Origin of the sequence: Nocardioides sp. Root1257 (assembly GCF_001425175.1) — a bacterium.
Classification (GTDB): domain Bacteria; phylum Actinomycetota; class Actinomycetes; order Propionibacteriales; family Nocardioidaceae; genus Nocardioides.
In genome coordinates this window covers 1-57,671 of the sequence record NZ_LMDV01000013.1, presented here as the reverse complement: position 1 = coordinate 57,671, position 57,671 = coordinate 1, and the positions used below count along the sequence as shown (strand labels likewise).

50 protein-coding genes (1 of these 50 running past the window's edge) are annotated in these 57,671 nt (G+C 71.9%); 33 read left to right on the top strand and 17 right to left on the bottom strand.

Annotated elements, in window-relative coordinates; all coding sequences use genetic code 11:
* Together ASC77_RS23285 and ASC77_RS23280 are read left to right on the top strand one after the other, a co-directional pair.
* Positions 1–307: the 3' portion of an RDD family protein gene (locus ASC77_RS23285; RefSeq protein ID WP_235547913.1), read on the top strand. The gene continues 107 nt to the left of window position 1, outside the view; 307 of the gene's 414 nt are visible here — the last part of the coding sequence; its start codon lies beyond the left edge, outside the window; its stop codon occupies positions 305–307.
* A gap of 47 nt (positions 308–354) precedes the next feature.
* Positions 355–1,212 (top strand): LppX_LprAFG lipoprotein, encoded by an 858-nt coding sequence (locus ASC77_RS23280; RefSeq protein WP_056158781.1) that lies wholly within the window; start codon positions 355–357, stop codon positions 1,210–1,212.
* A 107-nt stretch (positions 1,213–1,319) separates the two neighbouring features.
* On the opposite strand, the gene ASC77_RS23275 is transcribed toward ASC77_RS23280, so the two are convergent.
* Positions 1,320–2,042, bottom strand: a complete 723-nt coding sequence (locus tag ASC77_RS23275) for a DUF4191 domain-containing protein (RefSeq protein ID WP_056158777.1) — start codon at positions 2,040–2,042, stop codon at positions 1,320–1,322.
* Between the two features lie 42 nt (positions 2,043–2,084).
* Positions 2,085–3,029, bottom strand: coding sequence for a lipoyl synthase (gene lipA / locus ASC77_RS23270; protein WP_056158775.1), 945 nt, complete (start codon positions 3,027–3,029; stop codon positions 2,085–2,087).
* A gap of 81 nt (positions 3,030–3,110) precedes the next feature.
* Here lipA and ASC77_RS23265 point away from each other — a divergent pair, with 81 nt between their 5' ends.
* Positions 3,111–3,464 (top strand): ArsR/SmtB family transcription factor, encoded by a 354-nt coding sequence (locus ASC77_RS23265; protein WP_056158773.1) that lies wholly within the window; start codon positions 3,111–3,113, stop codon positions 3,462–3,464.
* A complete protein-coding gene (locus ASC77_RS23260; RefSeq protein ID WP_056158770.1) occupies positions 3,461–3,952 on the top strand; it encodes an SRPBCC family protein in 492 nt (163 codons plus the stop codon). The genes ASC77_RS23265 and ASC77_RS23260 overlap by 4 nt, the downstream gene beginning before the upstream one ends.
* Here the strand turns inward: ASC77_RS23260 and ASC77_RS23255 are convergent, their stop codons facing one another.
* From ASC77_RS23255 to lipB, 3 genes are all read right to left on the bottom strand, one after another.
* Complete coding sequence (locus ASC77_RS23255; RefSeq protein WP_056158767.1) at positions 3,953–4,792, bottom strand: ABC transporter permease; 840 nt, start codon at positions 4,790–4,792, stop codon at positions 3,953–3,955.
* Positions 4,789–5,700, bottom strand: coding sequence for an ABC transporter ATP-binding protein (locus tag ASC77_RS23250; RefSeq protein WP_056158766.1), 912 nt, complete (start codon positions 5,698–5,700; stop codon positions 4,789–4,791). The genes ASC77_RS23255 and ASC77_RS23250 overlap by 4 nt, the downstream gene beginning before the upstream one ends.
* A gap of 85 nt (positions 5,701–5,785) precedes the next feature.
* Positions 5,786–6,532: a lipoyl(octanoyl) transferase LipB gene (gene lipB, locus ASC77_RS23245; RefSeq protein ID WP_200945126.1), complete on the bottom strand. Its 747-nt coding sequence runs from the start codon at positions 6,530–6,532 to the stop codon at positions 5,786–5,788.
* 40 nt (positions 6,533–6,572) lie between these two features.
* On the opposite strand from lipB, the gene ASC77_RS23240 reads away from it, so the two are divergent.
* Complete coding sequence (locus ASC77_RS23240) at positions 6,573–7,049, top strand: hypothetical protein (protein ID WP_056158760.1); 477 nt, start codon at positions 6,573–6,575, stop codon at positions 7,047–7,049.
* On the opposite strand, the gene ASC77_RS23235 is transcribed toward ASC77_RS23240, so the two are convergent.
* A complete protein-coding gene (locus ASC77_RS23235) occupies positions 6,995–7,894 on the bottom strand; it encodes a TIGR01777 family oxidoreductase (protein ID WP_056158757.1) in 900 nt (299 codons plus the stop codon). The genes ASC77_RS23240 and ASC77_RS23235 overlap by 55 nt on opposite strands.
* Before the next feature lie 87 nt (positions 7,895–7,981).
* Here ASC77_RS23235 and ASC77_RS23230 point away from each other — a divergent pair, with 87 nt between their 5' ends.
* A complete protein-coding gene (locus tag ASC77_RS23230) occupies positions 7,982–10,804 on the top strand; it encodes a PAS domain-containing hybrid sensor histidine kinase/response regulator (RefSeq protein WP_056158754.1) in 2,823 nt (940 codons plus the stop codon).
* 63 nt (positions 10,805–10,867) lie between these two features.
* Positions 10,868–11,827: a type IV toxin-antitoxin system AbiEi family antitoxin domain-containing protein gene (locus tag ASC77_RS23225; protein ID WP_056158752.1), complete on the top strand. Its 960-nt coding sequence runs from the start codon at positions 10,868–10,870 to the stop codon at positions 11,825–11,827.
* A 32-nt stretch (positions 11,828–11,859) separates the two neighbouring features.
* Here ASC77_RS23225 and sucB read toward each other — a convergent pair whose 3' ends face one another.
* The gene (sucB, locus tag ASC77_RS23220; protein ID WP_056158749.1) at positions 11,860–13,638 is read right to left on the bottom strand and encodes a 2-oxoglutarate dehydrogenase, E2 component, dihydrolipoamide succinyltransferase; all 1,779 of its coding nucleotides are present in this window, start codon (positions 13,636–13,638) and stop codon (positions 11,860–11,862) included.
* Positions 13,639–13,686: 48 nt separating this feature from the next.
* Complete coding sequence (gene lpdA, locus ASC77_RS23215) at positions 13,687–15,066, bottom strand: dihydrolipoyl dehydrogenase (RefSeq protein ID WP_056158746.1); 1,380 nt, start codon at positions 15,064–15,066, stop codon at positions 13,687–13,689.
* Between the two features lie 82 nt (positions 15,067–15,148).
* Between lpdA and ASC77_RS23210 the strand changes: the two genes are divergently transcribed.
* Positions 15,149–15,505, top strand: coding sequence for a hypothetical protein (locus ASC77_RS23210; RefSeq protein ID WP_235547911.1), 357 nt, complete (start codon positions 15,149–15,151; stop codon positions 15,503–15,505).
* Between the two features lie 157 nt (positions 15,506–15,662).
* On the opposite strand, the gene ASC77_RS23205 is transcribed toward ASC77_RS23210, so the two are convergent.
* The gene (locus ASC77_RS23205; RefSeq protein WP_056158743.1) at positions 15,663–17,180 is read right to left on the bottom strand and encodes a leucyl aminopeptidase; all 1,518 of its coding nucleotides are present in this window, start codon (positions 17,178–17,180) and stop codon (positions 15,663–15,665) included.
* A 42-nt stretch (positions 17,181–17,222) separates the two neighbouring features.
* On the opposite strand from ASC77_RS23205, the gene gcvT reads away from it, so the two are divergent.
* From gcvT to ASC77_RS23145, 11 genes are all read left to right on the top strand, one after another.
* Entirely contained in the window at positions 17,223–18,326 is a 1,104-nt protein-coding gene (gcvT, locus tag ASC77_RS23200; RefSeq protein ID WP_056158740.1) for a glycine cleavage system aminomethyltransferase GcvT, read from the top strand.
* A gap of 4 nt (positions 18,327–18,330) precedes the next feature.
* Positions 18,331–18,588, top strand: coding sequence for a hypothetical protein (locus tag ASC77_RS23195; RefSeq protein ID WP_082575269.1), 258 nt, complete (start codon positions 18,331–18,333; stop codon positions 18,586–18,588).
* 23 nt (positions 18,589–18,611) lie between these two features.
* A complete protein-coding gene (locus ASC77_RS23190; protein ID WP_056158736.1) occupies positions 18,612–20,174 on the top strand; it encodes a hypothetical protein in 1,563 nt (520 codons plus the stop codon).
* A gap of 9 nt (positions 20,175–20,183) precedes the next feature.
* On the top strand, positions 20,184–20,999 hold the full coding sequence (locus ASC77_RS23185; protein ID WP_056158733.1) for a PhzF family phenazine biosynthesis protein: 816 nt from the start codon (positions 20,184–20,186) through the stop codon (positions 20,997–20,999).
* A gap of 17 nt (positions 21,000–21,016) precedes the next feature.
* Entirely contained in the window at positions 21,017–21,811 is a 795-nt protein-coding gene (locus ASC77_RS23180; protein WP_056158731.1) for a thymidylate synthase, read from the top strand.
* Entirely contained in the window at positions 21,808–22,299 is a 492-nt protein-coding gene (locus tag ASC77_RS23175; protein WP_056158728.1) for a dihydrofolate reductase, read from the top strand. Before ASC77_RS23180 ends, ASC77_RS23175 begins: the two co-directional genes overlap by 4 nt.
* Before the next feature lie 98 nt (positions 22,300–22,397).
* Positions 22,398–23,318 (top strand): LLM class F420-dependent oxidoreductase, encoded by a 921-nt coding sequence (locus ASC77_RS23170; RefSeq protein WP_056158725.1) that lies wholly within the window; start codon positions 22,398–22,400, stop codon positions 23,316–23,318.
* A 27-nt stretch (positions 23,319–23,345) separates the two neighbouring features.
* A complete protein-coding gene (dapA, locus tag ASC77_RS23165; protein WP_056158722.1) occupies positions 23,346–24,242 on the top strand; it encodes a 4-hydroxy-tetrahydrodipicolinate synthase in 897 nt (298 codons plus the stop codon).
* The gene (locus ASC77_RS23160; protein WP_056158718.1) at positions 24,239–25,924 is read left to right on the top strand and encodes a ribonuclease J; all 1,686 of its coding nucleotides are present in this window, start codon (positions 24,239–24,241) and stop codon (positions 25,922–25,924) included. The genes dapA and ASC77_RS23160 overlap by 4 nt, the downstream gene beginning before the upstream one ends.
* 95 nt (positions 25,925–26,019) lie before the next feature.
* Positions 26,020–28,671: an FtsK/SpoIIIE family DNA translocase gene (locus ASC77_RS23150; RefSeq protein WP_200945116.1), complete on the top strand. Its 2,652-nt coding sequence runs from the start codon at positions 26,020–26,022 to the stop codon at positions 28,669–28,671.
* Complete coding sequence (locus tag ASC77_RS23145) at positions 28,668–30,362, top strand: helix-turn-helix domain-containing protein (protein WP_056158713.1); 1,695 nt, start codon at positions 28,668–28,670, stop codon at positions 30,360–30,362. Before ASC77_RS23150 ends, ASC77_RS23145 begins: the two co-directional genes overlap by 4 nt.
* Positions 30,363–30,382: 20 nt before the next feature.
* On the opposite strand, the gene ASC77_RS23140 is transcribed toward ASC77_RS23145, so the two are convergent.
* Positions 30,383–31,057, bottom strand: a complete 675-nt coding sequence (locus tag ASC77_RS23140; protein ID WP_056158712.1) for a response regulator — start codon at positions 31,055–31,057, stop codon at positions 30,383–30,385.
* Positions 31,054–32,700, bottom strand: a complete 1,647-nt coding sequence (locus ASC77_RS23135) for an ATP-binding protein (protein ID WP_056158708.1) — start codon at positions 32,698–32,700, stop codon at positions 31,054–31,056. Before ASC77_RS23135 ends, ASC77_RS23140 begins: the two co-directional genes overlap by 4 nt.
* 65 nt (positions 32,701–32,765) lie before the next feature.
* On the opposite strand from ASC77_RS23135, the gene ASC77_RS23130 reads away from it, so the two are divergent.
* From ASC77_RS23130 to ASC77_RS23100, 7 genes are all read left to right on the top strand, one after another.
* Positions 32,766–33,788, top strand: a complete 1,023-nt coding sequence (locus ASC77_RS23130; protein WP_235547909.1) for a Bug family tripartite tricarboxylate transporter substrate binding protein — start codon at positions 32,766–32,768, stop codon at positions 33,786–33,788.
* Positions 33,772–34,299 (top strand): tripartite tricarboxylate transporter TctB family protein, encoded by a 528-nt coding sequence (locus ASC77_RS23125; protein WP_056158705.1) that lies wholly within the window; start codon positions 33,772–33,774, stop codon positions 34,297–34,299. Before ASC77_RS23130 ends, ASC77_RS23125 begins: the two co-directional genes overlap by 17 nt.
* Positions 34,300–34,308: 9 nt before the next feature.
* On the top strand, positions 34,309–35,838 hold the full coding sequence (locus ASC77_RS23120; protein ID WP_056158702.1) for a tripartite tricarboxylate transporter permease: 1,530 nt from the start codon (positions 34,309–34,311) through the stop codon (positions 35,836–35,838).
* Positions 35,835–36,245, top strand: coding sequence for a universal stress protein (locus tag ASC77_RS23115; RefSeq protein WP_056158699.1), 411 nt, complete (start codon positions 35,835–35,837; stop codon positions 36,243–36,245). The genes ASC77_RS23120 and ASC77_RS23115 overlap by 4 nt, the downstream gene beginning before the upstream one ends.
* Before the next feature lie 91 nt (positions 36,246–36,336).
* Positions 36,337–37,722 (top strand): 30S ribosomal protein S12 methylthiotransferase RimO, encoded by a 1,386-nt coding sequence (rimO, locus tag ASC77_RS23110; RefSeq protein WP_235547929.1) that lies wholly within the window; start codon positions 36,337–36,339, stop codon positions 37,720–37,722.
* Positions 37,722–38,333, top strand: coding sequence for a CDP-diacylglycerol--glycerol-3-phosphate 3-phosphatidyltransferase (gene pgsA, locus ASC77_RS23105; RefSeq protein WP_056159164.1), 612 nt, complete (start codon positions 37,722–37,724; stop codon positions 38,331–38,333). Before rimO ends, pgsA begins: the two co-directional genes overlap by 1 nt.
* A gap of 252 nt (positions 38,334–38,585) precedes the next feature.
* Entirely contained in the window at positions 38,586–43,922 is a 5,337-nt protein-coding gene (locus tag ASC77_RS23100) for an ExeM/NucH family extracellular endonuclease (RefSeq protein ID WP_056158697.1), read from the top strand.
* A gap of 43 nt (positions 43,923–43,965) precedes the next feature.
* Here ASC77_RS23100 and ASC77_RS23095 read toward each other — a convergent pair whose 3' ends face one another.
* Positions 43,966–45,759: a glycoside hydrolase family 15 protein gene (locus ASC77_RS23095; RefSeq protein WP_056158694.1), complete on the bottom strand. Its 1,794-nt coding sequence runs from the start codon at positions 45,757–45,759 to the stop codon at positions 43,966–43,968.
* A 246-nt stretch (positions 45,760–46,005) separates the two neighbouring features.
* On the opposite strand from ASC77_RS23095, the gene ASC77_RS23090 reads away from it, so the two are divergent.
* Both ASC77_RS23090 and ASC77_RS23085 read left to right on the top strand, forming a co-directional pair.
* Positions 46,006–46,494 (top strand): CinA family protein, encoded by a 489-nt coding sequence (locus ASC77_RS23090; RefSeq protein WP_056158691.1) that lies wholly within the window; start codon positions 46,006–46,008, stop codon positions 46,492–46,494.
* A gap of 59 nt (positions 46,495–46,553) precedes the next feature.
* Positions 46,554–46,859: a helix-turn-helix domain-containing protein gene (locus tag ASC77_RS23085; RefSeq protein WP_056158687.1), complete on the top strand. Its 306-nt coding sequence runs from the start codon at positions 46,554–46,556 to the stop codon at positions 46,857–46,859.
* A gap of 22 nt (positions 46,860–46,881) precedes the next feature.
* Here ASC77_RS23085 and ASC77_RS23080 read toward each other — a convergent pair whose 3' ends face one another.
* From ASC77_RS23080 to ASC77_RS23065, 4 genes are read right to left on the bottom strand one after another with little or no spacing between them, the layout of a single operon-like run.
* Complete coding sequence (locus ASC77_RS23080; protein ID WP_056158686.1) at positions 46,882–47,682, bottom strand: DNA-formamidopyrimidine glycosylase family protein; 801 nt, start codon at positions 47,680–47,682, stop codon at positions 46,882–46,884.
* Positions 47,675–52,180: an ATP-dependent helicase gene (locus ASC77_RS23075; RefSeq protein WP_056158683.1), complete on the bottom strand. Its 4,506-nt coding sequence runs from the start codon at positions 52,178–52,180 to the stop codon at positions 47,675–47,677. Before ASC77_RS23075 ends, ASC77_RS23080 begins: the two co-directional genes overlap by 8 nt.
* A 34-nt stretch (positions 52,181–52,214) precedes the next feature.
* Complete coding sequence (locus tag ASC77_RS23070; protein WP_156391257.1) at positions 52,215–52,619, bottom strand: hypothetical protein; 405 nt, start codon at positions 52,617–52,619, stop codon at positions 52,215–52,217.
* Positions 52,616–53,170 carry a GNAT family N-acetyltransferase gene (locus ASC77_RS23065; protein WP_056158678.1) on the bottom strand — a complete coding sequence of 185 codons (555 nt, stop codon included), beginning with the start codon at positions 53,168–53,170 and terminating at the stop codon, positions 52,616–52,618. Before ASC77_RS23065 ends, ASC77_RS23070 begins: the two co-directional genes overlap by 4 nt.
* A gap of 109 nt (positions 53,171–53,279) precedes the next feature.
* On the opposite strand from ASC77_RS23065, the gene ASC77_RS23060 reads away from it, so the two are divergent.
* The 5 genes from ASC77_RS23060 to ASC77_RS23040 all read left to right on the top strand — a co-directional run bounded on the left by ASC77_RS23060 (position 53,280) and on the right by ASC77_RS23040 (position 57,374).
* Positions 53,280–54,551, top strand: a complete 1,272-nt coding sequence (locus ASC77_RS23060; RefSeq protein ID WP_056158674.1) for a hypothetical protein — start codon at positions 53,280–53,282, stop codon at positions 54,549–54,551.
* Between the two features lie 45 nt (positions 54,552–54,596).
* Complete coding sequence (locus ASC77_RS23055; RefSeq protein ID WP_056158672.1) at positions 54,597–55,196, top strand: YdeI/OmpD-associated family protein; 600 nt, start codon at positions 54,597–54,599, stop codon at positions 55,194–55,196.
* A gap of 143 nt (positions 55,197–55,339) precedes the next feature.
* The gene (locus ASC77_RS23050) at positions 55,340–55,837 is read left to right on the top strand and encodes a hypothetical protein (RefSeq protein WP_056158669.1); all 498 of its coding nucleotides are present in this window, start codon (positions 55,340–55,342) and stop codon (positions 55,835–55,837) included.
* Positions 55,837–56,145 carry a hypothetical protein gene (locus ASC77_RS23045; RefSeq protein ID WP_056158665.1) on the top strand — a complete coding sequence of 103 codons (309 nt, stop codon included), beginning with the start codon at positions 55,837–55,839 and terminating at the stop codon, positions 56,143–56,145. Before ASC77_RS23050 ends, ASC77_RS23045 begins: the two co-directional genes overlap by 1 nt.
* A gap of 92 nt (positions 56,146–56,237) precedes the next feature.
* Positions 56,238–57,374: a serine hydrolase domain-containing protein gene (locus ASC77_RS23040; protein ID WP_156391256.1), complete on the top strand. Its 1,137-nt coding sequence runs from the start codon at positions 56,238–56,240 to the stop codon at positions 57,372–57,374.
* Positions 57,375–57,567: 193 nt separating this feature from the next.
* Here the strand turns inward: ASC77_RS23040 and ASC77_RS26375 are convergent.
* Positions 57,568–57,671, bottom strand: a 104-nt coding sequence (locus tag ASC77_RS26375) for an integrase core domain-containing protein (protein ID WP_156391255.1), incomplete at its 5' end; no start/stop codon positions are given.

Below are 57,671 nucleotides of genomic sequence, written 5' to 3'. Positions count from 1 at the left end.
GGGCTGGAGCGACTACTCCCGGACCGGGAGCCCGGGCAGCCTGTACGTGCTGATCGTCTTCGTCCTGGAGTCCGCCGTGCTGACCTGCACGGTGGGCGGCTCCTTCGGCAAGCTGGCCACCCGGCTGCGGGTCGTCCGCGTCGACAACGGCGGTCGCCTCGACCCGCTGCGCTCCCTGGCTCGCTCGATCCTGGTCGCGCTGGTGATCCCGCCGCTGGTCTTCCGGCCCGACCGGCGTGGCCTCCACGACATCGCTGCCGGTACGGCGACGGTCACCCTGCAGACGGCTACCGGCCACACGCCATAGCCCGACCGGAGGTTTCCGGCCTTGGGTCGGCGGGAGATGCTGGAGTCATGACGCGCCCGCCCGCCGCCCGCCGTACGTCCCGTCGACCCCTGCGTCGCAGCCTGGCCGCCGCCGCGCTGGCTCCGTTGCTGGTCGCTGGCCTGGTCGCCTGCGGTGACAAGGACGACTCCGGCTCCGAGGCGAAGGACCCGGCCGCCGCGGCTGTCCTGACCGGTCTTCAGAAGGGCGACGAGGTCGACCCCGGCGACTTCGTCGACACCATCGAGGACGGCGTCAAGGCGTCGACGACGGCCCACATGACGATGAAGGTCGGGCTCGGGTCGATGGGGGAGATGAGCGGCGAGGGGGACATCGACTACACCGCTGACACCCCGGAGATGGCGATGACGATGGACCTGCCGATGGCGGGTGACGGCACGAAGACCGACGTGCGCTTCGTCGACGGCATCTTCTACATGAAGCTCGGGTCGATGTCCGGCGGCAAGTTCTGGAAGCTCGACCCCTCCGACTCCGACAGCCCCCTCGGCGACATGGGCAGCATGCTCGACCAGTTCGACCCGGCGAGCACGCTGAAGAAGATGGAGCCCGCGATCGACAAGGTCACGTACGACGGCGACGGCCACTACGAGCTGACGGTGTCGCCGGAGGACCTGGTGACGGCCATGGACATGCCCTCCGGGGCCGAGTCGCAGCTGCCCGACTCGCTCACCTACGACATTTGGCTCGACGACGAGAACCGCCTGTCGAAGATGCACATGGACCTGCCCGTCGCCGGGACGGAGTCCACCGTCGACATCTCCGCCTCGGACTGGGGCAAGGACGTGACGATCGAGGCCCCGCCGGCCTCCGAGATCACCGAGATGCCCGACCTCGGCTCGATGACGGGCGGCACGACGGCGGGCTAGAGGCTGCGTCTCGCCTCACCGGGTCTCGACACGCGCCTTCTGACTTCGCAGGCTCAGTCAGAGCGCTTGCTCGACCACCATCATCGGATCCGCTGGCGCGGCTCCGATCAGCGACCGCGCATCTGCCCGCGCATGCCCTTCATGCTGGTGGGGACGGGGCCCTTGGGCATCGGGATCGCCGAGCGGTTGGCGTCGAGCGCCTTGAGCCGGTACAGGACGTCCGTCATCTCGGCGGGCTTCACCTGACGGCCGAGCTTCTGCACGTAGCGGGCCAGCTTGGGCAGCGGCACCTCGCCCTCGCCGTTGCCGCAGATCACCTCGTGGATCGGGATGCCCTCGGCGACCCGCTCGTGCTTGCGACGCTCGCTGGTCATCAGCTGGCGCAGCCGGTTCGGGTTGCCCTCGCCGACCAGGATGATGCCGGGAGGCCCCACGACGCGGTGCACGACGTCCTGCTGCTTGGTGAAGCCGATCACCGGGTCGGTCTTCCAGCTGCGGCCGCGCAGCATCCGGAGCGCGGCCGCGGCAGCGCCCGGCTGGCCCTCCATCTGGCTGTACGCCGCCCGCTGGGCGCGTCGCCCGAAGACGATCATCGCGAGCAGGGTGCCGAGCAGCAGGGCGCCGACCACCGAGATGACCCAGTGCAGCCAGCCGGAGCCGGGCAGCAGGAAGTAGAAGACCGAGAAGCCGACGACCGCGCCGAGCGCGAACGAGCCGAGGATCCACAGGCCGAGCCGGGGGTCCGACTTGCTGGCCATCCGGTAGGTCTCGACGAACTGCCTGCCGCGGCTCATCTTGTCCGGGTCGACGGGCTTCGGGTCCTTCGCCATCTTCTGGTGTGCCTCGTTCTTGTTGTGCTCGGTGGGGGTGGTTCAGGCGGTCGCGGCGCCCGCGCGGGCGTCCATCGCCTGACGGTACAGCCGACCGGCCCGGTACGACGAGCGGACGAGCGGCCCGGACAGCACGCCCGCGAAGCCGATCTGGTCCGCCTCGTCGCGGAGCTCGACGAACTCCTCCGGCTTCACCCAGCGCTCGACGGGGTGGTGGCGCACGGAGGGGCGGAGGTACTGCGTGATCGTGATCAGCTCGCAGCCGGCGCCGTGCAGGTCGCGCAGCGCCTGCGAGACCTCCTCGCGGGTCTCGCCCATGCCGAGGATCAGGTTGGACTTGGTGACCAGGCCGAAGTCGCGGGCCTGGGTGATCACGTCCAGCGAGCGCTCGTAGCGGAAGGCCGGGCGGATCCGCTTGAAGATCCGCGGCACCGTCTCGACGTTGTGGGCCAGCACCTCGGGCCGCGACTCGAAGACCTCGCGCAGCAGGTCGGGCTTGCCGTTGAAGTCGGGGATCAGGTTCTCGACGCCCGTGTCGGGGTTCATCTCGTGGATGGCGCGCACGGTCTCGGCGTACAGCCAGGCACCGCCGTCCTCGAGGTCGTCGCGCGCGACGCCGGTGATCGTGGCGTAGCGCAGCTCCATCTTCTGGACGGACTCGGCGACGCGGCGCGGCTCGTCGCGGTCCAGCGGCTGCGGCTTGCCGGTGTCGATCTGGCAGAAGTCGCAGCGCCGGGTGCACTGGTCTCCGCCGATGAGGAAGGTGGCCTCGCGGTCCTCCCAGCACTCGAAGATGTTGGGACAGCCGGCCTCCTGGCACACGGTGTGGAGTCCCTCGGACTTCACCAGGCTCTGGAGGTGCTTGTACTCGGGGCCCATCTTGGCCCGGGTCTTGATCCACTCCGGCTTGCGCTCGATCGGGGTCTCCGCGTTGCGCACTTCGAGTCGGAGCAGCTTGCGTCCTTCTGGGGCGGGAGCTTGCGTCACGGGAGCCAGCCTACGCGGGTGACCCACGGTTCCCAGGATCGGGCCGTTGCGTGATCGGTAACCAGATGGTTACCTGTATCCGTGGACGCCTTCGCGGCTCTCGCCGACCCGGTACGACGCTCGCTGCTGCGGGCCCTCGCCGCCGGTCCGCGCCGGGTCGTCGACCTCGCCGACGGCCTGCCGATCTCGCGGCCCGCGGTGAGCAAGCACCTGCGCCTGCTCGCCGAGGCGGGCCTCGTCGAGGCCGAGGAGCGCGGCCGCGAACGCCACTACACCCTGCGTCGCGCCGGCCTGGCACCGCTGACGGCGTACGTCGAGGGGCTGGTGCTGCCGCAGCCACTGACCCCGAACGCGCTGGACGCGCTCGACACCGAGGTACGCCGCGTCACCCGCGACCGGCGTACGACATCCGTCGACATCGAGGAGACCGCATGAGCAAGGAACCGACCGGGACCGTCGAGTCCGCGGAGGGACGGGCCCGCCTGACCATCGTCCGCGAGTTCCGCGCGCCCATCGAGGACGTCTGGGCGGCCGTGACCGAGTCCGAGCGGCTTGCGCGCTGGATCGGGACCTGGACCGGTGACCCGGCGTCCGGCGAGGTGCTCTTCCGGATGACCGCCGAGGAGGGTGCGCCCGAGGACGGGATGCGGATCCGGGAGTGCGTGCCGCCGCGCCGGCTGGCGGTCTCCACGCAGGTCGGAGAGGAGTGGTGGGACCTGGACCTCGACCTGACCGAGGCCGACGGCGTCACGACGCTCACCTTCACCCAGCCCGACGTCGACGCGACCATGGCCGACAGCGTCGGTCCCGGCTGGGAGTACTACCTGGACCGGCTGGTCGCCGCCGAGACCGGGGGAGACGTCGCCGCGATCGACTTCGACCGCGACTACTACCCGGCGATGGCCGAGCACTACCGCGGCTGACTAGGGCACGTCGCGGCGCCGGAAGGTGACCACCGACCCGACGGCGACCACGGCGAGGATGACGCCGAAGTAGGGCAGCGACTCGGCCCGGGTGACGACCGTCTCGCACGCCCCGTGCTCGACGACGGTGTCGTTCGGGAAGCAGTCCCAGTCGTACGTCGTGGACGAGCCCACCATGTAGGCCTCGTAGTTGGTCCACGGCATCGCCTGCGCGTGGTCGGAGAGCCCGGTCGCCCCGACGAGGGCGCCGCCCGCGGCGGCGATGCCGAAGAGCACGCCGAGCGTGGCGACCGTGCTCCGGAAGAACATCGTGAGGGCATAGCCGAAGACCGCGGCCACCGAGGCGAAGAAGGCGCCCAGCACGCCCTGCTTGTAGGCCGCGACCATGGCGTGGTCGGGGAGGTCGAGGTTGCGGTGCACCGAGACCGCCCACAGCCCGCTCCAGTACGCCGTGAGCACGACCAGCGAGACCACGAAGGCGACGACGGCCAGCATCGCCGCCTTGACCAGCCACACCCGGCCGCGCCGCGGCTCGAAGAGCAGCTGGTTGCTCATCGAGCCGGTGTTCCAGTCGTGGCCGACGAACGTCGTGCCGACGAGGACGAAGAGCATCGCCAGGATCAGCGCAACCGCGATGCCGGAGCCTCCGGTCCGCTCCTGCACGATGCTCAGCTGGGCGTAGTAGTAGTCGTAGTCGGTGAAGTCGTCCGGCCGGGGCCGGGTGTCGTGCACCAGGAACGCGAAGATGATCGCGGGGACCGCCACCGCCGCCCCGAGGAGCAGCAGGACCGCGCGGCGCCACCGCAGCCGGGTCAGCTCGACCCGCAGCAGCCCGATCACTGGTCCGTCCCCATCTCGGTGCCGGCGGTCAGCTCGAGGAACACCGACTCCAGGTCACGACGCACCGGGGTCAGCCCGGTGAGCCAGATGCCGGCGCCTCCCAGCGCCTCGGTCACCGATGCGGGGGTGTCGGTCTCGACGACGAGGTCGTCGCCGACCCGGAAGCCGGCGTCGCCCAGCACCTGCCGGGCGGCCACCGGGTCCGGTGCCTCGACCCGGTACGCCGTGCTGGTGCCGACGAGCTCGTCGACGGGACCGGACGCGAGCAGCCGGCCGTGGCCGATGATCGTGGCCGCGGAGCAGACCTGCTGCACCTCGACCAGGATGTGCGACGACAGCAGCACCGTGACCCCGCGAGCGCCGAGGTCGCGGATGGTGTCGCGGACCTCGCGGATGCCGGCGGGGTCCAGACCGTTGGTCGGCTCGTCGAGGATCAGCAGCTGCGGGTCCTTCAGCAGGGTGGCCGCGATCGCGAGCCGCTGCTTCATGCCCAGCGAGTAGCCCTTGTAGCGGTCCTTCGCTCGGGCCGTCAGACCGACCGTCTCGAGCGCCGCGTCCACCCGGGTGTCCGGCGCGCCGATCGAGCGCGAGAGCAGGAGGAGGTTCTGCCGACCGGTGATGTTGGGGGAGAACTTGGGGTTCTCGACGACCGCGCCCACCCGACCGACGACCGCCGGCAGCCGGTCGGGCACCTGCTCGCCGAAGAGTCGCATCGTGCCCGCCGTGGAGCGCGCGAGCCCGAGCAGCATCCGGATCGTCGTCGTCTTCCCGGACCCGTTGGGGCCGAGGAAGCCGTGCACGCCTCCGGCCGGGACGGCGAGGTCGAGGTCCCGGACCGCCACCTGGTGCCCGCGTCTCGTGTAGTACTCCTTGCGGAGCCCCTTGGTCTCGATCACCAGCTCGCTCATCCACGTCCTCCCGGGTCGGTCGTTGGACGACCCAACCACCGAATCGGTTGCAGCGAAGGTGAAACGGTCGAGACGCGCCGAGCGCTCAGGGGCGGCTCGGGGTGAGCAGCTCGATGCGCGGCTGCTTGGCGGGGTCGGGCCGCGCCTCGTAGTCCGGCGTCGCGTCGTACGGCGCCCACGCCAGCATCTCGGCGATGTGCCGCTCCACCAGCGGCAGCACCTCGGTCGTCGTGACGTCGCGACCGAGCTCCTTGCTGAGCGAGGTGACGCCGGCGTCGTCGATGCTGCAGGGCACGAAGCGGTCGAACCAGGCGAGGTCGACGTCGCAGTTCAGGGAGAAGCCGTGCATGGTCACGCCGCGGCTCACCCGGATGCCGAGCGCGGCGATCTTGCGCTCCGGGCCCCGGTCGTCGGCCTGCAGCCAGACGCCGCTGCGGCCGGGGACGCGCGCCGTGGTCACGCCGAGATCGGCACAGACCTGGATCAGCGCCTCCTCCACCCGGCGTACGTAGTCGACGACCTTGACGTGGTCGGGCAGCGCGACGATGGGGTAGCCGACCAGCTGGCCGGGGCCGTGGAAGGTGATCGTGCCGCCGCGGTCGACGTCGATGACGGGTGCGCCGTGCGGGTCGGCGGGCCGGTCGTGCGGCTGGGTGCGCTTGCCGGCGGTGAAGACCGCCGGGTGCTCCAGCAGCAGCGTCGTGCCGGCCTGCTCGCCGTCCGCGACCCGCTGGTGGACCTCGCGCTGGAGGTCCCACGCGGCGACGTAGTCGATGGTCCCGACGTGCTCGAACTTCACGCGGTCGAGCGTACGCCGCGGGCGGCTGTGGATGACGCCGGCATCCCCACGCGCGACGGGGTAGGACCGTGGGGTGACCTTCCTGCAGCAGCTCGTGCACCAGCTCCTGGCGGGCCTGCTCGCGCTCGCGCCGGGGCAGCCGGCCGGTGCCTCGGCGGTGCTGCACGACTGGGACGACCGGCGCGCCGCGGCGTGGGCGGCCGGGGACCCCGTCGCGCTGGGATCGCTCTACGCCGCACGGGCGTCGGCCGGTCGCGCCGACGTGGCGATGCTGCGCGCCTGGCGGGCGCGCGGCCTGCGGGTGCGAGGGATGCGGATGCAGCTGCTCGACCTCGAGGTGCGACGCGCGACGGCGACCCGGCTCGACCTGGTCGTGACCGACCGGCTGGCAGGCGCGGTCGCGCGCGGGCCCGGCGTACGACTGCCGCTGCCGGAGGCCGGGGCGTCGACGCGGCGGGTGCTGCTGGTGCGGTCCGGGTCGACCTGGCGGGTCGCTCAGGCGAGCGCGGTGCGGACCACCTCGTGGACGGTGCGGTCGCGGAAGGAGTAGCCGCCGTCCTCGAGCACGGTCGGGCGCAGGTCGATCGAGCCGAGCACCTCGCCCGCCACCGGTCCGGCGCCGAGGCGTACGGCGAAGCCGGGTGCGACCAGGAACGCCTTGCGGTCGACCGCGCGAGCGAGCGCGTCGGTGAACTCCGCGTTGGTGGGCGTCGTCGGGCAGCACAGGTTGACCGGTCCGGAGACGTCGTCGTGTTCGACGAGGTGCGTCACGCCGCCGACCCAGTCGCGCAGCGAGATCATCGCCATGTGCTGCCGGCCGTCGCCGAGCCGGGCGCCGAGCCCGAGCTTCGTGAGCAGGCGCAGCTGCTTGAGCGGGGCGGCGGAGCGGTCCATCACCGGTGCGGTGCGCAGGAAGCAGACCCGCGCCCCGGCCGCGACCGCCGGCTCGGCGGCCSCCTGCCACTCCCGAGTCACGCTGGTCATCAGGCTGTCGCCGCGGCTGTCGGACTCCTCGGTGACCGGCTGGTCGCCGTGGTCGCCGTACCAGGCGATCGCGTTGCCAGCGAGGAACGCGGGACGTCGCTCGCTGCCGGCGATCGCCTCGGCCAGCACGCGTGTCGTCGTCACCCGGCTCTCGCGGAGCTGTCGCGCCCAGCGGGCGGAGTGTGGGTTGCCGATCGTCGGCGTACCGGCCAGGTTGACGACGACGTCGGCTCGCTCGATCACGTCGCGCTCGTAGACCCCGGCGTAGGGGTCCCAGCTCGACTCGTCGGGTGCCGAGGTCGGGCGCCGGGTGAGTGCGACGACGGCGTGCCCCCGCTCCACGAGCTCTCGCCCCAGGTGGGTGCCGAGGAATCCCGACGCTCCCGCGATCACGACCGTCCGTGCGTCCATGACCCCAGCCAAGCACGCCGCGCCCAATCGACTCCGGGATCGCCCAGGTGTGTGCAGACCGGCAGCAGATGGGGGAGCATCGGCCCCATGGTGCGCCCCGAGACCGACGATCGCTCGCGCGAGGAGCTGGTCGAGGAGCTCGAGCAGCGGGAGCGAGAGCTCGCCGAGACCCAGTCGATCGCGAAGATCGGGAGCTGGGAGTTCACGGCCTCCGACAAGGTGCTGCGGTGGTCCGACGAGCTCTTCCGGGTGTTCGGCTTCGAGCCCCGGTCGTTCGAGCCGACGGGGGAGACGCTCTTCGACAGGCTGCACCCCGACGACCGCGAGGTCGTGGAGGCGGCGTACGACGCGATGTCGAGCGCGGGCGCTCCGATGGGCTTCGACGTCCGCCTCAGGCCCGAGCACGGCCAGCCCGTCCAGTGGGTGCGCGTGCGCGGGATGGCCACGCTCGACGACGCGGGCGACCTGGTCCGCGCGGCGGGCACCGTCCAGGACATCACCGAGAGCAAGGAGGCCGAGCAGGGGCTCGCCTTCCTGAGCGCGATGGCTGCGGCGGCCAACGAGGCGCCGACGCTCGGCGACGCCCTGGTCGCCGCCGACACCATCGTGCGGCCCTTCACCCAGTGGCCGGCGATCATCGTGTCCGCCCCGACGGTCGAGGACCCGGCCACGCTGGTGCACTTCGACGCCGGCTGGCGCGAGTTCGACGCCGAGGACCTGGCCTTCGCCCGCGCGATGGCCGAGGAGGTGACCGTGGGTCGCGACGTCATCCAGCGCGTCGGGCCGTCGGGCACCGTCTTCGTGGCCGGGCCCGCGCTGGTCCGCGACCGCCTGGCCTGCGTCGTCGTCTCCGACAGCCGCGCGGCCAGCACCCCGCGACCGTACGAGCTCGCGATCTTCCTGCAGATGCTCGCGCTCCTCGCCACGGTCGCGCAGCGCGAGGAGGTGTCCGGCCAGCTGGCCACGGCCCGCGACGACGCGCTCGCCGCGTCGCGGGCGAAGTCGGAGTTCCTGGCGACCATGAGCCACGAGATCCGGACGCCCCTCAACGGCGTGATCGGGCTGTCCGAGCTGCTCAGCCGCACCGAGCTCACCGACAACCAGCGGCGCTTCGCGGACGGCATCGACCAGGCCGGGCGTGCCCTGCTCGCGCTGGTCAACGACATCCTCGACCTGTCGAAGGTCGAGGCGGGCAGGCTCGACCTCGAGGAGGTCGACTTCGACCCGCGGGACGTCATCGAGCGCAGCGTGGCGATGGTGGCCGAGGGTGCCACCGGGAAGGGCCTCGAGCTGGTGATCTCCAGCGTCGACAACATGCCCGCCCTGGTGCGCGGCGACCCGGTCCGGTTCGGCCAGGTCGTGACGAACCTGGTCGCCAACGCCGTGAAGTTCACCGACCACGGCGAGGTCGTCGTCCGGGCGAGCGGCACCGGCCAGTCCGCGCTGCGGGTCGAGGTGAGCGACACCGGGATCGGCATCGACCCGGAGGTCCAGGACCGCCTCTTCACGGCGTTCTCGCAGGCCGACAGCTCGACCACCCGGCGGTACGGCGGCACCGGTCTCGGCCTCGCCATCAGCGAGCGGATCGTCACCGCGATGGGCGGCGCCATCGGCGTCATCAGTGCCCCCGGCGAGGGCAGCACGTTCTGGTTCACCGCGCCGTTCCTCCCGGCGGCCGGCGTCGGCTCGCCGGCCCTGCGTGAGGGGGCCGTCGCCGGGCTGCGGGTGCTCGTCGTCGACGACAACGCCACCAACCGCTTCATCCTGGCCGAGCAGCTGCGGGCCTGGGACGTCGACGTGACGGTCGCGGCCTCGGGTCACGAGGCCCTGGGCGAGCTGGACGGCTCGCTGCGACGCTCCGACGGGTACGACGTGGTGCTGCTCGACTACATGATGCCGGAGTTCGACGGCGAGCAGCTCGCCCGCGCGATCCGCTCCGACGAACGGCTGCAGCCGCTCCGTCTGGCGCTGCTCTCCTCGGCGATCGCGCCCAGCGCCGGCTGGCTCGAGGACGTCGGCATCGACACCTTCGTCTCCAAGCCGATCCTCGCCTCGCGCCTGCTCGACGAGCTCGCGGTGCTGGGTGGTCGCTTCGACCCGCAGCGCCCGGACCGCCCTGCGATCCCGGAGTCGCCGACCGACGTCGTACGAGGTCGGGTGCTGGTCGTCGAGGACAACGCCGTCAACCAGCTGGTCGCGACCGGGATGCTCCGCCACCTCGGCTGCGAGGTGGTGATCGCCCCCGACGGCGCCCGCGCGGTCGCGGTCGTCGCGGACTCCCCGGAGCACTTCGACGCGATCCTGATGGACTGCCAGATGCCGGTGATGGACGGCTTCGACGCCACTCGCGCGATCCGCGCGATGGGCGGCGCGCTCGACCGGATGCCGATCATCGCGATGACGGCCTCGGCGACCCAGGAGGAGCGGGAGCGCTGCCGCGACGCGGGCATGGACGACTTCCTGCCCAAGCCCGTCGACGCCGGCCTGCTCGCGACCACCCTCGAGCGGTGGCTGCCCTGGGAGACCGTCGTACCCGACGACACGGCCGCGCCCCTGGTCGGCGAGTCCTCGACCGCGGACGCGCGTCTGCGCGAGCTCGTCGACGACGGCTTCAGCGCGGACCTGGTGCTGCGCATCGTGGACCGGTTCGGCTCGAGCGCGCTGCAGACGATGGTCGAGCTGGCCGCCTCGGCCGCCGCCGAGGACACCGTCGCCATCGCCGAGAAGGCGCACCGGCTGCGGGGCAGCGCCGACAACGTCGGTCTCACCAGCCTCGCCCGCCGCTGCCTCGACCTCGAGCTGCGCGCCGAGCAGGGCGAGGTGCCCGACCGCCGCGAGATCGAGGAGCTGCGCACGGCCGTCGCCGGCGCCATCGACGAGCTGGTCGAGGCCAGCGCCTGGTTGCGCTGAGCGTCATCCACAGGGCGCCGGCCGCCCACTCGCGGCTGCTCGCCGCAGCAGGCAGGATGCCGTGTGGACGACATCGAGCGGCTGCTTCGTGACCAGGACGGCGTGCTCTCGCGCACCCAGGCCTTGGAGGCCGGCATGTCGAGGACGGCTGTCGCTCGCGCGCTGAGGCGTCGGGAGTGGGTGGCCGTTCACCCCGGCGTGTACGTCGACCACACCGGGCCGCTCACCTGGCACCAGCGGGCCTGGGCTGCGGTCCTTCTGTGCTGGCCGGCCGCGCTCGACGGGCCGTCCGCACGACGCGCGTACGACGGGCCTGGGCGTCGAGGCGATGTCGACGGTCCGGTGCACGTGGCGATCGATCGCGACCGACACCTCCGACGTCCGCCGGGCGTGCGGCTACGACGGGTGAGTGGGCTCGACGAGAAGGTGCAGTGGAACCTCGGGCCGCCGCGGCTCCGGTACGACGAGCTGGTCATCGACCTCGCCGTCGCTGCGAGCGACCAGCTGGCGGCCGTCGCCGTGCTCGCTGACGCGTGCGGAGCCCGCCGTACGACCGCAGCACGACTGCTCGACGTGCTGCACCAGCGCAGGCGCGTCGCCGGGCGGCGGTTCCTCGTCGGCGTCCTCGAGGACGTGGCTGCGGGTGCATGCTCGGTGCTCGAGCACGGCTACCTGGACCGGGTCGAGCGACCGCACCGCCTGCCCGTCGGCAGCCGTCAGTCGGAGCGGTTCGCGCACGGCGGTCGGATCTTCCAGGACGTCGAGTACCGGGCGCTCGGACTCACGGTGGAGCTGGACGGGCGGCTCCACCACAGCAGCGTGGTCGAGCGGGACCGAGACCTGGAGCGCGACCTCGATCAGGCGGTGGCCGACGACGGACGCACCCTGCGGCTCGGCTACGGACAGGTCTTCCGGCACGGTTGCCGGACGACGAGCCAGGTCGCACGGCTCATGCAGCGCCTCGGCTGGCCCGGCGAGATGGCCAGGTGCCCGAACTGCGGTGGCCCGGATCAACCAGGTTGATCCGGGCCACCGCGTTGCGTCGTACGAGTTGCTCAGACCTCGAACTGACCGGCCTCCAGGCGCTGCTTGAGCTCGCGCAGGAAGCGGCCGGCGTCGGCGCCGTCGACCAGCTGGTGGTCGTAGGTCAGGGCCAGGTAGACCATGTAGCGCACGGCGATCGTCTCGCCCAGGTTCGGGTCGTCGATGACGACCGGGCGCTTCACGACGGCACCGGGACCGAGGATCGCGACCTGGGGCTTGTTGATGATCGGGGTGTCCCACAGGGCCCCGAAGCTGCCCAGGTTGGTGATCGTGAACGTGCCGCCGGAGAGCTCGTCCGGCCCGATCTTGTTGGTGCGGGTGCGCTCGGCGACGTCCGCGATCTTCTTCGCGAGACCGGCCACGGACAGGTCGCCCGCGTCCTTGACGACCGGGGTGAGCAGGCCCTTCTCGGTGTCGACCGCGAACGCGACGTGCTCGCGGTCGAAGTAGGTCACCTCGCCGGCCTCGGTGTCGATGGTCGCGTTCAGCGCCGGGTGCTGCTTGAGGGAGTCGATCGCCGCCTTCGCGAAGAAGGGGAGGTACGTCAGCTTGACGCCCTCACGCGCCAGGAAGTCGGCCTTCACGCTCTCGCGCAGCCGCGCGATGTTGGTGACGTCGACCTCGACGACCTGGGTGAGCTGGGCCGAGGTCTGCAGCGACTCGACCATCCGGCTCGCGATGATCTTGCGCAGCCGCGAGATCTTCTCGGTCTTGCCGCGCAGCGGCGACGGCGCGACCGGGACAGGCGACGTGGCAGCGGCGGCTGCGGGAGCGGCGGCCGGGGCCGCGGGGGCAGCCGGCTGCTGGGCGCGGGCGGCCGCGTCGAGCACGTCCTGCTTGCGGATCCGGCCACCGACGCCGGTGCCGCTGACCGAGCCCAGGTCGACCCCGTGCTGGGTGGCGAGCTTGCGCACGAGCGGGGTCACGTAGCCGGGGCCGTCGCCGCCGCCGACGGGCTGCTCCGGGTCCTTGGTCGTGGGCGACTGGGCGCTGGGGGCGGGCGCAGCGGCCGGCTCCGGCTTCTTCTCCTCGGCGACGGGGGCCGGCTCCGGCTCGGGCTCGGGCTCCGGCTCCGGCTCCGGCTCGGGCTCGGGCTCCGGCTCGGGCGCCTTCTCCTCGGTCTTCGCGGGGGCGGCGTCACCGGAGCCCACCACGGCGAGCTCGGCGCCGACCTCGACGGTCTCGTCCTCCTGGACCTTGATCTCCAGCAGCGTGCCGGCGACCGGCGAGGGGATCTCGGTGTCGACCTTGTCGGTCGACACCTCCAGCAGCGGCTCGTCGACCGCGACGTCGTCGCCGACCGACTTCAGCCAGCGGGTGACCGTGCCCTCGGTGACCGACTCGCCCAGCGCGGGCAGCGTCACCGACGTACCACCGCCACCGGACGGCTTGGTCTCGGCGGCGGGCTTCTCCGCCTCCTCGGCGGCAGGGGCGGGCTCCGCGGCGGCCTCGGGCTCGGTGGCCTTCTCCTCCTCGGGCTCCGGCTCCGGCTCCGGCTCCGGCTCGGGCTCGGCCTGCGCGGACTCGCCGCCGCCGTCACCGCCACCCTCACCCTCGTCGCCGATGACGGCCAGCACGGCGCCGACCTCCACCGTGTCGTCCTCGTTGGCCTTGATCTCCAGGAGCGTGCCCGCCACCGGGGAGGGGATCTCGGTGTCGACCTTGTCGGTCGACACCTCCAGCAGCGGCTCGTCGACCGCCACCGAGTCGCCGACCTGCTTCAGCCAGCGGGTGACGGTGCCTTCGGTGACGGACTCGCCGAGTGCCGGGAGGTTGACTTCGGTGGCCATGGAGTTCCTTCGCTCGTTCTTGTCTGGAGTGCTGGTAGGTCTGGTCTATCAGGCGTGGGCGTGCAGCGGCTTGCCGGCGAGCGCGAGGTGGGCCTCGCCCAGGGCCTCGTTCTGCGTCGGGTGCGCGTGCACGAGGGGGGCGACGTCGTCGGCGTACGCCTCCCAGTTGTAGATGAGCTGCGCCTCGCCGATCAGCTCGCCGACCCGGTCACCGACCAGGTGGACGCCGATCACCGGCCCGTCCTTGCGACGGATCAGCTTCACGAAGCCCTGCGTCTTGAGGATCTGGCTCTTGCCGTTGCCGCCGAGGTCGTAGGTCAGCGTCTCGATCCCGTCTGCGCCGTACGTCGCGGTCGCGGCGGCCTCGTCGAGCCCGACCGAGGCGACCTCGGGGTGCGAGTAGGTGACCCGCGGGATGCCGGCCTCGTCGATCGGCTGCGGGTCGAGGCCGGCGATGTCCTCGGCCACGAAGATGCCCTGCTGGAAGCCGCGGTGCGCCAGCTGCAGGCCGGGCACGATGTCGCCGACGGCGTACACGCCCTCGAGGTTGGTGCGGCACCGCTCGTCGGCGATCACGAAGCCGCGGTCCATGGTCACGCCCTGCTCGTCGTACCCGAGGCCCTCGGTCACCGGACCGCGGCCGACGGCGACGAGCAGCAGGTCGGCCTCGATGATGTCGCCGCCCTCCACCGTCACGGCGACTCCGGTCTCGGTGTGCTTGACGCTCTGGAAGGGCGTGCTCGTGCGGAAGTTGATCTTGCGCTTGCGGAAGGCGCGCTCGAGCGCCTTCGACGACGCCTCGTCCTCGACGGCCAGCAGCCGGGGGAGCGCCTCGACGATGGTCACCTCGGCGCCGAAGCTGCGCCACACGCTCGCGAACTCGCAGCCGATGACGCCGCCGCCGAGCACCACCACCGAGCTCGGGACGCTCTCGAGCCTGAGCGCGTGGTCGGAGGTGATCACCCGCTCGCCGTCGATCTCGAGGCCGGGGAGGCTGCGCGCGTAGGAGCCGGAGGCCAGCACGACCGCGCGGCCGGAGTACGTCGTGTCGCCGACGGTCACCTGCTTCGGACCGGTGAGGCGGCCCGCGCCCTCGATGACGGTGATGCCGCGACCCTTGATCAGGCCGGTCAGGCCCTTGAAGAGGCGCGAGATGACGCCGTCCTTGTAGGCGTTGACGCCGGCCATGTCGACGCCCTCGAGCGTCGCGCGGATGCCGAAGGTCTCCGACTCGCGGGTCTGGTCGGCGATCTCGGCGGCGTGCAGCAGCGCCTTGGTCGGCACGCAGCCGATGTGCAGGCAGGTGCCGCCGAGGCTGCCCTTCTCGACCAGCCCGACCGACAGGCCGAGCTGGGCGGCGCGCAGAGCACAGGCGTAGCCGCCCGAGCCTGCACCGAGGATCAGTACGTCGAAGTCGGTGTCGGCCACGAGCCCATCCTTCCACTTCGGCCCAGCGTGTCCACACCGGCCTCACTACGCATCAGTAGGTCGTGCGGGCACACTTGTCCCCATGGCATGGATGGACCGGTTCCGGCGCGGGCCGAAGATGAGCGGACCCGCGCGGGACGCGACGCGCACGGGCTCCACCCGGGTCCGCGCCGCCGACTCGATGGACCTCGACCACCTCTTCACCTGGTCGGCCGAGCGCCGCGGTGTCGAGGGCTTCGTCGAGCCCCGGACCGCGGTCAGCGACGTGACGCTCCTCCTCGTCGCGCACGACGGCGAGTGGACCCGCCGCCGGGTGCCGTCGGCCAAGTGGGCACACGAGTTCTGCAACAAGCAGCAGATCCCGTCGTACGACGCCGCGGTGGTCGGCATCCCGCAGCGGATGCGCGACTACAACCGCCGCAAGAAGCTCGGCGGGTAGCGCGGCGGCCCCGTGCGGGTTTCGGCGGTCAGCCGGTGAAACCCGCACGACACGCCGTGAGGACCCGGCGTGTCATGAGGGTTCTGGCTGACAGCTGTGCGGGTTTCGGCGGTCAGCCGGTGAAACCCGCAGCCGGTCCACCCGCGCGCCGCGGCGCCTACTCCGACGCCGCCAGCGCCCGGGCGAAGTCGACGACCGTGCCGACCGCGACCCCGGTGCCACCCGACGTGACGTGACCCCACGCGCCGCCGGAGTTGTACGACGGACCCGCGATGTCGAGGTGCGCCCACGGGATGCCGGCGGTGAACTCGCGCAGGAACGCCGCGGCGAAGAGGCCGCCGCCCCAGCGGATCCAGTCGTGCTGGGCCAGGTCGGCCACCTTGCTGCTGTGGATCCGCTCGGTCATCGCCTCGGGGATCGGCATCGGCCACATCTCCTCGCCCGCGGTGGCCGCGGCCGCCAGGACGTCGTCGACGACCTCGCCCGAGCCCATCACGCCGGCGACCCGGTCGCCGAGGGCGACGACCATGTGCCCGGTCAGCGTCGCGACGTCGAGCAGCACGTCGGGCTTCAGCTCGGTGGCGCGCACGAGTGCGTCGGCCAGCACGAGCCGGCCCTCGGCGTCGGTGTTGGTCACCTCGACGGTGGTGCCGCCGTAGATGGTGAGGACGTCGCCGGGCCGGACGGCGTTGCCCGAGATCATGTTCTCGGCCATCGGCACGAACGTGCTGACCTTGATCGGCAGCCCCAGGGTCGCGATCACGTACGTCGCCTGCACGACGGCGGCGGCGCCGGCCATGTCGGACTTCATCTCGTTCATGCTGCCGGCGGGCTTGATGGTCAGGCCGCCGGAGTCGAACGTGATGCCCTTGCCGACCAGCGCGAGGTGGTGCTTGGCGCCCTTGGGGGAGTAGGAGAGCTCGACGAGTCGCGGCGCCGCCGACGACCCGCCGCCGACGCCGAGGATGCCGCCGCACCCGAGCTCGGCGAGCGCCTTCTCGTCGTGCACGGTGATCGCGACCTTCGGGGCGCCCCGGCCCTTCGTCAGCTCCTTGGTCGCGGCGGCGACCGCGTCCGCGAACGCGGGCGGGGTGAGGTCGTTGGGGGGCGTGTTCACCCAGTCGCGGGTGACGGCCACGGCGCGGGCGACGACCTGGGCCTCCTCGAACGCCGTCTGTACGTCCTTGCGGCGCGCACCCTCGCTGAGGATCACCACCTCGCCGGGGGCGCCGCCCTCGGACTCCTTCTTGCCCTTCCCAGACTTGTACGTCGTGAACGCGTAGCCGCCGAGCACGTGGCCCTCGGTCGCGGCGCGCACGAGCTCGGGCGAGCCGCCGGGCAGCGCGACGGCGACCGACGCCGCGTTGCCGACCGAGCGGGCGGCGACGCCGGCGGCCCGGCGTACGGCGACGGTGTCGACCTTCTTGCCCAGGCCGACCAGGACCAGGAGGGGCGACGCGAGAGTGCCGGAGGTCGGGACCTTGACGGTCTCGCCGGTCTTGCCGGTGACGCCCAGGCTGGCGAGCAGCGGCCGCAGCTTGCGGCCGTAGGCCTTGCCGACCTCGTCGCCGCCGTCCGCGAGCTCGACACCCTTGGGGGTCTGCACCACCCCGACGACCACGGCGTCGCATCGGGTCTTCGCGGGGTTGGCGCTGCGCAGGGTGTAGGTCGTCACCGAGGCAGGATAGTCGGGCAGTCCCTCGGCTAGGGTCGCCCCATGTCCGACCTGCTCCGTTCCCCACTCCACGACCGGCACGAGGAGCTGGGGGCGAAGTTCTCGGCCTTCGGCGGCTGGTCGATGCCGCTGGAGTACCCCTCCGGCGTGGTCAAGGAGCACACCGCCGTGCGCGAGGCCGTCGGGGTCTTCGACGTCAGCCACCTCGGCAAGGCGGTCGTCGCCGGGCCCGGCGCCGTCGACTTCGTCAACAGCACGCTGAGCAACGACCTGCGCCGGATCGGCCCGGGTCAGGCGCAGTACACGCTGTGCTGCGACGACGCGACCGGCGGCGTGGTCGACGACCTGATCGCCTACGTGTACGCCGAGGACCGCGTCCTGCTGGTCCCCAACGCCGCCAACACCGCCGAGGTCGTCCGCCGGCTCGCCGCGGCCGCGCCCGACGGCATCACGGTCACCGACGAGCACCGCGACCACGCGGTGCTCGCCGTCCAGGGCACGAAGTCCGACGAGGTGCTCGCCGCGGTCGGTCTGCCGGTCGGCCACGACTACATGTCCTTCGCGGTCGCGTCGTTCGAGGGCACCGACGTGGTCGTCTGCCGCACCGGCTACACCGGCGAGCGCGGCTACGAGCTGATCGCGCCCAACGCCGTCGCCGTCGCCCTGTGGGACGCGATCATGGCGGCCGGCGCGCCGTACGGCGTGCTGCCCTGCGGGCTCGGCGCCCGCGACACGCTGCGCACCGAGATGGGCTACCCGTTGCACGGCCAGGACATCTCGCTCGACGTCACCCCCAACCAGGCCCGGCTCGGCTGGGCCGTCGGCTGGAAGAAGGACGCGTTCTGGGGGCGCGAGGTGCTGAGCGCCGAGCGCGCCACCGGTCCGGAGCGGGTGCTGCGCGGCCTGGTCGCCACCGGCCGCGGGATCCCGCGGCCGCACATGACGGTCAGCCTCGCCGCCGACGTACCTCTCGGTGAGGTCACCTCCGGCACGTTCTCGCCGACGCTGCGCAAGGGGATCGGGCTGGCCCTGCTGCCGGCGTTCGTCGACCCGGACGCGGAGGTCGGCGTCGACATCCGGGGCCGCCGGGAGATCTTCCAGCTCGTGAAGCCCCCCTTCCTCGACCCGTCCGTGCGAGAGGCGTGAGCCAGTGAACCTGCCCGAGCAGCCGCCGACCTTCCGTCCGCCGACGCCGGCCGAGCGCCCCTGGTGGTGGCGGCTCGAGGACAGTGCCGGCGCCGAGGTCGACGTGGCCGGTGAGCTCGGCGAGCAGCGCTTCGCCAGCCAGGCCGACGCCGAGTCCTGGGTCGGCGAGCTGTGGTCGGACCTGGCCGCGGAGGGCGTCGACGCCGTGGTGCTCTTCGAGCACGACCGACGCGTCTACGGTCCGATGTCGCTGCACGCCTGACCGCCAGGGAGCAGGATGCTCCCATGCCCGGGGACGACGCGGACTTCGCTGCCTACCTGGCCGCCCGCTGGCCGTCGGTGGTCCGCACCCTGGTGCTGCTGGGCTGCACCCGCGCCGAGGCCGAGGTCCTCGCCCGCAGCGGTGCCGCGCACTGCCACCGCGACTGGGACCGCGTACGCCGGGGCGACGACGTCGACGCCTACCTCTACGCCACCGTCGTCGGCCGGTGGCACCGGCACCGGCGGCGGGTCCCTCAGCCTCCGCCCGACCCGCTGCCGGACGAGCCGACCGACGACGAGCTGCTGAGGGCGGAGCTCGTCGAGCAGCTGGGTCGGGTCGACGCCGACGAACGCGAGGCGCTGGCGCTGCGGTTCGCCGCGGAGCTGGACGAGGCGCAGGTCGCCGATGCGCTCGACGTACCGCTGGAGTCCGCCCAGGCGCGGATCACCCACGGGCTGGGCCGGCTCGTCCTCGACGCGCCCGCGGCCGAGGTCTTCCGCCGGGCGGCCGAGTCCGTCGAGGTGCCCACCGCGCCCCTCGACGACGTGATCGCCGAGGCCCGGGCCTGGCGGCGCCGTCGAGTGCGCATCGCGGTGGTCGCCGTCGCGGCTGCCGCGGTGGTGCTCGCCGTCGTCACCTGGGCGACGAGCCGGGACTCGGCGTCGCCCGAGGACGACCTGGCACCGGCGCCGATCACCAAGGCGGACAACCCGGTGCGGGTCGCGTGGTACGCCAACGGCCACCTCCACCTCGACAACGTCGTCGTGGCGGTGCCCCGCCTCACGGACGTCGTCGAGCTGAACGGCGGGGCCGTGTACGGCGACCAGGACGGCACGGTCGCGTTCGTCGCCGCCGACGGGCAGCGGCGCAAGATCGGCGACAAGAGCCCGACGTCGCCGCTGGTCGCCTCGCCCGAGGAGGGCTGGGCGGCGTGGACCGACCCCGGGTCGAACGAGGGCCAGCCGCCGGCCCTGGTGGTCTACGACGTCAGCAACGGCACGCTGCTCGACGCCCGGGGGGTGTCCGGGGGAGAGGTGCGGCCGATCGCGATCGACCAGCACCAGGTCTTCTACGAGGAGGCCGACGGCTCGACGTACGCCTGGACGCCCGGCGTCGAGCCGCCGCTGAGGCTGACCAGGACCGACCTGCTGGACGTGGAGTCCGCGAACCGCGTCTACCAGGTCGAGGGCTCGATCGAGATCGAGCAGGCGTTCTTCAACGTCTCGTTCCTCCGGCCGGGCACCGGCGCCCAGCTCTCCGAGGGCGGGATCCTCGTGCTGAGCAAGGCGGACCGAGCGGGTGTCGACGACCGCGACCCGTTCCGCCCCCTGCTGTACGACGCCCGCTCCGGCGACAAGAAGCCGACCGGCATCGGGCCCGGCGAGCTGGCCGTAGACGCGACGTTCGGTCGCAACAACACCGTGGTCTACCTGGTCGTCCAGAAGGCCGACCTCGCCGGCGGGTCGGACCTCGACGGCAACGTCGACCCGCTGCTGGTGCTGCGCAGCTGCGACCTGTCCAGCTCGCGGTGCACCGACGTCGCGCCGGTCCCGACCGGGACGGACGCCCCGATCCTGGCGCACTAGTTTGGCTCCATGCGCTTCAGCCAGGTCGACGTCTTCTCCAGCGAGCCGCTGCGCGGCAACCCGGTGGCCGTGATGCACGGCGCCGACGGGCTCACCGACGCGCAGATGGCGGCGTTCGCCCGCTGGACGAACCTGTCGGAGACGACCTTCCTGCTGACGCCCACGGACCCGGGTGCCGACTACCGCCTGCGGATCTGGACACCGGGCGGCGAGCTGCCGTTCGCCGGACACCCGACGCTCGGCAGCGCCCATGCGTGGCTGGAGGCCGGGGGAGTGCCCCGCGGAGCGGATGTCGTCCAGGAGTGCGGTGCGGGGTTGGTGACCATTCGTCGCGCCGAGCGGCTGGCCTTCCAGGCGCCGCCGCTGACGAGGTCGGGCCCGGTCGACGCCGCCGACGTGGCGGCCATCTGCCGCGCGCTGCGGCTCCCCGAGACGGCGATCGTCGAGACGACGTGGATCGACAACGGCCCCGGCTGGGTCGGCGTGCTGCTCGAGGACGCCGCGACGGTGCTCGCGCTCGACCCGGACTGGGCCGCGTTCGGCGACCTCAAGATCGGGGTCGTCGGGCCGTACGCCGAGGGACCGGTCGCCGTCGAGGTGCGCGCCTTCTGCCCCGGCTACGGGATGCCGGAGGACCCGGTGACCGGCTCGCTCAACGCCGGGATCGGCCAGTGGCTGGCGGGCGGCACCCTGCCGACGTCGTACGTCGCGAGCCAGGGCACCGTCCTGCAGCGCGCCGGCCGGGTGCACGTGTCGCTGGTCGACGGCGACGTGTGGGTCGGCGGTGAGACGCGCACGACCGTTGCCGGATCCGTGGACCTCTGAGGACTAGGGTCGGAGGCGTGCAGCAGTACCTCGATCTCCTCCAGCGGATCCTCGACGAGGGTGTCGAGAAGGGCGACCGCACCGGCACCGGGACGCGATCGGTCTTCGGGCACCAGATGCGCTTCGACCTCACCGCCGGGTTCCCCCTCGTCACCACCAAGAAGGTGCACACCCGCTCGGTCTTCGGCGAGCTGCTGTGGTTCCTGCGCGGCGACACGAACGTGAAGTGGCTCCAGGACCGTGGCATCTCGATCTGGGACGAGTGGGCCGACGACAACGGCGACCTCGGCCCGGTCTACGGCTACCAGTGGCGGTCCTGGCCGACCCCCGACGGCCGGCACGTCGACCAGATCGCGCAGGTCGTCGACCAGATCCGCGACAACCCCGACTCGCGGCGCCACATCGTGTCCGCGTGGAACGTCGCCGACATCCCCGACATGGCGCTGGCGCCCTGCCACACGATGTTCCAGTTCTACGTCGCGGACGGGCGGCTGAGCTGCCAGCTCTACCAGCGCTCCGCCGACGTCTTCCTCGGCGTGCCGTTCAACATCGCGTCGTACGCCCTGCTCACCCACATGGTCGCCCAGGTGACCGGCCTCGAGGTGGGCGACTTCGTGCACACGCTCGGCGACGCGCACCTCTACCTCAACCACCTCGAGCAGGCGCAGCTCCAGCTGACCCGCTCGCCCCGCGCGCTGCCGCAGCTGGTGCTCGACCCGTCGGTGACCGCCCTGGACGCCTTCGACCTCGAGCACATCGCCGTCGAGGGCTACGACCCCCACCCGGGGATCAAGGCGCCCATCGCCGTATGAGGATCGTCATGGTCGCCGCCGTCGCCCGCAACGGCGTCATCGGTGACGGCCCGGACATCCCCTGGAAGGTCCCCGGTGAGCAACGGCTCTTCAAGGAGCTGACCATGGGGCACACGCTGCTGATGGGGCGCACGACGTACGACTCCATCGGCCGCCCGCTGCCCGGCCGCACCACCATCGTGCTCACCCGCCAGCCCTCGTGGTCGGCCGGCCCGACGGGGGAGGGCGTGCTGGTCGCCCACGGCCTCGACGAGGCCCTCGAGGTCGCCGCCACCCTGCCGGGCGACCTGATGGTCGTCGGCGGCGCGCAGGTGTACGCCGAGGCGCTGCCGCTCGCCACCGACCAGGTGCTCAGCGAGATCCCGCTCGCGCCGTCGGGCAACGTGTTCTACCCGGACTTCGACCGGTCCGCCTGGCTCGAGACCTCCCGCGAGGCGTTCGAGGGCTTCGAGCGGTTGCACCTCGTGCGCGCCGCCGACCGGCTGTAACGCGGGGTTAGGACCACTGGTGACCCCGTTCGAACGGGGTGCCTAGTGGTCCTAACCCCGCGTTACATGCGATTTGGCCCCCTGGCAGGCTGGCCCGCATGGAGCTGCGCATCTTCACCGAACCCCAGCAGGGCGCGACGTACGACGACCTGGTGACCGTCGCCCAGGAGGCCGAGCGACTCGGGTTCGGGGCGTTCTTCCGCTCCGACCACTACCTCGGGATGGGCACGGAGGGGCTGCCGGGGCCGAGCGACGCGTGGATCACGCTGGCCGGCCTCGCCCGCGAGACGAGCACCATCCGGCTCGGCACGATGATGACCAGCGCGACCTTCCGGCACCCGGGACCGCTCGCGATCTCGGTCGCGAACGTCGACCAGATGAGCGGCGGGCGGGTGGAGCTGGGCATCGGCGCGGGCTGGTTCGAGCAGGAGCACACGAAGTACGGCATCCCGTTCCCGGGCACGGGGGAGCGGTTCGACCGGTTCGAGGAGCAGCTCGCGATCATCACCGGTCTGTGGGCGACCGAGGGCGGCTTCTCGTACGACGGCACGCACTACCAGGTGACCGACAGCCCCGGCCTCCCGAAGCCCACCCAGGCCAAGCCTCCCGTCCTCATCGGCGGCGTCGGCAAGAAGCGGACGCCGGCCCTCGCCGCGACGTACGCCGACGAGTTCAACCTGCCGTTCGTCGACGAGGGCACGACCAAGGACCAGTTCCAGCGCGTCCGCGCGGCCTGCGAGGCCCAGGATCGCGACCCGGCAACGATGCGGTGGTCCAACGCGCTGGTGCTCTGCGTCGGCGCCGACGAGGCGGAGGTCGAGCGCCGCGCCGCCGCGATCGGCCGCGACAAGGACGAGCTGCGCGAGAACGGCATCGCCGGCACCCCGCAGGAGGCCGTCGACAAGATCGGGCGGTACGCCGCGCTCGGAGCCGAGCGGCTCTACCTCCAGGTCCTCGACCTCTCCGACCTCGACCACCTGCGACTCGTGGCGCGCGACGTCATGCCGCACGTCGCCTGAGGACGCCGACGCACTAACCTGACACCTATGACGTCTGCACCTGCTGCGCCGTTCGGCCGCATGCTCACCGCGATGGCGACCCCCTTCGGTCCCGACGGGAGCGTCGACCTCGACGGCGTGCAGCGGGTCGCGAAGCACCTCGTCGCCCACGGCCACGACGGCCTCGTGGTCTCCGGCACGACGGGCGAGTCGCCCACCACGACCAAGGAGGAGGACGGCGAGACCCTCGCCGCGGTCCGGGAGGCGGTCGGCCCCGAGGTCAAGCTCGTCGCCGGCGTCGGCACCAACGACACCGCCACCTCGACCTTCCTCGCCCGCCAGGCGCGTGAGCGCGGCTCCGACGGTGTGCTGCTCGTGTCGCCGTACTACAACAAGCCCGGTCAGCGCGGCATGCTCCACCACTTCCGCCAGGTCGTCGACGCCGCCGAGATCCCGGTGATGATGTACGACGTGCCGGGCCGCACCGGCAGCACGATCGCCCTCGAGACCTACGAGGAGATGGCCGGCTGGGAGTCGGTCATCGCCGTCAAGGACGCCGTCGGCGACATGCCGCGCGCCGCCAAGCTCGCCCAGCTCGGCTACGCCGTCTACTCCGGCGACGACATCAACACTCTCGGCTTCCTGGCCCACGGCGCGTGCGGGCTCGTCTCGGTCGTCGGGCACGCCGCAGGCAAGGAGCTCGCCTCGATGATCGACCAGTTCCTGGAGGGCGACCACCAGGGCGCGCTCGCGACGTACCAGCGCCTGCTGCCCGCCATGGAGGCGGTGATGGGCGTGCCCAACTACGGCGCCACGACGGCGAAGGCCTCGCTCCAGCTCCTCGGCGTCCTCGACAACCGAGCCGTCAGATCGCCGCTCGTCGAGCTCGACGACGACGAGGTCGCCGCCCTGCGCGCGGGCCTGACGACGGCGGGTCTCCTGTGAGTCATCCGCATCCGGAACTGTCGACGCCGGGCAAGCTGAAGAAGGGCGGCCTCCGGGTCATCCCGTTCGGCGGCCTCGGCGAGGTCGGCCGCAACATGACCGCGTTCGAGTACGGCGGTCGCCTCCTGATCGTCGACTGCGGCGTGCTGTTCCCCGAGGACCACCAGCCCGGCATCGACCTGATCCTCCCGGACTGGTCCTCGATCAGCGACCGTCTCGAGGACGTCGAGGCGCTGGTGCTGACCCACGGCCACGAGGACCACATCGGCGCGACGCCGTACCTCCTGCGCGAGCGGCGCGACATCCCGCTCGTCGGCTCCCAGCTCACCCTGGCGCTCCTCGACAGCAAGCTGCGCGAGCACCGGCTGCGGGAGACCGTCCACCACGTCGTGAAGGAGGGCGACCGGCTCACGCTCGGGCCGTTCGACCTCGAGTTCGTGGCGGTCAACCACTCCATCCCCGACGCGCTCGCGGTCGCGATCCGCACCGGCGCCGGCATGGTCCTGCACACCGGCGACTTCAAGATGGACCAGCTGCCGCTCGACGGCCGGATCACCGACCTGCGCGCGTTCGGCCGGCTGGGGGAGGAGGGCGTCGACCTCTTCCTGACCGACTCCACCAACGCGGAGACGCCCGGCTTCACGCCGTCGGAGAAGAAGATCACGCCGGTCATCGACCAGGTCTTCCGCGAGTCGGGCCAGCGCATCATCGTCGCCTGCTTCGCCTCCCACGTGCACCGCGTCCAGCAGGTCCTCGACGCGGCGTACGCCCACGAGCGCCAGGTCGCGTACGTCGGCCGCTCGATGGTCCGCAACATGGCGATCGCCCGCGACCTGGGCTACCTGAAGGTCCCGCCGGGCGTGCTGGTCGACACCAAGGACCTCGCCGACCTGCCCCCCGAGCGTCAGGTGCTGATCTCGACCGGCTCGCAGGGCGAGCCGATGAGCGCGCTGTCGCGGATCGCCCAGCGCAACCACAACTTCGTGCACATCGAGGAGGGCGACACCGTCCTGCTCGCCTCGAGCCTGATCCCGGGCAACGAGAACGCCGTCTACCGCGTCATCAACGGCCTCGCGCGCTGGGGCGCCCGCGTCGTGCACAAGGGCAACGCGATGGTGCACGTGTCCGGCCACGCGAGCGCCGGCGAGCTCCTCTACTGCTACAACATCGTGAAGCCGCGCAACGTGATGCCGGTCCACGGCGAGATCCGGCACCTGCTGGCGAACGCCGACCTGGCCCGCGCGACCGGCGTCGAGAACGTCGTGATCGCCGAGGACGGCGTCGTCGTCGACCTGGTCGACGGGGTCGCCAAGGTCGCCGGCAAGGTCGACTGCGGCTACGTCTTCGTGGACGGCTCGTCCGTCGGCGACATCACCGAGTCCGACCTCAAGGATCGCCGGATCCTCGGTGAGGAGGGCTTCATCTCGGTGATCGTCGTCGTGGACTCGGTCAGCGGGAAGGTCGCGGCCGGCCCCGAGATCCACGCCCGCGGCAACGCGCTGGACGGCGAGACCTTCGACGAGCTCCGCCAGCCGATCATCGACGCGCTCGACCGCGCCATCGCCGAGGGCAACACCGACGCCCACCAGCTGCAGCAGACGATGCGCCGGGTCGTCGGGCGCTGGGTGAGCAACACCCACCGCCGTCGCCCGATGATCATCCCGGTCGTCATCGAGGCCTGAAGAGTTTCATCGGCCAGCCGATGAAGCTCTTCCGGTGAAGACACGCGCTCCTGTGGTGCGTGTGACTGGTGTGACCCCTGCGTAGGGTGGGGACTATGGCGACCCGTACGTCTTCCCCGCCGGGGTCGCGGAGCAAGAGCACGTCCAGCACCCGGACCACGAGCACCTCGCGTAGTCCGGGCACGAGCGGCTCGAGCACCCGATCCCGGAGTACCAGCCCGAAGCGCAAGCCTGCCCCGAAGAAGGGCACGGCCACGACCGCCGCGAGCAAGCGCAAGCCTGCTCAGCGCCGTCCCGCGCCCAAGCGTCGCCCCGCACCGCGTGCGGTGCGCAGCGGGCCGGGTCCGATCGCCCGCTTCTTCGTGCTGGTCTTCCGCGGCGTCGCCGCGGTCTGGCTCGCCGTCGCGCACGGCCTGGGCGCCGTCGCGCGCAGCATCGGGCACACCGCCCGCGACCTCGAGCCCGAGCACCGTCGCGACGGGTTCGGCCTCTTCCTCTTCGGTGGGGCCGTGGTCGTCGCCGCGGCCGTGTGGTGGCAGCTGCCGGGGTCCGTCATGGATGCGGCCCGCACCGTCGTCCAGGGCTCGGTCGGCAAGGTCGGCTTCCTCGTCCCGCTCGCGCTGCTGTACGTCGGCTGGCGCACCATGCGCGACCCCGAGCACGCCGGTCCGGCCGGCCGCCAGGTCATCGGCTGGACCTCGCTGGCCTTCGGCATCCTCGGCATCGTCCAGATCGCGGAGGGCAACCCGCAGCCCGACCTCGGCGACACCAGCGACCTCCAGCGCGCCGGCGGCGCGGTCGGGTACGTCGTGGCCAGCCTGCTGCTCGACCTGCTGCGCTCCCCGTACGTCGTGGTGCCGCTGCTCGCGCTGCTCGCCTTCTTCGGCGTCCTGATCATCACCGCCACGCCGCTCTACCAGGTGCCGGCCCGGCTCGCCGCGACCCGCGACCACCTGCTCGGCCGCGAGCCCTACGCCGACGAGGATCCGGACGAGACGCAGGCCATCCCGGCCGTCCGCGGCCGCAAGCGCAAGGCCGACGAGACGGGCGAGATCGACCCGGAGATGGGCGATCCGGCGTACGACAGCCCGGTCCTCAGCGACCGCGAGATGCGCAAGCGCAAGAAGCGCCTCGAGACCACCGAGGACGGCCTCGACATCTTCGCGCCGGAGGCGCCGACCGAGGTCGCCGCGCCGGTGGTCGAGGAGAAGGTCGACCTCGAGCCCCCTCCGCACACCCCGCTCCCGCCGCGCGTCGAGCAGCTCGCGCTGTCCGGCGACATCGCCTACTCGCTGCCGGCCAACGAGGTGCTCAAGCCCGGTTCGGTCCACAAGGCCCGCTCCAAGGCGAGCGACGCGGTCGTCGACCGCCTCACCCAGGTGATGGAGGAGTTCAGCATCGACGCGCAGGTCACGGGCTACACCCGTGGCCCGACCGTCACGCGCTACGAGGTCGAGCTCGGCCCCGCGGTCAAGGTCGAGAAGGTCACCGCGCTCTCCAAGAACATCGCGTACGCCGTTGCCTCCGCCGACGTCCGGATCCTCAGCCCGATCCCCGGCAAGTCCGCGATCGGCATCGAGATCCCCAACCTGGACAAGGAGATCGTCTCCCTCGGCGACGTGCTCCGCTCCAACACGGCACGCTCGGACCACCACCCGATGGTGGCCGGCCTCGGCAAGGACGTCGAGGGCGGCTTCGTGGTCGCCAACCTGGCGAAGATGCCGCACCTCCTGGTCGCCGGCGCCACCGGCTCCGGCAAGTCGAGCTTCATCAACTCGATGATCACCTCGATCCTGATGCGCTCCACGCCCGACGAGGTCCGGATGATCATGGTCGACCCGAAGCGGGTCGAGCTGAACGCCTACGAGGGCGTCCCGCACCTGATCACGCCGATCATCACCAACCCCAAGAAGGCCGCCGAGGCGCTGCAGTGGGTCGTGCGCGAGATGGACATGCGCTACGACGACCTCGCCAACTTCGGCTTCCGGCACATCGACGACTTCAACAAGGCGGTGCGGGCCGGCAAGGTGCAGGTGCCTCCGGGCAGCGAGCGCCAGCTCACGCCGTACCCCTACCTGCTCGTGATCGTCGACGAGCTCGCCGACCTGATGATGGTCGCCCCGCGCGACGTCGAGGACTCGGTCGTGCGGATCACCCAGCTCGCGCGTGCGGCCGGCATCCACCTGGTGCTCGCCACGCAGCGCCCGTCGGTCGACGTGGTGACCGGTCTGATCAAGGCCAACGTGCCGTCGCGGCTCGCGTTCGCGACGTCCAGCCTCGCCGACAGCCGGGTCATCCTCGACCAGCCGGGCGCGGAGAAGCTGGTCGGTCAGGGTGACGGGCTCTTCCTGCCGATGGGTTCCTCGAAGGCCGTGCGTGTGCAGGGCTCCTGGGTCACCGAGGCCGAGATTCACGCGGTGGTCAAGCACTGCAAGACCCAGCTGGAGCCGACGTACCGCGAGGACGTGACCGCGCCGGCCGCGGCCAAGCGCGACCTCGACGACGACATCGGCGACGACATGGACCTGGTCGTCCAGGCGATCGAGCTCGTGGTCACCTCGCAGTTCGGGTCGACCTCGATGCTGCAGCGCAAGCTGCGGGTCGGCTTCGCCAAGGCCGGCCGACTGATGGACATCATGGAGAGCAGGGGCGTGGTCGGGCCGAGCGAAGGCTCGAAGGCCCGCGACGTCCTGGTCAAGCCCGACGAGATCGATGGTGTGATCGCGACCCTGCAGGGGGAGATGTGAGCAACCTCAGCGCTGAGCTCCAGGAGACCACCGACACCGGGGTCTCGCCCGAACCCGTGGAGGTCCGCCGCAACGGCGCGCTCTCCGGCGGCATCGGCGTGGTCGCGGCCGTCGTCGCGCTCGCCTACCTGACCCGGGGCGCCGGTGGTGGCTCCCTCCTCGACTGGGTGCTGGCCGTCGCGATGGGCGCGGTCTCGGTCGCCTACCTGCAGGCCTGCCTCGACGCGCGTACTCCGCTGCTGGTCGCCGACGAGCACGGCATCCGGATCCGCAAGGGCCGGCGCTGGCAGGGCTTCCCGTGGGCGGCGCTGGAGGAGGTCGCGCACCTGCCGCGTCGCGGCCTGCTGCGCGACGGGCGCCTCGTGGTGGTCGCCCGCGACGCGGACGCGGAGCTGTCGGTCCCGCTGTCGCTGTCGACCTGGGTCTCCGGCGCCGACGAGGGCCTGACCGTGGCCCTCGAGCGCCTCGCGGACGACCCGGCCGTGGTCGTCGAGAGCGCCGGGCACCAACCGGTCGACCAGGACTGGACCGAGGACGGGCCGGCCGACGAGTGGAACGACGACGAGCCGGAGGAGGAGTGGGCCGAGGACGACGCCCACCACGTCCTCCACGACCCGCGCCCGGCGCTGGCCCGCGGCCTCGACTACCTGGCCGACCGGCTCGGCCTGGGACGCGGCACGGACATCGACCTCGATACGGACGACGACGACGTCGACCGCCCCGAGCCGACGGTCGCGCTGCCGATGGTCGCGAGCGCGACGCCCTTGCCGCTCCGCGACCCGGTCGGGGGCTCGCGCGTCGAGGCCCGGTTCGAGGGTGCGGCGGCGCTGCAGCTCGACCCCGCCGACGGCGACGACCACGACACCAGTGGCCTTCCCGAGCTCTCCGAGCTGCGTCGCAACGACGACTTCGCCGTCGAGACCGACATCGAGCCGATGGTCATCGAGCCCATGGTGATCGAGGATGTCGACATCGAGCCCGCAGACGACCCGGTGATCGGCCCCGTGCTCGCGGCTGCGCGCACCCGTCTGGCGCTCTCGGTGGACCAGCTCGCGGAGCGCACCCGGATCCGCCCGCACGTCATCGAGTCCATCGAGGTCGACGACTTCGCTCCCTGCGGCGGCGACTTCTACGCCCGCGGCCACCTGCGCACCCTCGCCCGGGTGCTCGGCGTGGACGCAGCACCCCTGCTCACGTCGTACGACGAGCGGTACGCCGACGCTCCCATCGACGCCCGCCGGGTGTTCGAGGCCGAGCTCGCGACCGGCGCCGAGGGCCCGATCCGCAGCATGCGCGGCGGCCCGAACTGGTCGGTGCTGATCGCCGCCGTGATGGCGCTCGTGCTCGCCTGGTCGATCGCGCGGCTGATCATGGACAGCCCGGTCGAGCTGACCAGCAAGCCCGTGCTCAACGGCTCGCCGTCCTCTCAGACCAAGCTCGGCCCGGCCGTGCCCGTGCTCCTCGACGCCGCTGCCGGTGGCACCCACGTCGTGGTCCGCGACGGCGCCGGCGAGGTCGTCTTCAACGGCGACCTGGCGTTCGGCGAGAAGCGGTCCGTGAAGGCCGCGCCGCCCGTGCAGGTCCAGGCCTCCGACGGTGCCCTCCAGGTGACCGTCGACGGCCAGAAGCGCGGCCCGCTCGGCGCCGAGGGCCAGCCCTCGACGAACACCTTCGCCGCCGCCAAGGGCTGACCGAGGCTGACGGGACCGGCTCACCGCGAGGTGGGCCGGTACCTCCGCTCGGGCCGCCCGGCGCCGCCGTACTGCAGTCGGACGGTCGCCGCGCCCGTCGCGACGAAGTGCTCGAGGTAGCGACGCGCGCTGACCCGCGAGATCCCGACCGTCTCGGCGCAGGCCGCGGCGCCGACCTCGTCCCCGGCGCGGAGCGCCGCGAGCACGGCGTCGGCGGTCTCCTGGCTCAGCCCCTTGGGCAGCTCCTCGCGGGCGCGGCCGACCGGCGCGAAGACGGCGTCGATGTCGGCCTGGTCAGGCACGTCGCTGCCCGCCAGCGCGGCCTGGGCCTGGCCGAACGCCGCGAGCCGCGCCGCCAGGTCCTCGAAGACGAACGGCTTCACGAGGTAGTGCGCCGCACCGCCGGCCACCGCTGCGCGCACCGTGTCGGCCTCCCGGGCGGCGGTGATGACGATGACGCCGACGGCGTTGCCCTCGGCGCGGAGCCGGCGCAGCACCTCGATCCCGCTCATGTCCGGCAGGTGCACGTCGAGGAGCAGCAGGTCGGGCGCGAGCCGCTCGACGTCCTCCAGGGCGGCGCGACCGGTGCCGGAGACGCCGACGACCCGGTAGCCGGGCACCCGCTCGACGAAGCGGGTGTGGATCGAGGCGACCATGAAGTCGTCCTCCACCACCAGCACGTCGAGCTCGGTCATGAGGTTCCCGTCCAGGCGCCGGCGGGCAGTCGGGCGGTGAAGACGGCGCCGGACGCATTGTGCACCGAGACCGACCCTCCCCGGCGCTCGCACACCACCTGGACCAGGGCGAGACCGACGCCGCGGCCGCTGGCGTCGGACGGCTTCGTGGACCAGCCGCGCCGGAAGATCTCGGACACGTCCTCGGGCCGGACGCCGGGCCCGGAGTCGGCGACCTGGATGACGACCGTGGGACGCTCGCCCTGGTCGACGGAGAGGCGTACGTCGACCCGCGCGCCGTCGCCGGCGGTGTCGGCTGCCGCGTCGACGGCGTTGTCGACCAGGTTGCCGAGCACGGTGCCGACGTCGGCGGACAGGTCGGGCTCGAGCCGCGGGAGCGCACTGTCGGCGCTGAGGTCCAGTGCGACCCGGCGCTCGGCCGCCAGGCTCGACTTGGCGATCAGCAGGGCCGCGACGGCCGGGTCGTCGACGCGGGCGGTCACGAAGTCGCTGATCGCCGCCCGGCGCGACGTCACCCCCGTGACGAACCGGCCGACCTCGTCGTACTCCTCCAGCTCGAGCAGACCCGAGATCGTGTGCAGCTGGTTGCTGAACTCGTGCGTCTGCGCGCGCAGCGTCTCGGTGACGCTCTCCCGGGCGCTGAGCTCGCTCTGCATGGAGAGCAGCTCGGTGCGGTCGCGCAGCGTCGTCACGGTCCCGGCCGACCGGCCGTCGTGCTCGACGCGGTTGCCGTTGAGCACCACGACCCGGCCGCCGACGACCAGCACGGCGTCGCGGACCTGGTCGCCGCCGCGCAGGAGCGAGGCGAGGTGGTCGGGCAGATCGAGCTCGTCGAGACGCCGCCCGCTGGCATCCGCAGGCAGGTCGAGGAGCTCGCGGGCGCTGTCGCTGACGAGGGTCACGACGCCCTGGTCGTTGATGGCGACCACGCCCTCGCGGAGCGACGTCAGCAGTGCCTCGCGCTGGTCGGCCAGCCCGGCGATCTCGGCGGGCTCGAGGCCGCGCGTACGCCGGCGCACGAGCCGTGAGAGGAGCCACGCGCCGAGCGCCCCGATCGCCAGCCCGGCGGCGAGCACCGCCAGCACGTCGGTGCGGGTCTGCGCGAGACGCTCCGTCAGGGGCGGGTAGTCCTCGGTCACCACCGCGATCCCCACCTGGGCCGGCGCCACGGGCGGGTCGGCGCGGGCGTCCCCGGGGCTGAAGACCGGCACCTGGGCGGCGATCGCGCGGTCGCCGAGGTCCACGACGTCACCGCTCCAGACGCGCCCGTCGGCGGCGTCGCCCGGGCCCAGGTCGACCTGCTCGCCGACACGTGTGGGGTCGGTGGAGACCAGGACGGTGCCCGTCAGGTCGGTCAGGTGCGCGGCGCTGGCCCCGACGTCGTTCGCGCGCTGCTGCAGCGAGAAGCTGAGCGCTCGGCGGTCGACGTCGCCGGCGAGGCTGTCCTGCACGACCGCGGTGTTGGCCAGGCTCTCGGCGGCCGAGCGGAGCCGGTCCTCACGCGAGGTCCGGAAGTCCTCGTCGCTCTGGCGCAGCGAGACCACGCTGACGACGACCACCACGGCGAGCAGCACCACCAGCTGGAGCAGCAGGACCTGCCCCGCGAGCGTGCGGGGTCGCGGCGTACGGGACCGTGACCACAAGTTCCACAACCTCCTTTGGTTGCCCAATGGTGACGCCGGTCACCTGGCGGAGTGACGATCGGCACGTGCAGACCTCACCACCGACCGACCGGCCACGACGGGCCCTCCTGCGCGCCATGCTCGCAGGTGCGTGCGCGCTGGTGCTCCTCACCGGGTGCGGTGTCACCCGCGGCGACGACACCAAGGACCTGGACATGTGGATCCCGAACAGCCCCGGCGGCGGCTACGACCAGACGGGCCGCGCGGCGGTCGGCGTGCTCGAGCGGGACGACGTGACCGGGGGCAACATCCAGGTCACCAACATCCTCGGCGCCGGCGGCTCGGTCGCTATGTCCCGGCTCTTCGGCGAGGAGGGCAACGAGCACCTGCTGATGACGATAGGCCTCGGCGTGGTCGGCTCGACGTACTCCTTCGCCGTCGACTCCCGCCCCCAGGACGCCACCCCGATCGCGCAGCTGATCGAGGACCAGGAAGGTGTGCTGGTGCCGGCGGACTCGCCGTACAAGACGATCGACGACTTCGTCGAGGCCTGGAAGAAGGACCCCGGCGGCATCGCCGTCGGCGGCGGCTCCTCGCCGGGCGGCCCCGACCACCTCTTCCCGATGCAGCTGGCGAAGGCGGTCGGCATCGACCCGCGCGAGGTGCGCTACGTGTCGTACGACGGCGGCGGGCCGCTCACCAGCGCGCTGCTCGGCAACAAGATCCAGGTCGGCTTCTCGGGACTCGGCGAGTTCGAGGGGCAGATCGAGGCCGGGGACCTGCGGGCGCTGGCCGTGTCGGGCGAGGAGCGCCTCGAGGGCGAGACCGTCGCCGACATCCCGACGCTGCAGGAGAGCGACATCGACCTGGTGTTCACCAACTGGCGTGGGGTGCTCGCGCCGCCCGGGATCTCCGACAAGCGCAAGCAGGAGCTCATCGACTACCTCACCGAGATGCACGACTCACCCGAGTGGCAGCAGGCGCTCGAGGACAACGGCTGGATCGACGCCTTCCACACCGGCGACGACTTCGAGAAGTTCCTGGTGGCAGAGGACGAGCGGGTCGCAACGACCCTGAAGGAGCTGGATCTCATTGACCACGACGCCTGAGACCCGAGTGGCGCCGCCGCCCGACGAGACCGTCGGCATCGACCGCGCGCAGTACGGCCTCGCCGCCCTCCTCGCGGTGGTCGGCGCCTGGACCGTGTACGACGCCTCCACCCTCGACGTCGGCTTCGCCGACCCCGTCGGGCCACGCGTGTTCCCCTACGTCATCGGCACCGGCATGATCGTGCTCGCCGTGCTGCTCGCGGTCGCGACGGCGCGGGGGTCCCGCCCCGAGCCCGAGGCGGGCGAGGACGTCGACCTGACCGTCTCTGCCGACTGGCTGACGGTGACCAAGCTGCTCGGGGTCCTGCTCTTCACGGTCGCGACGATGAACCTGCTGGGCTGGGCGGTCAGCGGCGCGCTGCTCTTCGCGGGCGCCGCCTGGGTCCTGGGCAGTCGGACGGTCATCCGTGACGTGCTCGTCGGCGCCGTCCTCGCGGTCGGCAGCTGGTACGGCTTCTACGTCGGCCTGGGCATCCCGCTCACGCCGGGCATCCTCGACGGAATCCTCTGAGGAGCCGACATGGACAACCTCGACCTCCTCTGGGGCGGCCTGCAGACCGCGGTCACGCCCGAGCACCTGCTGTACGCCGCCATCGGCGTCCTCCTCGGCACGTTCGTCGGCGTGCTGCCCGGCATCGGCCCGGCGATGGCCGTCGCCCTCCTGATCCCGGTCACGTTCACCCTCGACCCCACGTCGGCGTTCATCATGTTCGCGGGCATCTACTACGGCGGCATGTACGGCGGCTCGACGACGTCGATCCTGCTGAACACACCGGGTGAGTCCGCCTCGGTGATGACGGCGATCGAGGGCAACAAGATGGCCCGCAAGGGCCGGGCCGCCCAGGCGCTCGCCACCGCGGCCATCGGCTCGTTCGTCGCCGGCACCGTCGGCACCCTGCTGGTCGCGTTCTTCGCCCCGGCGCTGGCCGACGTGGCCGTCGAGATCGGCGCCCCGTCGTACTTCGCGATCATGGTGCTGGCGCTCGTGATGACCACCACCGTGCTGGGCAGCTCGCCGCTGCGCGGGTACGTCGGCCTCTTCCTGGGCCTGTCCGTCGGTCTCGTCGGGCTGGACCTCAACACCGGTCAGCAGCGGCTCACGATGGGGGTCCCGCAGCTGATCGACCGCATCGACATCGTCGTGGTGGCGGTGGGCATCTTCGCTCTGGGCGAGGCGCTCTGGGTGGCGGCGCACCTGCGCCGCTCGCCGATGCGCGTCACGCCGGTCGGTCGGCCCTGGATGGGCCGCGACGACTGGCGCCGCTCCTGGAAGCCGTGGCTGCGCGGCACCGCGTTCGGCTTCCCGTTCGGGGCGATCCCGGCCGGCGGCGCCGAGATCCCGACGTTCCTCTCCTACGCGACCGAGCGCCGCCTGTCGCGCAACAGCGACGAGTTCGGCCACGGCGCGATCGAGGGCGTGGCCGGCCCCGAGGCCGCCAACAACGCCTCCGCCGCGGGCATGTTCGTGCCGATGCTCGCCCTCGGCCTGCCGGTGACCGCGACCGCGTCGGTGATGCTCGCAGCCCTGCAGGGGTACGGGATCCAGCCCGGTCCGCAGCTGATGAGCGACCAGTCCGACCTCGTCTGGACGCTGCTCGCCAGCCTCCTGATCGGCAACGCGATGCTGCTGGTCCTCAACCTGCCGCTGGCGCCGCTGTGGGCTCGGCTGCTGCGCATCCCGCGCCCCCAGCTGTACGCCGGGATCCTGTTCTTCGCCTGCCTGGGCGCCTACGCGACCAACCTCGACCCGTTCGACGTCGGGCTCCTGGTCGTCTTCGGCCTCATCGGCCTGATGATGCGGCGCTTCGGCATCCCGGTGCTGCCGTTCATCCTCGGCGTGATCCTCGGACCGCTCATGGAGTCCAAGCTGCGCGAGGCGCTCGCGATCTCCGGCGGTGACTTCTCGGTGCTGCTCGACGAGCCGCTCGCGATCGCGACGTACGCGCTGATCGCGGTGCTCGTCGTGGCGCGACCGGTCTTCGCGGTGATCAACCGCAAGGAGCACGACGAGACCGACCGGTCGCACGACGAGGAGCTGGTGGAGCGATGAGCGAGCAGTGGGTGGTCGTCGCCTGGACGCCCGACGAGTACGGCGCGGCCGCGCTCGACCACGCCCTGGGCGAGGCCGCGCACCACGGTCGCGCGGTGGTCGTGGTCAACGGCAGCCGGGGCGACGCGCTGGTCGACGACCGGTACGCCGGTGCCGACGCGCTGGCCGACGTACGGTCCCGGCTGGCCGACTCCGGGCTGACGCACGACGTCCGCCAGTCCGTCGGCGGTGAGGTCGCCGACCAGGTGCTGGCGGTGGCCGACGAGCTGGGCGCCGCACTGGTCGTCGTCGGGCTGCGGCACCGCACACCGGTCGGCAAGCTGCTCATGGGCAGCGTCGCGCAGCGGATCCTGCTCGGCGCGACCTGCCCGGTGCTGGCGGTGAAGCCGGGCCCCGGGGTCGGCTGAGCCCGTCGCCGGTTCGCCCCAACGACCGGTCGGTTGCGATACTCGGACGGACATGACGACTGAGACGAGCTCTGCCCCCGCCCGCGAACTGCTGTCGGTCGCCATGGTGACCCTCGGGTGCGCCCGCAACGAGGTGGACTCCGAGGAGCTCGCCGGACGGCTCGAGGCCGACGGCTTCCGGCTCGTCGGCGACCCGGCCGACGCCGACACCGTGGTCGTCAACACGTGCGGCTTCGTCGAGTCGGCGAAGAAGGACTCGGTCGACACCCTGCTCGAGGCGGCCGACCTCAAGGCGACCGGACGCACCCAGGCCGTGGTGGCCGTGGGCTGCATGGCCGAGCGCTACGGCAAGGAGCTCGCCGAGTCGCTGCCCGAGGCCGACGCGGTGCTCGGCTTCGACGACTACCCGGACATCGCCGCGCGGCTGCGCTCGATCGTCGCGGGGGAGTCCCACGCCGCGCACACCCCGCAGGACCGCCGGCTGCTGCTGCCGATCACCCCGGTCGAGCGCGCGCTGTCGACGACCCCGGTGCCGGGCCACGCGTCAGGACCGGCGTCGCTGCGACGGCGCCTGGACTCCGGCCCCACGGCGTCCCTCAAGCTGGCCAGCGGCTGCGACCGACGCTGCTCCTTCTGCGCCATCCCCTCCTTCCGCGGCTCGTTCGTCAGCCGCCGCCCCTCGGACGTGCTCCAGGAGGCGCGCTGGCTGGGGGAGCAGGGCGTGCGCGAGCTGTTCCTGGTCAGCGAGAACTCCACGTCGTACGGCAAGGACCTCGGCGACCTGCGGCTCCTCGAGACGCTGCTGCCCGAGCTCGCTGCGGTCGACGGCGTCGACCGGGTCCGGGTCTCCTACCTGCAGCCCGCCGAGACCCGCCCCGGCCTGGTCGAGGCGATCGCGGGCACGCCCGGGGTCACGCCGTACTTCGACCTGTCGTTCCAGCACGCGAGCGCCGGGGTGCTGCGGCGGATGCGCCGCTTCGGCGACCCGGAGAGCTTCCTCGGCCTGCTCGAGCAGATCCGTGCGCTGGCCCCGGAGGCCGGGGTGCGCAGCAACGTGATCGTCGGCTTCCCGGGTGAGAGCGACGAGGACCTGCAGACCCTCTGCGACTTCCTGGTCGCCGCCCGCCTCGACGTGACCGGCGTGTTCGGCTACTCCGACGAGGACGGCACCGAGGCCGCGACGTACGACGGCAAGCTCGACGAGGACGAGGTGCGGGCCCGGGTCGAGCACGTCGGCGACCTGGTCGAGGAGCTCACCTCCCAGCGGGCCGCGGACCGGATCGGCGAGACGGTCGAGGTGCTCGTCGAGAGCGCCGACGCCGAGGACGGGCGGGGCATCGAGGGCAGGGCGGCACACCAGGGCCCCGAGGTCGACGGGTCGACGTACCTGCTCGACGCCGACGCCCGGGTCGGCGACCTGGTCCGCGCGGTGGTCGTCGAGTCCGACGGCGCCGACCTCTACGCTCGGGTGCTGTGATGGCCGAGGCGCAGGTGCAGCAGCCCAGCAACTGGAACGTCCCCAACGTCCTGACGACGTTGCGGATCGTGGCGGTCCCGTTCTTCGCGTGGGCGCTGCTGGTCGACGGCGGCGACTCGATCACCTGGCGCTGCGTCGCGTTCGTGATCTTCTCGCTGGCGATGATCACCGACAAGATCGACGGCGACCTGGCCCGCAAGCACAACCTGATCACCAACTTCGGCAAGATCGCCGACCCGATCGCCGACAAGGCGGTCACCGGCATGGCCTTCATCGGGCTCTCGATCGTCGGCGACATCTGGTGGTGGGTGACGATCGTCGTGCTGATCCGGGAGTGGAGCGTGACGCTGCTCCGTCTCTCGATCCTGAAGAAGGTGGTCATCGCGGCCGCCGACCTCGGCAAGATCAAGACGACCTTCCAGGCGGTCGCCCTAGCGACGCTCTGCCTGCCCCTGCGCGACCCCGACCTGCCCAGCGGCCTGGAGGTCCCGGGCGAGGTGATCTTCTACCTGGCGCAGGCGTGCCTGGCGATCGCGGTCGCCCTCACGCTGTGGTCCGGCTGGGAGTTCTACCGCGACGTCTGGAAGCAGCGCGCGACCCTGCGTTCGTAAAATCTCGGCCGTAGTCCTCAGGCTTACGCGTCCGATGCCGATCTGTAACAACTTGTTCACCGTATCTCTTGCGAGAGACGAACGTTTCGGGGTTAGGTTCCCTTCACCACGCTCCGCGCCGGAGGGCTTCCCCCGTCGTTGATTCGTTCTCGGGAATTCTCTTGCTGTTCCCGGGTCTGGTCGCGATGTTTCCGATGGCCGGTTCGATGGCGCTGCCCCCGTCCTCGCCCTCACGTTCGGAGAACGCCCTTCATGCTCGCTACTCGGAAGCGACTGACCGGAGCGTTCGCGCTCGCGGTCGTCGCCAGTGGTCTGTCCCTGTTGCCGCTCGCCCCCGCCTCGGCGAACCCCGCCGGCACCGGCCTCGTCATCAACGAGGTCTACATGAACGGCGGCTCGACCGGCGCGTCCTTCAAGGACCGCTTCGTCGAGCTCTACAACCCCACCGGCTCGCCGATCACCTTCACCGGCTCGGTGCAGTACCGCTCAGCCACCGGCACGGGCAACGCCAGCGGTGTGGCACCGCTGGTCGGCGTCACGGTCGCCTCCCACGGCTACTACCTGATCCGCGGCGCGAGCAACGGGGCGAACGGTGCGGCACTGCCCTCGCCCGACCAGACCGCGACCGGGCTCAACATGGCGGGCGGCTCGACCGGGGGAGGCACCGTCTTCCTGACGACCACCTCGAGCGCGTCCAACCCGACCACGGACAGCGGGATCGTCGACCGGCTCGGCTACGGCACGAGCAACTTCCCGGAGGGCACGGCGCCGAGCGCCGGGTGGGACGTCACCCACAGCCTCACGCGAACGGGTGGGGCGGACGCGGACGCCAACGCCACCGACTTCACCACGATCACCCCGCCGACGCCGACCGGCTCGGGCACCACGCCGTCCCCCCTGGGCGCGACCGACCCGGGCGACAAGACCACGATCGTCAACCTGCCGATCACCGGGTTCACGCTGGAGGCCACGGGCGGCACCGCGCCGTACCACTGGGTGGCGACCGGCCTGCCCGCTGGCGTGACGGTGGCCGACGGCGGCGCCGTCTCCGGTACGCCGACGGCCACGGGCACCTTCGACGTCACGGCGACGGTCACCGACTCTGCCGGGACCCCGACGACCGCTCAGACGTCCTTCAGCGTCACGGTGACGGAGGTGCCGACGCTGCGCACGATCGCCGAGGTCCAGGGCCCCGGCGACCGCTCGCCGTTCGCCCCGGCCTCCGGCACGGACGCGGGCGAGAACGTCCGCGTGCAGGGTGTCGTGACCGGCATGTACGCCGACCCGTACCCGGCTGAGCTGGGCGCCAACGGCGGGCTCGACGGCATGTACATCCAGACCCCAGGTGCCGACACCGATGGCGCGTCTGACGCGGTCTTCGTCTACGGCAACAACTCGATGCCGGCGGGTGTGGCCATCGGCGACTCGGTCGAGGTCGTAGGACCAGTGAGCGAGTTCGCGGGGCTGACCGAGATCACGCCGGTCGCCGGCGGCGTGAACGAGATCGCGTCGATCGGCACGGCCGATGCGCGGGCCATCGCGTACCCGACGACCGAGGGGGCACGCGAGGCACACGAGGGTGAGCTCCTCGCCCCCACCGACGAGTTCACCGTCACCAACAGCTACAGCACCAACCAGTACGGCGAGGTCGGGCTGGCCACCGGTGACCACCCGCTCGTGCAGCCGACCGAGGTCAAGGCCGACGACGACGTCGCGGGGCTCGCCGCTGTCAAGGCGGACAACGCGGCCCGCGGGGTCGTGCTCGACGACGGGACGAGCATCAACTACCTGACCAACGACTCTCCGCAGCAGGACCTGCCGCTGCCGTGGCTGGGCCCGGACCACGCCGTGCGCGTGGGCGCCGAGGCGACGTTCCACCAGCCGGTCATCCTCGACTTCCGCAACAGCGTCTGGAAGTTCCAGCCCTCGCTGCCCGTGAAGGACCTGGGCGACGCCGTCGTCACGTTCGAGGACACGCGGACGCCGAACCTCGCGCCCCAGCCGGTCGGCGGAGACCTCAAGCTGGCCACGTTCAACGTCCTCAACTTCTTCAACACCACCGGTGAGCAGTACGTGCTCAACGGCGCCGCGCAGAGCCCCGCCGTGAACACGGCCTGCTCGTACTACACCGACCGTGACGGCAACAGGATCGGCAACAACACCTGTGGTGTCGTCACGAACGGCACGAACGCCGGCAACGGACCTCGCGGTGCGGCGACCCAGGCGAGCCTGGACCGCCAGCGCGACAAGATCGTGCACGCGATCAACACGCTCGGGGCGGACATCGTCAGCCTCGAGGAGATCGAGAACTCCATGAAGCTGGTCGGCGAGACCAACCGGGACGACGCGCTCGCCTACCTGGTCAACGCCCTCAACGCCGACGCCGGAGCCGGCACCTGGAAGTTCGTGCACTCGCCCGCCGAGGCGCTCGACGCCACCGCGATCTCCGAGCAGGACGTCATCCGGCCCGGGTTCATCTACAAGCCGGCCAAGGTCCAGCCGGTGGGCATCTCGGACATCCTGTTCGGGACCACCGAGTTCGCGAACGCCCGTGAGCCGCTGGCCCAGGCGTTCAAGCCCACGGGCGCGCTCGACTCGGCGGCGTTCGCCGTCATCGTCAACCACTTCAAGTCCAAGGGAGACAGCAACCCGGCGGCCACGGGCGACAACGCCAACAGCCCGGACACCGGTGCGTTCAACGGGGATCGGACGCGTCAGGCCACTCGGTTGGCCGCGTTCGCCCAGGAGTTCGCGCAGAAGCGGGGGATCTCGGCGGTGTTCCTCACCGGCGACTTCAACTCGTACTCGAAGGAGGACCCGATGCAGGTCCTCCACGACGCGGGCTTCACTGCGATCGAGTCCGACGACGCCGGTGAGGAGAGCTACTCCTTCGGTGGGCTCTCCGGCTCGCTCGACCACGTTCTCGGCAACGCGGCTGCGTACGCGATGGTGACCGGGGCGGACATCTGGGACATCAACGCCGCGGAGTCGGTCGGCTACCAGTACAGCCGCTACAACTACAACGTCACCCAGCTGTTCAACGCTGCGAACCCCTTCGCAGCCTCCGACCACAACCCGGAGATCGTCGGCATCGACCTGCCCGCGTTCACCACCGATCACTCCGAGGTGCAGATCCTCGGCACGAACGACTTCCATGGTCGGCTCCTCGCCGATGGTGCCAACGCAGCGGGTGCAGCCGTGCTCGCCGGTGCCGTCGACGAGATGCGGGCCGACAACCCGGACACCGGCTTCGTCGCTGCCGGTGACCTGATCGGCGCGTCCACCTTCGAGTCGTTCATCCAGGACGACGAGCCCACCATCGATGCACTCAACGAGGCCGGGCTGGACGTGTCCGCGGCAGGCAACCACGAGTTCGACCAGGGCTACGAAGACCTCGTCGGACGCGTGCAGGACCGGGCGGACTGGAAGTACATCGCCGCGAACGTCGTGGAGCCGGCTGGTCGTGACGACCTCGCTCCCTCGTGGATGCAGACGTTCGACACCGACGCCGGCGACATCAAGGTCGGTTACGTCGGCGCGGTGACCGAGGACCTTCCGTCCCTGGTTTCGCCGTCCGGCATCCAGGGCGTCACCGTGACGGACATCGTCGACGCGACCAACGCGGAGGCGGCCAACCTCAAGGCCGCAGGTGCCGACCTCGTCATCCTGCTCGTCCACGAGGGTGCTCCCAGCACCGACTGCTCGACGATGACCGATCCCTCGACGACGTGGGGTCACATCGTCACCGGTGTCAACGACTCCGTGGACGCCATCGTGTCGGGGCACACCCACCTGGCCTACAACTGCTCCTTCCCGGTCGCGGGTTGGTCCGGGCGGGCAGTGACCAAGCGTCCGGTCGTCTCGGCCGGTCAGTACGGCACCTTCCTCAACAAGCTGGTCTTCAGCTTCGACAACACCAGCGGTGACCTGGTGGCGACGTCGCAGGACGTGATCGGGCTGGCGGGTACGGGGTACGCGCCGAACGCCGAGGTCGCCCAGACCGTCGCTGACGCCAAGGCCCAGGCCGACGTCCTCGGCGCTGCGGTGCTCGGCAAGATCGGCGGTGGCTTCAACCGGGCCAAGCTCGCCAACGGCACCACGGAGAATCGCGGCGGCGAGTCGTCGCTCGGGAACCTGGTCGCCGAGGTCCAGCGCTGGGCGACGGAGACGCCGACGTCCGGGAGCGCTCAGATCGCGTTCATGAACCCGGGCGGTCTGCGCGCGGACATGACCGGGACCGGCGCCGGGACATTCCCACGGGACCTGACCTACAAGCAGGCCGCGGTGGTCCAGCCCTTCGCCAACACGCTGGTGAACATGAGCCTGACCGGCGCGAACATCAAGCTGGCGCTCGAGCAGCAGTGGCAGCGCGACGCCAGCAACAACATCCCGTCCCGTCCGTTCCTGCGGCTCGGCATCTCGAAGGGGTTCACCTACACCTACGACCCCTCGAAGGCGGAGGGCTCCCGAGTCACCGGGATGTGGCTGAACGGGGTCGCCATCGACCCGGCAGCGACGTACTCCGTGACGGTGAACTCGTTCCTGGCCTCCGGCGGCGACAACTTCCGCGCCTTCAACAACGGCACGGCCAAACGGGACACCGGCAAGGTCGACCTGCAGGCGATGGTCGACTACATGGATGAGTTCGCCGGCACCACGCCGCTGGCGGTGGACTTCAGCCAGCGCTCGGTGGGTGTGAAGTTCCCGGCTGCCGCTCCGGCTTCCTACGGGCCGGGCGACCACATCGTGTTCGACGTGTCCTCGTGGAGCATGTCGACCGCCGCGGACACCAAGGACACAGCGGTCCAGGTCAAGCTGGGCAGCCAGGTCCTCGGAACGGCGCCCCTCGACAACACGGTCGGGACCGACGTCTTCGACGAGTACGGCAAGGCAGCCGTCGACGTCGTCGTGCCGGCCGACGTCGTCGGGGGAGCCACGGCTCTCACTCTGGTCGGGACCGACACCGGTACGCAGACGCGGGTGCCGGTGACCCTCGTGGGAGCGCCGCCGACGGAGCCGACGGCGTCGACGGTCAGCGCTGGCAACGTGTCGGTGACCTACGGCAAGGCGGGCACCGTCACGGTGACCGTGGGGCCCGCGGGTGCCACCGGAACCGTGCAGCTGTTCGACGGCGCCAAGAAGATCGGCGTGGCGACGGCGGTACCGGCATCCGGGATCACGAAGGTGGTCCTGCCGGCCCGCTCCCTGAAGCCGGGGTCGCACACGCTCACGGCGGCCTACTCCGGGGACGACGACTTCACGTCGGGCTCCGACACCTTCAAGGTCGTCGTGGCCAAGGCGGCGTCGGGGACGAAGGCGACCGCCAGGCCCGCCAAGGCGAAGCTGAGGAAGACCCGGGTCACGTTGAAGATCGAGGTCGACGGCCAGCCCGGCGTCGCCGCGACCGGCAAGGTGCGGGTCACGGTCCCGGGCCAGGGCACCAAGACCCTGACCCTGCGGGGCGGCAAGGCGACGTTGACGCTGGGGAAGTTCACCAGCACCGGCAGCAAGACGATCCGCGTCAGCTACCTGGGGAGTGACGTCCTCAAGCCGAGCGCGGACACCGTCCGGGTCGTCGTCAAGCGGTAGCAGCGCACGACGCACACTGACCCGCTCGCGCCACGCGAGCGGGTCAGTGTGCGTCTGGGGCGCTGTCTCGGGCCTCGGCGAGGTCGAAGGCCGCGTGCACCAGCGCGAGGTGGCTGAACGCCTGGGGGAAGTTGCCGACCATCCGTCCCCGGGCGGGGTCGTACTCCTCCGAGAGCAGGCCGACGTCGTTGGTCAGGTCGCAGAGCCGGTCGAAGAGGGCGGTGGCGTCGTCGAGGCGCCCGGCGCCGGCGTACGCCGAGACGAGCCAGAACGAGCAGGCCAGGAACGGGTGCTCGTCGCCGGCGAGCCCGTCGACACCGGTCTGGGTGCGGTAGCGCAGCAGCAGGCCGTCGCGGAGCAGGTCGCGTTCGACCGCCTCGATGGTGCCGAGCATCCGCGGGTCGTCGCCCGCGACGATCCCGATCTGGGGGAGCACCAGCAGCGCCGCGTCGACCTCGGTGCTGCCGTAGAACTGCACGAAGGAGCCGCGCCCCTCGTCGTACCCGTGCTCGAGGACCTCCTCGCGGACCCGGTCGCGCAGCCGGCGCCACTCGTCGACCGGCCCGTCGACGTCGAACTCCTCGACGGCACGGACGGCGCGGTCGAACGCCGCCCACACCATCGCCTGCGAGTGCGTGAAGCGCTGCTGCGGGCCGCGGATCTCCCACAGGCCGTGGTCCTTGCGCTGCCAGGTCGTCGCGAGGTGGCTGACCAGCGCCCGCTGCACCGCCCAGGACGCGGGGTCGGCGTGCCCGGTCGCCTGACGGGTCTGCTCGAGCGCGACCATCACCTCGCCGAGCACGTCGAGCTGGCGCTGGAGGGCCGCACCGTTGCCGATCCGCACCGGGGTCGACCCGGCATAGCCGGGCAGGTGCGGCAGCGTCTCCTCGGTGAGCCGGCGTCGCCCGTCCACGGCGTACATGATCTGGAGGTCGTCGGGGTCGCCCGCGACGGCGCGCAGCAGCCAGGCCCGCCACAGCTGGGCCTCGTCGACGTGCCCGGCCCGGATCAGGGCCCCGATCGTCAGGGCGGCGTCGCGCAGCCAGCAGTAGCGGTAGTCCCAGTTGCGCTCGCCGCCCGGGTCCTCCGGCAGCGACGTGGTGGGCGCGGCGACGATGCCGCCCGAGTCCTCGTCCGTGAGCAGCCGGAGCGTGAGCAGCGAGCGACGCACGACGTCGACCCGCGGCACGTCCGCCCGGCAGTGCGCCGACCAGCTGCTGCTCTCGCGGACGGACGTCTCGATCTGGTCGTCGGGGGCGCCGATCCCGTCGAGCGGTGCGTACGACGGCAGCCAGGTCGTCGAGAAGGTCAGGACGTCACCCTCGGTGACGTCGAACTCGTCGAGGTGGCGGTGGTCGTCGGCGCGCGGCAGCCGAGGGCCGCGCAGCACCAGGCGGTCCGGACCGCCGATGGCCGTGATCACGGCCTCGCCGTGCACGGTCTGGCGTCGCACCCACGGCACGATCGCGCCGTAGTCGAGGCGGACCCGCCACTCGTGCCGCATCCGCACGCTGCCGCGCACGCCGGTCACCCGCCGGACCAGGTCGGCCCGGCCGTCGCCCTGCGGCATCGCGTCGGTGAGCGTGACCTCGCCGGTCGCGGTCGTGAAGGTCGTCTCCAGCACCGCGGAGCCGTCGAGGTAGCGCCGCCGTACGTCGTGGTCGTCGACCGGGCAGAGCTGCCAGCGCCCGTGGTCGTCGGTGCCGAGCAGGGCGGCGAAGCAGGCGGGGGAGTCGAAGCGCGGCAGGCACAGCCAGTCGACCGAGCCGTCGCGGCCGATCAGCGCGCCGCTGCGCCGGTCGCCGACCAGTGCGTAGTCCTCGATGGGGAGCGCCATGCTCGGACACTAGGGCACGGCTCCTGATCCGGAAGCGCCCGCTACGCGGTCTTTCGCATCCGATCTGGCGGCGAAGTCGCCACCCCACGGAAAGCACTCGCTGCGCTCGCGTTTCCGCGGGGACCCCGGCAAAGCGGCGACTCGACGGGACTCCGTCCCGCCTTCGCACCTCCGCCTTGCCAGATACGGCGCGAAACCCCGCTCGCGATGGCGCCGGATCAGGAGCCGCACCCTAGCCTTGTCCGCGTGAGCGACCCGGCCGAGAGTGTGCAGCGGCTGCTCCGCGCCGCGGGGGAGACGGTCGCGACCGCCGAGTCGCTCACCGGCGGCCGGCTGGCCGCGCTGCTGACCGGCATCCCCGGCGCCTCGGACGTCTACGTCGGTGGGGTCGTCACCTACGCGACCGAGCTGAAGGCGTCGCTGCTCGGCGTACCGGACCGGATCATCGAGGAGCACGGGGTCGTCTCGTCCGAGTGCGCCCAGGCGATGGCCACCGGAGTGCGCGCGCTGACCGGGGCGACGTACGGCGTGGCGACGACGGGGGTGGCCGGTCCGGCCGAGCAGGAGGGCAAGCCGGCCGGCACGGTCTTCGTCGGGATCGCGGGTCCCGACCTGGTCGCGGCGGTCGCGCTGGAGCTGCGCGGCAAGCGCGGGCAGATCCAGGACCGGACCTGCCGGGAGGCGCTCTCGGCCTTTGAGCAGGTCCTCCGGCGGGAAGAAACACCTCTCGGGTAGCGTTGGGCCCACAGGTCGACGTGATGTCTGCCGATGTTCTGTCGGAGAAGGAGGCGCGCATGGTGCTGTTTCGTCGGATGCTCGGCGACGTGCTGCGCGACGCCCGCATGCAGCGCGGACTGACCCTGCGTGAGGTCTCCGCGGACGCCCGGGTGAGCCTCGGCTACATCTCCGAGATCGAGCGCGGCCAGAAGGAGGCGTCCTCCGAGCTGCTCGCCTCGCTCTGCGCGGCCCTCGACATGCCGCTCTCCGACGTGCTGCGTGAGGTCTCCGACCTGGTCGCGATCGAGGAGGCGGCCGCCGAGCTGACCCGCATCCCGGTCGCCGCGCCCGCCGGACGCCAGGTCGTCAACTCCGCAGCCTGAGTCGCCCGCACTCGACCCCGCGTCAGCGAGGGGGCTGGCAGCGAGGGCACCAGTACGCCGCGCGCTCGCGTCCGGGCTCGCCGAGCTGGGCGTGCTCGATCCGGCTGCCGCACCGCCGGCAGCGCTCGTGCAGCCGCCCGTAGATCCACAGGCTCCGCCCCCGACGCTTGTCGCCCGTCGTGCAGATCTGGGGCAGGTGCCGGTTCTGGTCGAGCATCGACCTCGCCAGCCGGACCATCCGGAGCGGGTCGGTCACCAGCCCGACGGGCGTCCGCGGGTCGTAGCCGGTGAGGAAGCAGAGCTCGGTGCGGTAGATCGTGCCGATGCCGGCCAGGTTGCGCTGGTCGAGGAGTGCCTCACCGAGAGGCCGGGCCGGGTCGGCGACCAGGCGGCGCACGGCCTCCTCCTCGTCCCAGTCCGACCCGAGCAGGTCGGGGCCGAGGTGGCCGACGACCTCGTGCTCGCGATCGCGCGCGACCAGCTCGACCACGCCGAGCTGGAAGCCGACCGCGGTGCTGTCCGCGGTCTCGAGCACGACCCGGACCAGGTAGTCCGGCCGGCCCCAGCGCTCACCCGGCGCGAAGGTCCGCCAGGACCCCTCCATCTTCAGGTGGGTGTGCAGGGTCCAGTTGCCCGCGTCGCCGTCGCCGTCGATCCGGGTGAGCAGGTGCTTGCCGCGCGACACGGTCTCCACGACGGTGCCCCCCGACAGGTCGACGGTGGCGATGGCGGGCACCCGGAAGTCCGTGCGGGTCAGCCGTCGACCCGAGATGCCGCGCTCGAGGCGCCGGGCCGTGCGCCAGACGGCGTCGCCCTCAGGCACCGGCCGACCTCAGCCGGAGTCCCTTGGGGGTGGCGACGAACCCGGCCGCCTGGAGTGCCTCGCGCAGCGGGGTCGACCCGGAGCCGAGCAGCTGCTCGCCGTCGGCCTTCTCGACGGTGAGCCGGCCCAGCGACCCGCGGCGGACCGCCTCCGCGAGCGACGCCGCGGCGGGCGTGAGCAGATCGGCGTCCTCGCTCCAGGTGAGCAGCGTGCGACCACCGCGCTCGACGTAGAGCGTGAGCACGCCGTCGACCAGCACCACGATGGCGCCGGCCTTGCGGCCCGGCCGGTGGCCGGTCGTCTCCGGCCACGACAGCGCGGCGCCGTAGGGGTTCGCGGGATCGGTCGCGGCGAGGGCGATGGCGGTCGGCTTGGCGTCGGCCGGGACCTCCGAGAAGGTGCGCAGGCGGTCGATCGCGCCCGCGGTGCCGAACTGGGCGGCACCGAGCCCGTCGACGAAGTAGCCCCGCCGGCAGCGGCCGGAGTCCTCGAACGCCGACAGCACCTTGTAGACGGCCGCGAACCCGCCCGGCACCCGCTCGCTGACCACCGCGCCGCGGATGACGACGCCGTGCCGGTCCAGGAGCCGCTCGGCGGTCGCGTGTGCTCGTCGCGTCGGATCGGTGTCGATCTCGGGCAGCAGCGCCCAGCGACCGGCGGTCTCGGGCGGCCCGGTGCGGACCGGCCGGCTCGCGCGCGGCGGTGGCCGACGGCTGCGGTGGGCGGGCGTGCCGCCGCGGGTGAGCGCGCGCAGCGGGGTGAGCGTGTCGTTGCTGATCCGGCCCGCCCAGACGAGGTCCCACAGCGCGGCCGAGAGCGCTGCGTCGTTGGTGGCGCGGATCGAGTCGGACAGCTGGCGGAAGAACCAGGCGCCGCCGGGCGCCAGGGCGTCGAGGACAGCCTGGTGGAGCTCGCTGTGCTCGAAGGGAGCGTGCTCCGGCAGCGTCAGCGGTGCCTGGTCGGCCAGGTGGAGCGACACCCAGCCGTCGGCACCGGGCAGCGGGCTGTGGCCGGCCCAGATGACCTCGCCGGAGGCGGTGAGCTCGTCGAGGTAGGACGGCTCGTAGTCGCGCACCCGGGCGCCGAGCACCAGGGGCTCGAGCGCCGAGGCCGGGACCGGGCAGCCGGCGAGCTGGTCGATGACGCTGACCACGCCGTCGACGCCGCGCAGCCGCCCGCCGATGTGCTGCCAGGCGGCCAGGAACCGTCCGAGCGACTCCGGCTCGACCGGCTCGATCTCCTGACGGAGCCGGGCCAGCGAGCGGCGGCGGAGCTTGCGGAGCACCTCGGCGTCGCACCACTCGGTGCCAGAGCCGGACGGTCGGAACTCACCGTCGAGCACCCGGCCCTGGGCGGCCAGTCGCTGCAGGGTCAGGCGGACGACCGCGATGCCGAGCCCGAGGCGGGCCGCGACGTCGTCGAGGGTGAACGGGCCGTGCGTGCGGGCGAAGCGGGCCACGAGGTCGGCCAGCGGGTCGTCGACCGGCTCGGCGAAGACGTCGGGCGTGCCGGGCGGCACCGGGACGCCGAGCCCGTCGCGGAGCCGGCCGACGTCCTCGATCGCCGCCCACCGCTCCTCGCCGGCCATCCGGACCTCGACCACGCGCCGGCTCCCGGCGAGGGAGCCGAGCCAGTCGTCGGTGTCGGCGCCCTCGACGGACCGCTCCGCGACCTCGGCGGTCGTCAGCGGGCCGAGCAGGCGGAGCAGGTCGGCGACGCCCTCGGCGTCGCGGGCTCGCCGGTCCGGAGCCAGCCGCTGCAGCTCGGCCTCGACCTCGACCAGCACCTCGGGATCCAGCAGCTCGCGCAGCTCGGCGCGGCCGAGGAGCTCGGCGAGCAGGCCCTGGTCGAGCGCGAGCGCAGCCGCCCGACGCTCGGCGATGGGGGAGTCGCCCTCGTACATGAACTGCGCGACGTAGCCGAACAGCAGGGTGCGCGCGAACGGCGAGGGCTGGTGGGTCGCCACGTCGACGACCTGCACCTCGCGGCGGTCGATGCCGCGCATCAGCGCCGTGAGCGACGGTAGGTCATAGACGTCCTGGAGGCACTCGCGCACCGCCTCGAGGACGATCGGGAACGAGGGGTACTGCACGGCGACCTCGAGCAGCGCCGCCGACCGTTGCCGCTGCTGCCACAGCGGCGAGCGGCGACCGGGGTCGCGGCGGGGGAGCAGCAGGGCTCGGGCCGCGCACTCGCGGAAGCGGGAGGCGAAGAGCGCCGAGCCGCCGACCTCCTGGGTCACCACGGCGTCGATCTCGTCGGGCTCGAAGACGATGACGTCGCCGCCGGGCGGGTCGGCGTCGGTGTCGGGGATCCGGATCACGATGCCGTCGTCGGAGGCGACCGCCTGGCCGTCCACGCCGTAGCGCTCGCGCAAGCGGGCGTTGATCGCGAGCGCCCAGGGTGCGTGCACGGGGACGCCGTACGGCGAGTGCACGACGAGCCGCCAGTCGCCAAGCTCGTCACGGAAGCGCTCGACGACCAGGATCTGGTCGCTCGGCAGCAGGTTGGTGGCCTCGAGCTGCTCGTGCAGGTAGCCGACCAGGTTGGCGGCGGCGTACTCGTCGAGGCCGTCGGCGCGGGCGCGCTCCTCGGCGCGGTCGCGGGGGAGCGCGCCGAGCTCGCGGGTGAACGCGCCGATGGCCCGGCCGAGCTCGGCGGGGCGGCCGAGGGCGTCACCCTTCCAGAACGGCAGGCGACCGGGGATGCCCGGCGCCGGCGTGACGAGGACCCGGTCGTGGGTGATGTCCTCGATGCGCCAGCTGGTCGCGCCGAGCGCGAACACGTCGCCGACCCGGGACTCGTAGACCATCTCCTCGTCGAGCTCGCCGACGCGCCGTCCGGGCCCGCTCTGCTCGTTCCCGGCCCCGACCAGGAAGACGCCGAACAACCCGCGGTCGGGGATGGTGCCGCCGCTGGTGACCGCGAGGCGCTGGGAGCCGGGTCGGCCGGTGATCGACCCGGTCACCCGGTCCCAGACGACACGCGGGCGCAGCTCGGCGAACTCGTCGGACGGGTAGCGGCCGCTCAGCAGGTCGAGCGTGGCGTCGTAGGCGCTGCGCGGGAGCTGCGCGAACGGCGCGCTGCGCCGCACCAGGTCGAAGAGCTCGTCGACCTGCCACGCCTCGAGCGCGGTGGTGGCGACGACCTGCTGGGCGAGCACGTCGAGCGGGTTGGTCGGCACCCGGAGCGACTCGATCGAGCCGGTGCGCATCCGGTCGACCGCGACGGCGGTCTGGGCGAGGTCGCCGCGGTGCTTCGGGAAGAGCACGCCGCGGGAGATCTCGCCGACCTGGTGGCCCGCGCGCCCGACCCGCTGCAGGGCGCTCGCGACGCTCGGCGGGCTCTCGATCTGGATCACCAGGTCGACGGCGCCCATGTCGATGCCGAGCTCGAGGCTGCTGGTCGCGACCACGCAGGGGAGCCGGCCGCGCTTGAGGTCGTCCTCGATCAGCGCTCGCTGCTCCTTGGAGACCGAGCCGTGGTGGGCCTTGGCGACGACGGCCTGGGCGCCGTAGGACTGGCCCGACTGCGCCATCACCTGCGCGGGCGCCTCGCCCTCCGTGTCGACGGCGACGCCGGCCCGGTCGGCGGCGATCTCGTTGAGCCGCGCGGTCAGCCGCTCGGCCAGGCGTCGTGAGTTGGCGAAGACGATCGTCGAGCGGTGCTGCTCGATCAGGTCGACGACCCGCTCCTCGACGTGCGGCCAGATGCTCTGGGCGCGCTGCGGGTCGTCGCTGTCCTCGTCGTAGTCGGCGGGAGCGGTCATGTCCTCGACGGGTACGACGACCCTGAGGTCCCACTCCTTCTCGCTCGGCGGCGCGACGATGTCGACCGGCGCCGTGCCGCCCAGGAACCGGGCGACCTCGTCGAGCGGGCGGACCGTGGCGCTGAGGCCGATGCGCTGCGCCGGCCGGTCGAGCAGCGCGTCGAGGCGCTCCAGGCTGACCGCGAGGTGCGCGCCGCGCTTGGTGCCGGCGACCGCGTGCACCTCGTCGACGATGACGGTCTCGACGCCGCGCAGCGACTCGCGGGCCTGGCTGGTGAGCATCAGGAACAGCGACTCGGGCGTCGTGATCAGGATGTCGGGCGGTGCGGTCGTGAGCTTGCGCCGGTCGGCGGCGGGGGTGTCGCCGGAGCGGACGCCGACGCTGACCTCGGGCACGGGGCTGCCGAGGCGGTCGGCGGTGTGCCGGATGCCGGTCAGAGGGGCCCGGAGGTTGCGCTCGACGTCGACGCCGAGGGCCTTGAGCGGCGAGATGTAGAGCACCCGGCACCGCTTCGACTTCTCGGGCGGCTCCTCGGTGCTCAGCAGCCGGTCGAGCGACCAGAGGAACGCGCTCAGCGTCTTGCCGGACCCGGTGGGTGCCACCACCAGTGCGTGCCGACCGGCCCCGATCGCGTCCCACGCCCCGACCTGGGCAGGCGTCGGCTCGGCGAACGCCGCACCGAACCAGGTGCGCGTCGCCTCGCTGAACCGGGCGAGGGGATCGGTCACCCGACCATCCTTGCTCACGGCACCGACAGTGCCCTCAGTACGTCGAGTCGAGGGCGCAGGCCGCCACGCCGTCCTCGTCGACGTGCGGCGGCCGGTCGACGGGGATGGTCACGACCAGCGAGCGGTGCACGGTCCCGTCGACCTGCGCACGGCCGGTGCCCGTCCCGACCAGGTCGGAGGTGTTCTCGTCGGCGTACGCCGTGACGGTCACCGTCACCGTCTCCTCGTCAGCGACGGTGCCGTCGATCGCGATCGTCGCCTCGGCACGGTCGCTGCCCGGCCGGTAGACGCACGCCGGGTGCTCCTCGGTCTCGCTCCACGTGACCGTCAGGCCGGTGTCCTGGTGGTCGTCGTCATCGGAGTCGCGCACGACCCACCAGGTCGTGACCGCGGCGAGCACCGCGACCGCGGCGAGGGCGAGCGTGACGACGCGCCTCACGTCGCGGCCGACCACTCGCGCCGGAGCAGCCCGTAGACCCACGAGTCCGAGACCACGCCATCGACGACGCAGTCCTCGCGGAGCGTGCCCTCGCGCTGGAACCCGAGCTTCTCCAGCACCCGGGCCGAGCCGGCGTTGCGCGTGTCGGTCTCGGCCTGGACGCGATTGAGGTCGAGCGTGTCGAACGCCCATCCCAGCAGCGCCCTCGCCGCCTCCGTCGCATAGCCGTGGCCCCAGGCAGCCTCGCCGAAGCAGTAGCCCAGCGCCCCGCTCCGGTACGTCGGGTCCCACCGGCTGAGGCTGCACCACCCCAGGAACGCGTCGTCGTCACGTCGGTCGATGGCGAGCCGCACCCCGCTGCCGTCCTCGGCCATCTCCCGGCAGCGCTGGAGGAAGCCGTCGGCCCGGGACCGGTCGGTCCAGGGCGGTGAGTCCCAGTAGCGCAGCACGTGCGCGTCGGACTGCAGGGCGTACAGGGCGTCGGCGTCCGTGCCGCTGAACGGCCGCAGCAGCAGGCGCTCCGTGCTCAGCACCGGCGTGGTCAGGGACATGCGGCACATCTTGCCCGCCCGACGGCGGGTCGCGTCCCCGACCGAAGATGTACTAAGTGACCCAATATGGTTCATTTAACGTCGGATGCCACTGAACTCGGGAGCAGACATGACCACCCCCTACGAAGCCCTCACCGGTCGGCTCTCGCGCCGTGCCGTCACCTCCGCCGGTCTCGCCGCGACCTTCGCCCTCGGCGCGAGCCCCGCGTTCGGTCGTGCCGGTCGCCCGGCCGCGCGGCACGGTCGGCCGCCGAGGCTCGACGAGTCGCTGCACGCGTCCGTCCGCGGCTACAGCCAGTACGGCGTCCACCGGACCGGCACGCCCTCGCAGGAACGGGCACTGGAGTGGCTGGAGCAGGAGCTGAAGCGCCGCGGCGGACGGGTCGGGAGCTGGAGCTACGACTTCCCGTTCTACGACTGGCACGCGGACGTGAGGGTCGGGCAGCACCGGGTCGACACCGTGCCCCTGTACTTCGAGGGCGAGGGTCGGTTCTCCGGCCGCGCCGACTTCGTCCGCTCGGTGACGACCAAGCTGGACGGCAACGACCCGGCGGTGCTCGGTGCGCTCGCCGATGCCCGGGCCGCCAACGCCCGTCTGGCCGTGCTCGCGACGAACGCCGCGCTCGGCACGAACCCGCTGTACGACGGCCTGATCGGCTACAACAGCGATCCCGACCTCCCCAAGACCGGTGTCCCGACCCTGCTCGTGCCGGGTCGGGTCGCCAACGACCTGGCGGCGTACGGCGCCGAGGTCGAGTTCTCGGCGCGGACCATCACGCGACGGACGCGCGTCGTCACCGCCTGGTTCGGGACCCGCAAGCCCGTCGTCGACCCCGTGATCGTCACGACGCCGCTCACCGGCTGGTTCAACTGCGCCGCCGAGCGCGCCACCGGTCTCGCGGTCGCGCTCGAGCTGGCGACGGACCTCGCGCAGGACCAGCCGGTGCTGTTCGTCGGCAACACGGCCCACGAGCTGTACAACTACGGCGCGAGCAGATACCTCGCGGAGGAGTTCGACCTCGAGCCCCGCGCCGTCTTCCACCTCGGATCGGCGATCGGCGCCACCCGTCGGCAGCCCGACGGCTCGCTGGTGCTCGGCCCCCGCGCCGCCTACAGCCAGCCCGCGAACGCCACCGTCCCGGACCTGGTCGACGACCTGAAGACAGCGAACATCGGGGTCGCCGCGAAGTGGCCGGGCGAGGGGCAGGTCTGGCACGACCGTCTCGGTGACGGCGTCCCGCTGCTGTCCGTCGCCGGCAACTTCCGGGAGTTCCACTCGCCGGACGACGTGGTGAGCGTGTCGACGGATCCCGCGACCCTGCGCCAGGCGTACGACGCGATCCGTGCCGGGGTGGGCGACCTCCTCGCCTTCACCGCCTGAGTCGTCCCCTGCGGGTGGTCGGTGCCCGGGGCTAGGGTTTCCGCCATGTCGATGGACCACTCCGATGCGGTGTTCTTCGGGGGTGACGAGGCGTTCGAGGCATGGCTCGTCGACAACGCGTCGACCGCTTCGCACGTCTGGGTGCGGATGGCGAAGAAGGGCTCCGGAGTCACGTCGATCGACTGGACCACGGCCGTGGACGTGGCGCTCTGCTTCGGCTGGATCGACGGCATCGCCCGGCGGGTCGACGACGAGTGGTACGTGCAACGGTTCACCCCGCGGCGCGCCAGGAGCGTGTGGTCGAAGATCAACTGTGCGCGCATCGAGCGCCTCACCGCCGAGGGTCGGATGCGCCCCGCCGGCCTGGCCGAGGTGGAGCGAGCGAAGGCGGACGGTCGCTGGGACGCCGCCTACGACGGCCCCGCCAGCGCGGTGGTGCCCGACGACCTCGCCGCCGCCCTGGCCGCGCGCGACCTCACCGACGTCTACGCCGCGCTGGACGGCCGCAACCGCTTCGCGTTCCTGAACCGCGTCCAGACGGCGGTGCGTCCGGAGACCCGAGCCCGCCGCATCCAGCAGCTCACCGACGCCCTCGCCCAGGGCAAGACGCCGTACCCGGCGCCCACGAAGAGGCCTGGCACCTAGGCGGACACGACCTGGCTAGGGACGTCCCGGACCGCAGTGACGCCTACCGCAAACTAGTGGTTCGTGGTCGCTTGCCGGCTCAGACCGGAGGATGTCCGCCACTGTGGCCATGGCGAGTCGTCGCCATGGCGAGAGGTTGAGTCATGCAGTTCAAGTTCGAGCCGTTCCCCGAGAACACGGAAGCCGGCAGGAGCTTCAAGAGCGGGTGGGAGGACTTCGTCCAGCGGCAGCACCTGCCTGATGTGTTCTGGGACCCGGTGCAAGCCCGCTGGGAGACCTACGACCGCCGTACACACGCGTTCGCGCGGATGAGCCTGCCGGTGGTCACCCTCGGCGACGACTACTGGACCGAGCACAACATCCTGCGTGAGGTCCTGAACATGGGGACGGCCACGCGGGTGATGGATGTCGCCGCGATCTGGGATCCCCGGGACGGCTACTGGTACCACTTCACGAGGGTCCCGGCGACGCAGCCGCCCCCGCCGGCGACACCGGCCCCGCCCGTGCCGGACTGGATGGTCCGGCTGAACCGTGACCTTGCTGCGGTGGACGCGAACACGAACCTGACTCCGGAAGAGCGGCGCCAGGCGCGCGAGTCCCTGCTCCAGGCAGCGCTCGAGAACGCACAGCGAGGTGCGTGATGCCTGACCTCGTCTGTCGTTGGGACGCGAAGGACTTCGCCGCGTTCGACGTGCCGACCGGCGAGAACCGGATGGTGCGCGTCACCGGCACGGGCACCTGCCCGCAAGGCGGCTTCGACGTCGGGCTCGACCATGGCCCGATCCCGATCGTGCCGGAACCGTGGCGCCTCCACCTGCGACTCGTCGAGAACCCACCACCAGCAGGAACGGATGCTCTCACCGAGGTCGCCATCGACCAGCTGTTCGAGATCTCGGACGAAGTGACGGAGGTCGCCGTTCTCGGGGTGGGAGTCATCCCGATCCAGTAGGCGGAGACAGCTGCTGACGGGCGTGGCGTGCCGTCCGCGGATAGCCCCGATGCGGGTTGCGGGCCAGGTCGGGCGCGGTGAACGCTGAGGGCATGCGTGCGAGGGGTGCACGAGGTCCCGTCGCCAGCGTCGTCCTGGTGCTGACGCTCGGGCAGCTCGCTGCCTGCACCTCCGGTGACGGCTCCCCGGAACCCCGGAGGTCCGAGTCCTCACCTGCCCCGTCGGAGGCGACCGGCGACCGTGCGGAGCTGGACGCGGTTCTCGAGCACTGGCGCACGGTCGCCCCGCACTACGCCCTTCAGGTGCCCGGCGTCATCCTCCTGGTCTCCCAGGGCGATCAGACCCGGGCACTCGCTCTCGGCAACGCCAGGATCAGCCCTGAGCGGCCCATGCGCACCGACGACCGCTTCGGCATCGCGAACGTCACCAACACGATGGTCGCGGTCGTGGTCCTCCAGCTCGAGGCGGAGGGAGACCTCACCTTGGGCGACACGGTCGAGCAGTGGCTTCCCGGCATGCTCTCCTTCGGCGCCGACGTCACCATCGAGGACCTTCTCGACCACCGCAGCGGCATCTGGGACGTGACGGCCCGTAGGAACTACGACTGGGGCACCGATCTGACAGATCGACGGTTGCAGGAGCTGCTGGACCACCCGCCGACCGGCCCCGCCGATGCCGTCACCCGCTACACCAACCCGGGCTACTGGCTCCTCGGCAAGATCGTCGAGAGGGCGACCGGACAGCGGCTCGCCACCGTGCTCCACGACCGGGTGTTCGTCCCGGCGGGGATGAACGACTCCGTGCTGTCGGCCGATCTGGACCGAGAGCCGCGGCTGGTCCGCGGGTACGACGAGAACGGCAACGACATCACCCTCGGCGACTACACCGGCACCTGGGCGACCGCCGGGGTCGTCACCACCGCAGCCGACATCGCTCGGTTCTTCGGCGCGCTCCACGGAGCCCTGCTCTCCGATGCCAGCGTCGACGACATGACCACGGCACGGGGGAGCCTCCCCACCGGCCATGAACCGGGCTACGGGCTCGGCGTCATGCTGCTCGGCCGTGACCGCAGCATCCCGTTCGGCCACGAAGGCGTCGTCGACGGCTACCACACGCTCGCGTTCCACAACCCTGAGCTCGACCGGACGGTGGTCGTCTTCACCAACACCAGCAGTGATGCCGGCGCTGAGGCAGCCGTGAGCCTGCTCGACGCCATCTCCTACGAGTAGCCATCGAACATGTCCCTGGGTCCAAGGAGGGTGTCGTGAAAGCACTCCGATGTTGGTTTTCCCTGCACAGCTGGGAACGGGTCAGCTCGGAGGACGGGTCCGGGCGGTTCCGACGGTGCCGGCGGTGCGGGAAGCACGACTACCCGTCATCCGGTGGTGGCGGCAACTGGGGCGCGGGGACGTTCGGCGGCGGCTAGCTGTGATGCCCAGCCAGGTTGTTCAACCGGGTGATGGGTGTTTGGCCGCCGATTGCTGAGTGGGGCCGGTGGTGGTTGTACTGGTGGAGCCATCCTGCCA

Bases quoted from the DNA above. Each gene is read 5' to 3' on its own strand.
- ASC77_RS23060 (WP_056158674.1), top strand. From the start codon at position 53,280: ATGACCACCCCCTACGAAGCCCTCACCGGTCGGCTCTCGCGCCGTGCC.
- ASC77_RS23170 (WP_056158725.1), top strand. From the start codon at position 22,398: ATGGAGCTGCGCATCTTCACCGAACCCCAGCAGGGCGCGACGTACGAC.
- ASC77_RS23175 (WP_056158728.1), top strand. From the start codon at position 21,808: ATGAGGATCGTCATGGTCGCCGCCGTCGCCCGCAACGGCGTCATCGGT.
- ASC77_RS23085 (WP_056158687.1), top strand. From the start codon at position 46,554: ATGGTGCTGTTTCGTCGGATGCTCGGCGACGTGCTGCGCGACGCCCGC.
- ASC77_RS23280 (WP_056158781.1), top strand. From the start codon at position 355: ATGACGCGCCCGCCCGCCGCCCGCCGTACGTCCCGTCGACCCCTGCGT.
- pgsA (WP_056159164.1), top strand. From the start codon at position 37,722: ATGGCCGAGGCGCAGGTGCAGCAGCCCAGCAACTGGAACGTCCCCAAC.
- ASC77_RS23230 (WP_056158754.1), top strand. From the start codon at position 7,982: ATGGTGCGCCCCGAGACCGACGATCGCTCGCGCGAGGAGCTGGTCGAG.
- ASC77_RS23065 (WP_056158678.1), bottom strand. From the start codon at position 53,170: ATGTCCCTGACCACGCCGGTGCTGAGCACGGAGCGCCTGCTGCTGCGG.
- gcvT (WP_056158740.1), top strand. From the start codon at position 17,223: ATGTCCGACCTGCTCCGTTCCCCACTCCACGACCGGCACGAGGAGCTG.
- ASC77_RS23260 (WP_056158770.1), top strand. From the start codon at position 3,461: ATGAGCAAGGAACCGACCGGGACCGTCGAGTCCGCGGAGGGACGGGCC.
- ASC77_RS23095 (WP_056158694.1), bottom strand. From the start codon at position 45,759: ATGGCGCTCCCCATCGAGGACTACGCACTGGTCGGCGACCGGCGCAGC.
- ASC77_RS23115 (WP_056158699.1), top strand. From the start codon at position 35,835: ATGAGCGAGCAGTGGGTGGTCGTCGCCTGGACGCCCGACGAGTACGGC.
- dapA (WP_056158722.1), top strand. From the start codon at position 23,346: ATGACGTCTGCACCTGCTGCGCCGTTCGGCCGCATGCTCACCGCGATG.
- sucB (WP_056158749.1), bottom strand. From the start codon at position 13,638: ATGGCCACCGAAGTCAACCTCCCGGCACTCGGCGAGTCCGTCACCGAA.
- ASC77_RS23055 (WP_056158672.1), top strand. From the start codon at position 54,597: ATGTCGATGGACCACTCCGATGCGGTGTTCTTCGGGGGTGACGAGGCG.
- ASC77_RS23250 (WP_056158766.1), bottom strand. From the start codon at position 5,700: ATGAGCGAGCTGGTGATCGAGACCAAGGGGCTCCGCAAGGAGTACTAC.
- ASC77_RS23050 (WP_056158669.1), top strand. From the start codon at position 55,340: ATGCAGTTCAAGTTCGAGCCGTTCCCCGAGAACACGGAAGCCGGCAGG.
- ASC77_RS23210 (WP_235547911.1), top strand. From the start codon at position 15,149: ATGGCATGGATGGACCGGTTCCGGCGCGGGCCGAAGATGAGCGGACCC.
- ASC77_RS23120 (WP_056158702.1), top strand. From the start codon at position 34,309: ATGGACAACCTCGACCTCCTCTGGGGCGGCCTGCAGACCGCGGTCACG.
- ASC77_RS23045 (WP_056158665.1), top strand. From the start codon at position 55,837: ATGCCTGACCTCGTCTGTCGTTGGGACGCGAAGGACTTCGCCGCGTTC.
- ASC77_RS23040 (WP_156391256.1), top strand. From the start codon at position 56,238: ATGCGTGCGAGGGGTGCACGAGGTCCCGTCGCCAGCGTCGTCCTGGTG.
- ASC77_RS23185 (WP_056158733.1), top strand. From the start codon at position 20,184: ATGCGCTTCAGCCAGGTCGACGTCTTCTCCAGCGAGCCGCTGCGCGGC.
- ASC77_RS23140 (WP_056158712.1), bottom strand. From the start codon at position 31,057: ATGACCGAGCTCGACGTGCTGGTGGTGGAGGACGACTTCATGGTCGCC.
- ASC77_RS23275 (WP_056158777.1), bottom strand. From the start codon at position 2,042: ATGGCGAAGGACCCGAAGCCCGTCGACCCGGACAAGATGAGCCGCGGC.
- ASC77_RS23150 (WP_200945116.1), top strand. From the start codon at position 26,020: ATGGCGACCCGTACGTCTTCCCCGCCGGGGTCGCGGAGCAAGAGCACG.
- ASC77_RS23100 (WP_056158697.1), top strand. From the start codon at position 38,586: ATGCTCGCTACTCGGAAGCGACTGACCGGAGCGTTCGCGCTCGCGGTC.
- ASC77_RS23190 (WP_056158736.1), top strand. From the start codon at position 18,612: ATGCCCGGGGACGACGCGGACTTCGCTGCCTACCTGGCCGCCCGCTGG.